At 62.8% G+C, this 57671-nt stretch carries 52 protein-coding genes, 2 tRNA genes and 1 pseudogene (1 of these 55 running past the window's edge); 36 read left to right on the top strand and 19 right to left on the bottom strand.

What is annotated here, in order from left to right; all coding sequences use genetic code 11:
• Window positions 1-299: pseudogene (locus tag ABX74_RS26710) on the top strand (hypothetical protein); the annotation flags it as partial.
• A gap of 5 nt (window positions 300-304) precedes the next feature.
• Window positions 305-1264: a DUF1648 domain-containing protein gene (locus ABX74_RS26715; protein WP_223258022.1), complete on the top strand. Its 960-nt coding sequence runs from the start codon at window positions 305-307 to the stop codon at window positions 1262-1264.
• On the opposite strand, the gene ABX74_RS26720 is transcribed toward ABX74_RS26715, so the two are convergent.
• The gene (locus ABX74_RS26720) at window positions 1233-1928 is read right to left on the bottom strand and encodes a FadR/GntR family transcriptional regulator (protein WP_047890098.1); all 696 of its coding nucleotides are present in this window, start codon (window positions 1926-1928) and stop codon (window positions 1233-1235) included. The genes ABX74_RS26715 and ABX74_RS26720 overlap by 32 nt on opposite strands.
• Before the next feature lie 162 nt (window positions 1929-2090).
• Between ABX74_RS26720 and ABX74_RS26725 the strand changes: the two genes are divergently transcribed.
• Both ABX74_RS26725 and ABX74_RS26730 read left to right on the top strand, forming a co-directional pair.
• Window positions 2091-3260, top strand: a complete 1170-nt coding sequence (locus ABX74_RS26725; protein ID WP_047890099.1) for an MFS transporter — start codon at window positions 2091-2093, stop codon at window positions 3258-3260.
• Window positions 3261-3264: 4 nt separating this feature from the next.
• Window positions 3265-4245: a bile acid:sodium symporter family protein gene (locus tag ABX74_RS26730; protein WP_003942582.1), complete on the top strand. Its 981-nt coding sequence runs from the start codon at window positions 3265-3267 to the stop codon at window positions 4243-4245.
• Here ABX74_RS26730 and ABX74_RS26735 read toward each other — a convergent pair.
• The 3 genes from ABX74_RS26735 to ABX74_RS26745 are packed head-to-tail and all read right to left on the bottom strand — an operon-like array spanning window position 4238 to window position 5866.
• Window positions 4238-4456 (bottom strand): hypothetical protein, encoded by a 219-nt coding sequence (locus tag ABX74_RS26735; RefSeq protein ID WP_019746182.1) that lies wholly within the window; start codon window positions 4454-4456, stop codon window positions 4238-4240. The two genes, ABX74_RS26730 and ABX74_RS26735, sit on opposite strands and share 8 nt — an antisense overlap.
• A 55-nt stretch (window positions 4457-4511) precedes the next feature.
• Window positions 4512-5117 carry a YqgE/AlgH family protein gene (locus tag ABX74_RS26740; RefSeq protein WP_020909845.1) on the bottom strand — a complete coding sequence of 202 codons (606 nt, stop codon included), beginning with the start codon at window positions 5115-5117 and terminating at the stop codon, window positions 4512-4514.
• Window positions 5118-5170: 53 nt separating this feature from the next.
• Window positions 5171-5866: a TetR/AcrR family transcriptional regulator gene (locus ABX74_RS26745; protein ID WP_047890100.1), complete on the bottom strand. Its 696-nt coding sequence runs from the start codon at window positions 5864-5866 to the stop codon at window positions 5171-5173.
• Window positions 5867-6000: 134 nt separating this feature from the next.
• On the opposite strand from ABX74_RS26745, the gene ABX74_RS26750 reads away from it, so the two are divergent.
• The 4 genes from ABX74_RS26750 to ABX74_RS26765 are packed head-to-tail and all read left to right on the top strand — an operon-like array spanning window position 6001 to window position 10572.
• Complete coding sequence (locus ABX74_RS26750) at window positions 6001-6942, top strand: NAD-dependent epimerase/dehydratase family protein (RefSeq protein WP_047890101.1); 942 nt, start codon at window positions 6001-6003, stop codon at window positions 6940-6942.
• Window positions 6943-6996: 54 nt separating this feature from the next.
• Window positions 6997-7620, top strand: a complete 624-nt coding sequence (locus ABX74_RS26755; protein WP_047890102.1) for a TetR/AcrR family transcriptional regulator — start codon at window positions 6997-6999, stop codon at window positions 7618-7620.
• Window positions 7604-9241, top strand: coding sequence for an acyl-CoA dehydrogenase family protein (locus ABX74_RS26760; RefSeq protein ID WP_047890103.1), 1638 nt, complete (start codon window positions 7604-7606; stop codon window positions 9239-9241). Before ABX74_RS26755 ends, ABX74_RS26760 begins: the two co-directional genes overlap by 17 nt.
• Window positions 9242-9264: 23 nt before the next feature.
• On the top strand, window positions 9265-10572 hold the full coding sequence (locus ABX74_RS26765) for an MFS transporter (protein WP_047890104.1): 1308 nt from the start codon (window positions 9265-9267) through the stop codon (window positions 10570-10572).
• Here ABX74_RS26765 and ABX74_RS26770 read toward each other — a convergent pair.
• On the bottom strand, window positions 10556-12007 hold the full coding sequence (locus tag ABX74_RS26770) for a CCA tRNA nucleotidyltransferase (RefSeq protein ID WP_047890105.1): 1452 nt from the start codon (window positions 12005-12007) through the stop codon (window positions 10556-10558). The two genes, ABX74_RS26765 and ABX74_RS26770, sit on opposite strands and share 17 nt — an antisense overlap.
• 111 nt (window positions 12008-12118) lie before the next feature.
• On the opposite strand from ABX74_RS26770, the gene ABX74_RS26775 reads away from it, so the two are divergent.
• From ABX74_RS26775 to ABX74_RS26795, 5 genes are read left to right on the top strand one after another with little or no spacing between them, the layout of a single operon-like run.
• Window positions 12119-12706: an NUDIX hydrolase gene (locus ABX74_RS26775; RefSeq protein ID WP_019746192.1), complete on the top strand. Its 588-nt coding sequence runs from the start codon at window positions 12119-12121 to the stop codon at window positions 12704-12706.
• Window positions 12703-15057 carry a DUF6049 family protein gene (locus tag ABX74_RS26780; RefSeq protein ID WP_047890106.1) on the top strand — a complete coding sequence of 785 codons (2355 nt, stop codon included), beginning with the start codon at window positions 12703-12705 and terminating at the stop codon, window positions 15055-15057. Before ABX74_RS26775 ends, ABX74_RS26780 begins: the two co-directional genes overlap by 4 nt.
• The gene (locus tag ABX74_RS26785) at window positions 15054-19148 is read left to right on the top strand and encodes a murein biosynthesis integral membrane protein MurJ (protein ID WP_047890107.1); all 4095 of its coding nucleotides are present in this window, start codon (window positions 15054-15056) and stop codon (window positions 19146-19148) included. Before ABX74_RS26780 ends, ABX74_RS26785 begins: the two co-directional genes overlap by 4 nt.
• Before the next feature lie 47 nt (window positions 19149-19195).
• Window positions 19196-19822 carry an RNA polymerase sigma factor SigM gene (gene sigM, locus ABX74_RS26790; protein ID WP_080909380.1) on the top strand — a complete coding sequence of 209 codons (627 nt, stop codon included), beginning with the start codon at window positions 19196-19198 and terminating at the stop codon, window positions 19820-19822.
• 53 nt (window positions 19823-19875) lie between these two features.
• Entirely contained in the window at window positions 19876-20592 is a 717-nt protein-coding gene (locus ABX74_RS26795) for a hypothetical protein (RefSeq protein ID WP_047890108.1), read from the top strand.
• A gap of 11 nt (window positions 20593-20603) precedes the next feature.
• On the opposite strand, the gene ABX74_RS26800 is transcribed toward ABX74_RS26795, so the two are convergent.
• Window positions 20604-21170 carry a helix-turn-helix domain-containing protein gene (locus ABX74_RS26800; protein WP_020909857.1) on the bottom strand — a complete coding sequence of 189 codons (567 nt, stop codon included), beginning with the start codon at window positions 21168-21170 and terminating at the stop codon, window positions 20604-20606.
• Between the two features lie 98 nt (window positions 21171-21268).
• Here ABX74_RS26800 and nox point away from each other — a divergent pair, with 98 nt between their 5' ends.
• The 4 genes from nox (at window position 21269) to ABX74_RS26820 (ending at window position 25300) form a co-directional block, all read left to right on the top strand.
• The gene (gene nox / locus ABX74_RS26805; protein WP_047890109.1) at window positions 21269-22480 is read left to right on the top strand and encodes a 4,4'-dithiodibutanoate disulfide reductase; all 1212 of its coding nucleotides are present in this window, start codon (window positions 21269-21271) and stop codon (window positions 22478-22480) included.
• Window positions 22481-22611: 131 nt separating this feature from the next.
• On the top strand, window positions 22612-23619 hold the full coding sequence (trxB, locus tag ABX74_RS26810; RefSeq protein ID WP_020909859.1) for a thioredoxin-disulfide reductase: 1008 nt from the start codon (window positions 22612-22614) through the stop codon (window positions 23617-23619).
• Between the two features lie 38 nt (window positions 23620-23657).
• Window positions 23658-23981: a thioredoxin gene (trxA, locus tag ABX74_RS26815; RefSeq protein ID WP_003942530.1), complete on the top strand. Its 324-nt coding sequence runs from the start codon at window positions 23658-23660 to the stop codon at window positions 23979-23981.
• A 128-nt stretch (window positions 23982-24109) separates the two neighbouring features.
• Entirely contained in the window at window positions 24110-25300 is a 1191-nt protein-coding gene (locus tag ABX74_RS26820) for an N-acetylmuramoyl-L-alanine amidase (RefSeq protein WP_020909860.1), read from the top strand.
• Window positions 25301-25320: 20 nt separating this feature from the next.
• Here ABX74_RS26820 and ABX74_RS26825 read toward each other — a convergent pair whose 3' ends face one another.
• The 4 genes from ABX74_RS26825 to rsmG all read right to left on the bottom strand — a co-directional run bounded on the left by ABX74_RS26825 (window position 25321) and on the right by rsmG (window position 29068).
• Window positions 25321-26004 (bottom strand): hypothetical protein, encoded by a 684-nt coding sequence (locus ABX74_RS26825; protein ID WP_007729135.1) that lies wholly within the window; start codon window positions 26002-26004, stop codon window positions 25321-25323.
• A gap of 255 nt (window positions 26005-26259) precedes the next feature.
• Window positions 26260-27300 (bottom strand): ParB/RepB/Spo0J family partition protein, encoded by a 1041-nt coding sequence (locus ABX74_RS26830; protein ID WP_019746202.1) that lies wholly within the window; start codon window positions 27298-27300, stop codon window positions 26260-26262.
• 1 nt (window position 27301) lies between these two features.
• The gene (locus ABX74_RS26835; RefSeq protein WP_020909862.1) at window positions 27302-28306 is read right to left on the bottom strand and encodes a ParA family protein; all 1005 of its coding nucleotides are present in this window, start codon (window positions 28304-28306) and stop codon (window positions 27302-27304) included.
• Window positions 28307-28387: 81 nt separating this feature from the next.
• Window positions 28388-29068 carry a 16S rRNA (guanine(527)-N(7))-methyltransferase RsmG gene (gene rsmG / locus ABX74_RS26840; RefSeq protein ID WP_019746204.1) on the bottom strand — a complete coding sequence of 227 codons (681 nt, stop codon included), beginning with the start codon at window positions 29066-29068 and terminating at the stop codon, window positions 28388-28390.
• A gap of 497 nt (window positions 29069-29565) precedes the next feature.
• Between rsmG and ABX74_RS29740 the strand changes: the two genes are divergently transcribed.
• Window positions 29566-30375: a MerR family transcriptional regulator gene (locus ABX74_RS29740; protein WP_053062084.1), complete on the top strand. Its 810-nt coding sequence runs from the start codon at window positions 29566-29568 to the stop codon at window positions 30373-30375.
• Between the two features lie 109 nt (window positions 30376-30484).
• On the opposite strand, the gene ABX74_RS26850 is transcribed toward ABX74_RS29740, so the two are convergent.
• The 7 genes from ABX74_RS26850 to rpmH form a co-directional block, all read right to left on the bottom strand.
• The gene (locus ABX74_RS26850) at window positions 30485-30694 is read right to left on the bottom strand and encodes a hypothetical protein (protein ID WP_047890110.1); all 210 of its coding nucleotides are present in this window, start codon (window positions 30692-30694) and stop codon (window positions 30485-30487) included.
• A gap of 3 nt (window positions 30695-30697) precedes the next feature.
• Window positions 30698-31630, bottom strand: coding sequence for an N-acetyltransferase (locus ABX74_RS26855; protein WP_047890111.1), 933 nt, complete (start codon window positions 31628-31630; stop codon window positions 30698-30700).
• Between the two features lie 177 nt (window positions 31631-31807).
• Window positions 31808-32371, bottom strand: coding sequence for a protein jag (locus tag ABX74_RS26860; RefSeq protein ID WP_003942504.1), 564 nt, complete (start codon window positions 32369-32371; stop codon window positions 31808-31810).
• A 20-nt stretch (window positions 32372-32391) separates the two neighbouring features.
• Window positions 32392-33498, bottom strand: coding sequence for a membrane protein insertase YidC (gene yidC / locus ABX74_RS26865; RefSeq protein WP_019746208.1), 1107 nt, complete (start codon window positions 33496-33498; stop codon window positions 32392-32394).
• Between the two features lie 4 nt (window positions 33499-33502).
• Window positions 33503-33883 carry a membrane protein insertion efficiency factor YidD gene (gene yidD, locus ABX74_RS30080; RefSeq protein ID WP_007729147.1) on the bottom strand — a complete coding sequence of 127 codons (381 nt, stop codon included), beginning with the start codon at window positions 33881-33883 and terminating at the stop codon, window positions 33503-33505.
• Entirely contained in the window at window positions 33880-34260 is a 381-nt protein-coding gene (rnpA, locus tag ABX74_RS26870) for a ribonuclease P protein component (protein ID WP_019746209.1), read from the bottom strand. The genes yidD and rnpA overlap by 4 nt, the downstream gene beginning before the upstream one ends.
• 26 nt (window positions 34261-34286) lie before the next feature.
• Window positions 34287-34430: a 50S ribosomal protein L34 gene (gene rpmH, locus ABX74_RS26875; RefSeq protein WP_003942540.1), complete on the bottom strand. Its 144-nt coding sequence runs from the start codon at window positions 34428-34430 to the stop codon at window positions 34287-34289.
• 780 nt (window positions 34431-35210) lie between these two features.
• On the opposite strand from rpmH, the gene dnaA reads away from it, so the two are divergent.
• The 16 genes from dnaA (at window position 35211) to ABX74_RS26955 (ending at window position 55535) form a co-directional block, all read left to right on the top strand.
• The gene (gene dnaA / locus ABX74_RS26880; protein ID WP_003942491.1) at window positions 35211-36773 is read left to right on the top strand and encodes a chromosomal replication initiator protein DnaA; all 1563 of its coding nucleotides are present in this window, start codon (window positions 35211-35213) and stop codon (window positions 36771-36773) included.
• Window positions 36774-37357: 584 nt separating this feature from the next.
• Window positions 37358-38542: a DNA polymerase III subunit beta gene (gene dnaN / locus ABX74_RS26885; RefSeq protein ID WP_007729165.1), complete on the top strand. Its 1185-nt coding sequence runs from the start codon at window positions 37358-37360 to the stop codon at window positions 38540-38542.
• Between the two features lie 44 nt (window positions 38543-38586).
• A complete protein-coding gene (gene gnd / locus ABX74_RS26890; protein ID WP_019746211.1) occupies window positions 38587-39495 on the top strand; it encodes a phosphogluconate dehydrogenase (NAD(+)-dependent, decarboxylating) in 909 nt (302 codons plus the stop codon).
• Window positions 39496-40725 carry a DNA replication/repair protein RecF gene (recF, locus tag ABX74_RS26895; RefSeq protein ID WP_047890112.1) on the top strand — a complete coding sequence of 410 codons (1230 nt, stop codon included), beginning with the start codon at window positions 39496-39498 and terminating at the stop codon, window positions 40723-40725.
• Window positions 40718-41263: a DUF721 family protein gene (locus ABX74_RS26900; protein WP_003942471.1), complete on the top strand. Its 546-nt coding sequence runs from the start codon at window positions 40718-40720 to the stop codon at window positions 41261-41263. The genes recF and ABX74_RS26900 overlap by 8 nt, the downstream gene beginning before the upstream one ends.
• Window positions 41264-41387: 124 nt before the next feature.
• Complete coding sequence (locus ABX74_RS26905) at window positions 41388-42299, top strand: metal-dependent hydrolase (protein WP_007729174.1); 912 nt, start codon at window positions 41388-41390, stop codon at window positions 42297-42299.
• On the top strand, window positions 42299-43420 hold the full coding sequence (locus tag ABX74_RS26910; RefSeq protein ID WP_024487650.1) for a PDR/VanB family oxidoreductase: 1122 nt from the start codon (window positions 42299-42301) through the stop codon (window positions 43418-43420). Before ABX74_RS26905 ends, ABX74_RS26910 begins: the two co-directional genes overlap by 1 nt.
• Before the next feature lie 27 nt (window positions 43421-43447).
• On the top strand, window positions 43448-44371 hold the full coding sequence (locus tag ABX74_RS26915) for an alpha/beta fold hydrolase (protein ID WP_003942581.1): 924 nt from the start codon (window positions 43448-43450) through the stop codon (window positions 44369-44371).
• 197 nt (window positions 44372-44568) lie between these two features.
• Window positions 44569-46605: a DNA topoisomerase (ATP-hydrolyzing) subunit B gene (gene gyrB, locus ABX74_RS26920; RefSeq protein ID WP_003942515.1), complete on the top strand. Its 2037-nt coding sequence runs from the start codon at window positions 44569-44571 to the stop codon at window positions 46603-46605.
• A gap of 86 nt (window positions 46606-46691) precedes the next feature.
• Window positions 46692-49223 (top strand): DNA gyrase subunit A, encoded by a 2532-nt coding sequence (gyrA, locus tag ABX74_RS26925; protein ID WP_019746215.1) that lies wholly within the window; start codon window positions 46692-46694, stop codon window positions 49221-49223.
• Window positions 49223-50623, top strand: a complete 1401-nt coding sequence (locus tag ABX74_RS26930; RefSeq protein ID WP_047890113.1) for a DUF3566 domain-containing protein — start codon at window positions 49223-49225, stop codon at window positions 50621-50623. The genes gyrA and ABX74_RS26930 overlap by 1 nt, the downstream gene beginning before the upstream one ends.
• Before the next feature lie 75 nt (window positions 50624-50698).
• Window positions 50699-50772 (top strand) — tRNA-Ile (locus ABX74_RS26935).
• A 176-nt stretch (window positions 50773-50948) separates the two neighbouring features.
• Window positions 50949-51021, top strand: a tRNA-Ala gene (locus tag ABX74_RS26940).
• A 272-nt stretch (window positions 51022-51293) separates the two neighbouring features.
• On the top strand, window positions 51294-52403 hold the full coding sequence (locus tag ABX74_RS26945; RefSeq protein WP_047890114.1) for a hypothetical protein: 1110 nt from the start codon (window positions 51294-51296) through the stop codon (window positions 52401-52403).
• Between the two features lie 62 nt (window positions 52404-52465).
• Entirely contained in the window at window positions 52466-54130 is a 1665-nt protein-coding gene (locus ABX74_RS26950) for an alpha/beta hydrolase (protein ID WP_047890115.1), read from the top strand.
• 127 nt (window positions 54131-54257) lie between these two features.
• Window positions 54258-55535, top strand: a complete 1278-nt coding sequence (locus tag ABX74_RS26955) for a lipase family protein (protein ID WP_029256819.1) — start codon at window positions 54258-54260, stop codon at window positions 55533-55535.
• Between the two features lie 57 nt (window positions 55536-55592).
• On the opposite strand, the gene ABX74_RS26960 is transcribed toward ABX74_RS26955, so the two are convergent.
• Window positions 55593-56045: a hypothetical protein gene (locus ABX74_RS26960; RefSeq protein WP_019746221.1), complete on the bottom strand. Its 453-nt coding sequence runs from the start codon at window positions 56043-56045 to the stop codon at window positions 55593-55595.
• Between the two features lie 90 nt (window positions 56046-56135).
• On the opposite strand from ABX74_RS26960, the gene ABX74_RS26965 reads away from it, so the two are divergent.
• A complete protein-coding gene (locus tag ABX74_RS26965) occupies window positions 56136-56663 on the top strand; it encodes a peptidylprolyl isomerase (RefSeq protein ID WP_007729190.1) in 528 nt (175 codons plus the stop codon).
• 17 nt (window positions 56664-56680) lie between these two features.
• Window positions 56681-57625 carry a rhomboid family intramembrane serine protease gene (locus tag ABX74_RS26970; RefSeq protein ID WP_031332619.1) on the top strand — a complete coding sequence of 315 codons (945 nt, stop codon included), beginning with the start codon at window positions 56681-56683 and terminating at the stop codon, window positions 57623-57625.
• A gap of 31 nt (window positions 57626-57656) precedes the next feature.
• Here ABX74_RS26970 and ABX74_RS26975 read toward each other — a convergent pair whose 3' ends face one another.
• On the bottom strand, window positions 57657-57671 hold the final stretch of the coding sequence (locus ABX74_RS26975; RefSeq protein ID WP_047890116.1) for a lipoprotein LpqH. The gene runs 513 nt beyond the window's last position; 15 of the gene's 528 nt are visible here — the last part of the coding sequence; its start codon lies beyond the right edge, outside the window — the gene reads right to left on this strand; its stop codon occupies window positions 57657-57659.

Raw genomic sequence — 57671 nt, forward strand, 5'->3', positions numbered from 1 at the left:
TCATCGGCGCAGTCGCAGCACTGACCATCGGCGGAGTCTTCGGCGTCGCGGTCGCGATCATCGCCGTCGTCGTCGCCGTCCTCACTGCCGGTTTCGGTGGAGGCATCGGCACCCGCGCGGCCGCCGCGCTCCCACAGCAGAGCGGATGCGGTAACGACTGCAACTGCGGCGGCCACTCCGAGCCTGCCGCAGACGAGCCGGTGGCGGAGACCCCCGAGGCCAAGGCGAACGCTGCCGCTTGCGGTACCGCTTCCTGCGGTGCCTGCGCGCTCAAGGATGCTTGCCAGCCGGCTCATTGATTCACGTGAAACATCGCGTGGTCGACCCGGCCGGGGTCGTATTCGGACTAGTGGTTCCGCTGTTGTGTGCGGTCTTCGGCTTCGTCCTGACAAAAATGTGGGAGCCTCGCCTCCCGGAACAGATCGCGACTCACTGGACCACCACCTCGCCGGATGGTTTCTCCACCCCGTCTTCCAACGCGTGGACCATTGCACTTTTGACACTGCTCTTCGGTGGCGGTCTCAGCGCGATTGCTGCTCTTGCTCCCGCGATGTTGATGATGCGTCGCTTCATGTTGGTTGTCGGGCTGAGCGTGGTCGGGCTCATCACGACAGTGAACTTCGCTTTGCTCTACACCCAACTCGATGTCACCGATCCGTCCACGACGTCACTCCCGTTGTGGTCTATCGGTGTCGGCTTTGCAGTCGGCGGGGTGCTGGGGTGGATCGGCGCCTCGTTCCTGCGTGACTACCGCGTCCGCACTCTTGCCACGATCGAACCCTCGGCCGGGTTGCCGCGAAGCAGCTGCCCTCTACCTATCTCCGACGACGTCGGATTCAGCACCAAAGGCTCGGTGATCCTCACTGCGATCACTCTGGCGCCCGGAGTCATCATGGCGTTGGCGATGGGGTCACTCTGGCCGCTGTTCATCTTCGGTGCACTCGGACTGCTCGTCGTCAGCCTGGTTCGCTTCCGGGTGATCGTCGACGAACGGGAAATTCGGGTGATCAACATGGGGATGGCTGCGATGACCTACGGCATCGACGAAGTTGTCGGAGCCGACGTCGCGGAGATCAAACCGTTCGCGGACTTCGGCGGCTGGGGACTAAAGACCAAGGGTCGTCGTAACTACGGCGTTGTCACCCGCACCGGGCCAGCGGTGGTCATCACGTTCGCCGGTGGCGACCGACTCACGATCACGACACCGAAGGCCGAAGACATCGCCGGGTCCCTCAACCGATTGGCCGACGCCCGGACTCGGTAACCGCCGAACCTGACCCGATCGCTTCCTGAGTCTTCTCGAGATACCCGCATGCCGCCGCCCTGGCTTTGGTGACATCGCGCTCGGCGATGGCTTCGGCAACTCCCTGATGATGCGAAGACGTCAGCGACGGCGGATGAACGCCTTCGGTCACCTCGTAGGTGGCGCGGACCGTTTCGAGGATTCCGGCAAACAGATCGGTCAGAACCGGATTGTGAGCGGCATCGACGACGGCAATGTGAAACGCAAGATCGACGTCGACGAAGTTCTCGGCCGGCACGTCACGCTTGGCGGCCAGCTCACGAAGTATCCGAACGTCGTCGTCGCTGCGACGCTCACACGCCAACCGGACCGCTTCCATCTCGAGCGCACGACGCACTTCGAAGACGTATTTCATCTCGTCCACGGACACGTGCTTGCCGAGCAGTCCGCCGATGTCGGTCCGTGCCCGAACGAAGGTCCCTGATCCGCGACGGATTTCGAGGACTCCCGTCGACGTCAGTGTCTTGATCGCTTCGCGCACGGTGTTCCGGCCGACACCGAGAACACTCATCAGTTCCGGCTCGGTGGGAACACGGTTCCCGACGGTCCAGGCGCCGTCGGAGATCTGCGCGCGCATCCAATCGAGGGATTGCTCGTACGCGGACTCCTTGCGAACAACGGTCATCTACTCATCCTCACAGCATTCGCGACGATCATTCCACTCACCTACGATACGTAGGACGACCCATGTATTTTCGCACTCTGTCATCAGGAGGGGCTTCCCACGTCCGCCACAGCTGTCGCCACCGAAGAACGCACACGCCGCACCAATCGACACTTCTACGGCGTGGGCTACGTCCTCACCGTGATCCTCTTGGGCGCGAACATGCCCACCTCCGTCTACGGGCTGTACCGGACCGAGTTCGGATTCACGCCAACCATCCAGACGCTCATCTACGGCGTCTACGTCGCCGGCCTCGTTCCGGCGTTGCTGTTCTTCGGACCGCTGTCCGACGCCCTCGGCCGACGCACCGTGCTTCTGACTGCACTCGCGCTGAGCGTCGTCGGCACACTCGTTCTGGCATTCGCCGACGCGACGGTGTGGTTGTTCGTCGGACGCGTTGCTCAGGGAATCGCGGTGGGCGCGGCCAGTGCGGCGGGCAGCGCCGCGTTGGTGGAGCAGGAACCGAATTTCGATCACCGACGGGCAGCGCTCGTATCGACGGTGACGGGCGCGTTGGGTGGTGCACTCGGACCACTCGTGTCCGGTGCGATCGCCCAGTACCTTCCGCAACCGCTGCGGTTGCCGTATCTGATCTTCCTCGTCGCGTTCATCCCGGCACTCATCGTGTTGCTGCTACTGCCGCGGAGCGGGGACATCACACGCCCGAAGCGGTTCTTCCAGATGCCGCATGTTCCCGCCACCATCCGAGAGACGTTCTGGCTCAGCTCGCTCGCCGTCGCGCTGTCGTGGGGCGCAGTCGGACTCTTCCAGTCGGTGGTCCCGTCGTGGATGACCAGCCTGCTGAACATCGACAACCTCCTACTCGGCGGCGGAGCAGCTGCACTGGTCATGATCTGCTCGGTGATCGCGCAGCTCGGCGGGAGTCGTATGGACCCGCGGACGTCCGTCACCGCCGGCCTGGGAATCCTCGCTCTAGGAATGATCGGCCTACTCGTGGTCGACCTCGTCCCCAGCCTTGCGCTGCTGGGCGTCATCACCGTGGTGGTCGGCGCCGGGCACGGTCTGGCGTTTGCCGGCGGCATGAAACGCGTCAACGCCGCCGCCCGAATCCACGCCCGCGAGAGCCACGGCGGAGTCCTGGCGGCATTCTTCACCGTCAGCTACGCGGGACTGGCGATCCCGTCGATCATCGCGGGTATCGCCATCACCATCCAGGGAATGCAGACGGCCATCATCGAACTGTCGATCGTCGGGACGCTGCTGTGCCTGGCCGTGATGGGCTTCAACCTTCGTGGGGCTCGAGAGCCCGTCGACGCACGCCGTTATCCTTAGCCAGGTGAAGTTTCTCAGTAGGTTCTACATCGACGGGTTCATCCTCGGCATCATCATCGCCGGCGTGCTCGGAAGTGTGTTCCCGGTATCGGGTACCGCGGAGAGCATTCTGAACTGGGCCACCAAGATCGCCATCGGCTTCCTGTTCCTGCTCTACGGCGCACGGCTCTCGCCGCAGGAAGCGTGGAAGGGCGTCAAGCACTGGCGACTGCACACTGTCGTCCTTGCCGCGACGTTTGTGCTCTTCCCGCTCATCGGCCTTGCGCTGCGATTCCTGTCGCCGACCCTGATCAGCGACGAGCTCTACACCGGCATCCTCTACATGTGCCTCGTTCCGTCGACGGTTCAGTCGTCGATCGCATTCACTTCGATCGCAAAGGGAAACGTCGCCGGCGCGATTGTCAGTGCGTCGTTCTCCAACCTGATCGGCGTCTTCGTCACCCCGTTGCTGGTGGTTCTGCTGATGAATACAACGGGCCAGGCGACGGTCGACTTCTCGTCGATCCTCGACATCGTCGTGCAGCTGCTGATCCCGTTCATCGTGGGCCAGCTGATCCGCCCGCTGGTGATCGGATGGCTGCAGAAGTATGCCGAGCCCACCAAGTACGTCGATCGCGGATCGATCCTCCTCGTTGTCTTCGCCGCCTTCAGCGAGAGCATGAAAGAGGGGATCTGGAGCACCATCACGATCTGGCAGATCGTGATCCTCACAATCGTGTGCTGCCTGATCCTCGCGCTGGTTCTCGGCGTGACCACTCTCGCGGGGCGCAAGCTCGGGTTCGACCTTCCCGATCAGATCGTCATCATCTTCTGCGGGTCGAAGAAGTCCTTGGCGACAGGCCTACCGATGGCGGCTGTACTGTTCGCCGGCCAGCCCGTCGGCCTGATCGTGTTGCCGCTGATGATCTTCCATCAGATCCAACTGATCGTCTGTGCTGCGATGGCGCAACGCTTCGCGAATCGGGATCCGGTGAGCGTCAGCTAGCGAGCAACTCGCCTCGGGTCGCGTCGACGCAGCCACAACCGCCCTGCAGTTCAGCACAATCGATGGACAACGCATGGCGACTCGATGCCAGGTCGACGCAGTTCACGCCGGTGCATTCGAGTGATCCGTCCGCATGTCGCAGCAAAGAATCGTGGCAGTGATCGACATCCGAAACACAATCCGCGCACTGGATCTGACGCTCAGCGATCATTGCTGCCACCTCTCTCGAAAACGATGACACAGGAATATCATCGACCTCCGACAGATCAGTTTCGTTCCACTTCGATGGGATGGCTGGCCAGCATTGCCACGGGGAGCGGTTGGCGTCGTAGCACCCGTGCCCAGACATCGACTCGGGGCGGCGTCAGCACATCGGACGGCAGTGAGCTGATCACCATCCAGTCTTCACGCTCGAGTTCCGAATCCAGCTGCCCCAGAGTCCAACCCGAGTAACCGGCAAAAATGCGGATCCCTTCGACCAGAGGAGCGATGACCTCCGGGTCCGAGTCCAGATCCACCATGACAACTTTGCCGTCCACCCGCCGCAGGCCGGCGACGCCGTCGATTCGTGCACCGTTGCGAGCGATACCCAGGCAGAGCGCCGAGTCACGCTTGACGGGTCCACCGATGTACAGGGCCGAAGGATGCGCGGTCAGCGGCGACCACTGCGGCAACACGTTCTGCACGGCCGTCTCACTCGGCCGATTGACGATGACGCCCAGGCTCCCGGCGTCGTTGTGCTCGATCATGTAGATGACGGTGCGGCGAAATGCAGGTTCCGTGAGGTCGGTCGACGACACCAACAAACTGCCCGGACGAACCTCCGGTTCTATCCAGGCCATTCGATCCTCGGGTTCTTCTGCGTGCGCCACAAAGACATCATCTCACCGACAACTGCGTGCGGAGGAACGAGACACAGGCGTGTTCAGGTCAGACCCGCCACATCGGCAAGTAGTGCCAGATGCCGCTCGAAAATCTCACTCGCATCGGTGAAGGTATCGCTTCCGTACTGCCCGAACACCTCGAAGTTCACCGAACCGAACAGCGATACCCAGACGAGAGTTGCGCGTACCGCGGCATCCGGCGGCAGGTCGGTACCCAGTTCTTTCCGCACTCCCTCGAGGTCCGTTGCCAGCGTGTCACTCAGGTCCGGGCCCTCTCGCACCGTGAGTGCACCCGCGCGATGGGCGGCGTCGATGATCCCGATCAGCCGGGTCACGACGAGGGTGCCAGGGCCGGTGGTCTGCTCGCCTGGAGCGTCGTAACCGGGGACGGGGCTGCCGAACAGCAGACCGTATCGAGCCGGCTCCCGGATCGCCCAACTCCGGACGGCACGTCCGAGAGCAATGAACTGTCCGCGAAAATCTTCTGCTGCAATGGCATTCACGGCGGAGTCCACTTCCGCGCCCAGTTCCGTGTACCCGTCCACCACCAGCAAGGTCAGCAGTTCGTCGCGACTGGCGACGTAGCGGTACACCGCTGAGGACACGACTCCCAGATCACGCGCGACGGCCCTCAAGGACAACGCGGCGGCGCCGACGGCAGCAAGATGCTCGCGTCCGATCCGGGTGATGTCCTGCAGCGTCTGTTCGCGCGCCCGCTCACGGGGAGTCCCAACCATGAGTCCATCTTGCCCCATGACCGAGAGCAGTATCAACAAAAGAGAGCACTGCTCTTGACAGCGCTGTGGTGCGGGTGCATTCTTGAAAACGAGAGCAGTGCTCTCAGTACACCCGAAACGAGAAGGAGCACACCATGTCGAACCTCGAAATCGTCACCGGAGCAGGACCCGTCGGATCCGCCGTCGCGCTACAGCTCGCCGAGCAGGGAATCAACGTCCGGCTCCTGACCAGGTCCGGCAGCGGGCCCGAGCACCCTCTGATCGACCGCCGACGCGTCGACGTCTCGGATTCCGAGGCCCTGCGCTCGGTCAGCGAGGGCGCCACGGCCATCTACCACTGCATCCACGCCGCCTACAACGCAGCCGATTGGGAGCGGGAACTCCCGGCGGCCGAGAAGGTTGTGCTCGACGCAGCCGCATCCATCGGAGCCGTCGTGGTCTTCCCCGAAAGCCTCTACGCCTACAACTCCGACACCCTGATGACCGAATCCGATCCACGCAACGCCACCGGCGGCAAGCGCGGAGTGCGCACCGCGCTGCTGCGTGCCCGCGAGGCCTCCGCAACACCCACCGTCAGCGTCGTGGCCTCGGACTTCTTCGGCCCCCGCGTCCGCACCGCCCACGCCGGCGAGCGCATGGTTCCGAAGGTCATGGCAGGTAAGAAGATTCGTGTCATCGGTTCCACAGACCAGCCGCACTCCTTCACCTACATCCCCGATCTCGCGGCGGCGATGATCGCAGCAGCACACAACCCCGAACTCTGGAACTCCGTCATCCACGCACCCACCGGCCCCGCGCTCACTCAGCGCAAGATCGCCGAGGCCTTCGCTCGAGCCGCCGGGGCGTCCCCCGCCAAGGTGGGTGTCCTGCCCGCCTGGGTGCTCGACGCCGTCGGCAAGATCAACACCGACAGCCGCGAACTCGCGGAGATGAACTACCAGTTCACCAAGCCGTTTGTCATGGACTCGAGCGCCAGCGAAGTGCTGCTCGGACTCTCGCCGACGCCGCTCGATCAGGCCGCCGAAGAGACCGTCGTGTGGTGGCGCGCGGAACAGGCTCGCACCGCTGCTGCCTGAACCTGCAGGTGGGGGCTCTTGACGCAAGAACGGAACGGGTGTTCACTTCTTCACATGACCTATCGCCGCACTCCGGCAGTACAGGAAAGACTGGACGCCCAACGCGCCCGACTGCTCGACGCGGCCACGACGGCAGTGGCAACCCACGGTTATGCGGGGTGTTCCATCGCCGCGGTGGCCAAGAACGCCGGCGTCGCCACCGGGACGCTGTATCGACATTTCGACGGCAAGGGTGAATTGTTCGCCGAAGTGTTCCAATCTGTCTGCAGCCGTGAGGTATCCGCGGCCCGCGACGCCGGAGACAATGCCCGAAGTCTGGAAGGCAACCACCGCTCCGCGGTATCGGCGTCGGTTCGCACCTTCGCCGAACGTGCCATGCGTGCACCGGTTCTCGCCTATGCACTGCTGGTGGAACCGGTGGATCCACTCGTCGACGAACAGCGACTCATGTTTCGCGAATCGTTCCGCGATTGCCTGGCCACCGCAATTCGCTCGGCAGTCGACACCGGTGAGATACCTTCGCAGGACGCCACTCTGACGGCAGCGTGCATCGTCGGGGCAATCGGCGAGGCCCTGATCCTTCCGCTGCGCGGCGGCACCACGGATCCCGCTGCGATCGATGCCATCCTCGCCTTCACCCTTCGATCGTTAGGGAGTTTCGATGACACCCACGCATGAAGTCACCAATCAGGTACCGCCCCTGATCGATTACGACGCAGCCGAATACGCGCCGATCCTCGAGGCATTACACCGCGAGGGAGCTTCGGACGCAGCCGAAGAGGTTCATCGCGTCGGGGTCCGCGCCGGCAGCGCGCAAGCTCAGGAGTGGGGCGACCTGGCCGAGGAGCACCCACCTGTCCTGAGAACCCACGACCGCTACGGCAACCGCATCGACGAGGTCCGCTACGACCCCGCCTATCACCAACTCATGAGCACCGCAGTGGAATTGGGATTGCACGGCGCTCCTTGGGTTGACCCGAATCCACACGCACACCTCGTCCGCGCCGCGAAGATGGCCGTGTGGGGTCAAACCGACGCCGGCCACGGCTGCCCCATCTCCATGACGTACGCCGTGATCCCAGCGCTGCGGCACAACGCGGACCTGGCGGCGCAGTACGAACCCCTCCTGACCACCCGGCACTACGATTCGGCGCTGAAAGCTCCCCTCACCAAACCCGGATTGATCGCCGGTATGTCGATGACGGAAAAACAGGGCGGTTCGGACGTGCGTGCCGGAACCACAAGGGCAGTGCCACAATCCGACGGCAGCTATCTCCTGACAGGCCACAAGTGGTTCACCTCCGCACCGATGTCGGACGTGTTCCTCGTCCTCGCCCAGGCGCCGGGCGGTCTGTCGTGCTTCTTCCTTCCTCGGGTCCTGCCGGACGGCTCGCTCAACAACATGTACCTGCAGCGCCTGAAGGACAAGTTGGGAAATCATTCCAACGCGAGCAGCGAGGTCGAGTACCGCGACGCTCTCGCGTGGATGGTCGGCGACGAAGGCCGGGGCGTGCGCACCATCATCGAGATGGTCAACATGACCAGGTTGGACTGCACGATCGGCACGGCCACCGGCATGCGCGTCGGCACGCTGCAGGCAGTTCACCATGCGAATCATCGAAGTGCGTTCGGCGCCAACCTGATCGACCAACCTTTGATGCGCAATGTTCTCGCAGATCTGGCGGTGGAATCGGAAGCGTCGACTACCGTCGCGATGTGGCTGGCCGCTCTGACCGACCGCGCAACGTCGGGCGATGCCCACGCGAGCGCCCTACGACGCATTTCATTGGCCGTGAGCAAGTACTTCGTCTGCAAGCGCGGACCGATCCACGCTGCCGAGGCACTCGAGTGTCTGGGCGGAAATGGATATGTGGAGGAATCCCGGATGCCGCGCCTCTATCGCGAGGCTCCGCTGCTCTCGGTGTGGGAAGGGTCGGGCAACGTCGCGGCGCTCGACACACTGCGGGCGATGGCGAAGCAACCCGAAACACTGCAGGTGTTCTTCGACGAACTGAAACAAGCGAGTGGCGTGGACGCCCGCTTCGATCAGACCGTGCGGGATCTCGAGGTGGCATTCGGCGATTTCGACGACATCGAATACCGGGCACGAAAGATCGTCGGTGACATGGCACTCGCACTGCAAGCCTCGCTGCTGCTCCGCTACGGGCACCCCGCGGTGGCCGACGCATTCTGCGCGAGTCGGCTCGGAAATAGCTGGGGGAGCGTGTTCGGAACCCTGCCGAGGGGGATCGACATCGCGCCGATCCTCGAGCGGGCCACCGTCAAGATCGGCGCCTGACCCACCCACTACAGTTTCCGCTTATGAACCGAGCCTCGAACCGCCGCGAGGCCTGGCAGCGCGTACTGCACACCCTGCGTGAATCACCCGGCCTGGGAAGGCTGGCGCTCGTCCGCTTTTCCAGCCAGTTCGGCGACGGAATGTTCCAGGCCGCGCTCGGCGGCGCAATCCTCTTCAACCCGGAACGTGAAACCGATCCGGTGGCGATAGCGGCCGGCTTTGCCGTACTGCTCCTTCCCTATTCGGTGATCGGCCCCTTTGCCGGCGCTCTGCTGGATCGTTGGGACCGCCGCCTGGTGCTCCTGTGGGCGAGCGTGCTCCGCGGGCTCTTCATCCTGACCACCGCGGTGCTGCTGGTCGCCGGCGGCGGTGACACTCTGTTGTTGACGTGTGCGCTTGCTGCGATCGGGGTCAGCCGCTTTGTCGGGGCAGGCGTATCCGCAGCCCTGCCGAAGGTCGTCCGACAATCGTGGCTGGTGGCAACCAATTCCGTTCTCACAACGGCTGGTTCGGTGGTAGCCGCTCTTGGTGCTTCGGCAGCGGTGGCGATCATCGGCGTGATCGGCGTGGGGGATCGAGCGTCAGGCGCCGCCGTGGCCATCGCAGCACTGGGATCGGTGATCGCAGCCCTCGCCGCGGCCAGGTTCACCGCCCGCTCACTTGGTCCAGTGGCCGACGAAGTGATTCGTGCCAGCGCCGTCCGTTCGGTAACGGCCGGACTGCGCACCGGGGCAACCGCTGTCTGGGAGGCGCCTGGCGTCACCACGGCAATGATCGGGATCGGAGCGCACCGCATCTGCTTCGGCATCAACACCCTCATCATGGTGCTGGTCCTACGCGACACCTCGAACGGCTCCCAATTACCTGGAGGGATGGCCGGATTCGGCGTCGCCGTCGGCGCAACGGCCATCGGAATGCTGATCGCGGCACTGATCACACCGTTCCTCATCCCGCGGATCGGTCGCTCACGGACGATCACGTACGCCCTGGTGTGCGCGGTGGCCGTCCAGCTCGTCTTCGTGACCACCCTGACGCAGGGATCGCTGCTGATCGCCGCCTTCCTGCTCGGCATCGCCGGGCAGTCCGTGAAACTCAGCGGCGACGCGGCCATGCAGATCGACATCGACGACGACCGTCGTGGCCAGGTATTCGCCTTGCAGGACACCGTGTTCAACGTCGCGTTCATCGGTGCAATCGCGGCAGCGTCGACGGTGATCGCACCCGACGGCAAGAGCGTCGGCCTGGCCCTTGCCGGCGCGGGTGTCTATGCCGCCGGTTTGTCAGCGGTGCTGCTCAACCGCAAGAAACGAGAAACTAGCCCTGCTGGGTAGCCCACCACTTCAGCAGTTCGGCTTCGGCCTCGTCACGCTCGAGCGGGCCGCGATCCAGACGTAGTTCCTTGAGGAACGTCCATGCCTTGCCCACCTGCGGGCCGGCCGGGATGTCGAGCAGTTCCATGATGGCGTTGCCGTCGAGGTCCGGACGCACGCGAGCGAGGTCTTCCTGCTCCGCGATGCGCGCAATCCGCTCTTCGATGTCGTCGTATGTGGCCTGCAACTGCGCGGCGCGGCGCTTGTTACGCGTGGTGCAGTCGGCCCGGACGAGCTTGTGCAGCCGGGGGAGCAGCTCGCCCGCGTCGGTGACGTACCGCCGCACCGCGGAGTCGGTCCACTGTCCCTTGCCGTAGCCGTGAAAACGCAAGTGCAGGAACACGAGCTGCGAAACGTCGTCGACCATCTGCTTCGAGAACTTCAAGGCACGCATGCGCTTGCGCACCAGCTTGGCGCCAACCACCTCGTGGTGGTGGAAGCTGACGCCGCCGCCCGGTTCGTTGCGCTTGGTGTCCGGCTTGCCGATGTCGTGAAGCAGTGCAGCCCAACGCAATACGAGGTCGGGATCGCCTTCTTCGAGATCGATCGCCTGCTGGAGCACGGTGAGGGAGTGCTGGTAGACGTCCTTGTGTTGGTGATGCTCGTCGATCTCGAGCTTCATCTGCGGAACCTCGGGCAGCACGTATGCAGCCAGTCCGGAGTCGACCATCATGTTGATGCCGTCCACCGGGTACATGCCCAGCATCATTTTGTTCAGCTCCACCTGCACACGCTCGGCGGTGATCCGCTCGATCTGCGACGCCATCTCCTTGATGGCCTCGAAAACGCGATTGTTCAACGTGAAACCAAGCTGCGAGACGAACCTGGCTGCGCGCAGCATCCGCAGCGGATCGTCGTTGAACGAGTTCTCCGGCGCCGACGGCGTATCGAGTTCCCCGGCCAGCAGGGCGTCCATGCCGTTCAGCGGATCGACAAACGTGTAGGAACCGTCCGCGCCGATCTTCATCGCCATCGCGTTGACGGTGAAATCGCGGCGCACCAGGTCGTCGGCCAACGTCGTTCCGTACTCGACTATCGGATTACGTGAGACACGGTCGTAAGCGTCGGCCCGGAAGGTCGTGATCTCGATCTCCTGGCCGTGTTTGATGGCGCTGATGGTCCCGAACTCGATGCCGGTGTCCCACTGCTTGTCCACCCAGCCCTTGAGCAGAGCCTGAACCTTCTCCGGCCTGGCGTCCGTCGTGAAGTCCAGATCGCCACTGAAGCGGCCCAGGATCGCGTCGCGAACACTGCCACCCACCAGGAACAGCTCGTGACCGGCCTCGGCAAAACGCTCACCGAGCGGGTTCAACACGTCGGACAACGTGCCGAGCGTTGCAGTGGCGTCGGCAAGCAGTCGTAGGCGGCGATCAGCGTCGGAGGTAGGGACAGTCACGTGAAAGGAGCTTACTTAAGGTGCGCAAATAGCAGAACGCGCATACGAACGCGATAGACCGCTTTGCGCGGGTTACCGGGCAACGCTGCAAGGCCAACTAGTATCGATGAGGTGTCTGGTGCCGAACGAACAAACAGGAGTCGCCGCAACCCGCGGCGTCGACCTGCCGTCGGCAACCCCGATAAACCTTTGATGCGAACCGTCCGTGAAACTTCTGCGGGCGGCTTGGTCGTCGATGGCTGGGGCGGACCTCCCGAACGCCTCTGCGCTGCACTGATCGGCCGAACCGACCGCCGCGGACGCCTGCTCTGGTCGCTACCCAAGGGCCATATCGAGCAAGGTGAGACGGCCGAACAGACCGCAATGCGTGAGGTCGAAGAAGAAACCGGTATCCAGGGAACCGTCCTGGCACCGCTGGGCAGCATCGACTACTGGTTCGTGACCGAAGGTCGACGCGTCCACAAGACCGTGCACCACTATCTCCTCCGCTTTCTCGGCGGTGAACTCTCCGACGAGGACATCGAGGTCACCGAAGTCGCCTGGGTGCCGCTGACGGAACTGCACAAGCGACTCGCATACGCCGACGAGCGCAAGCTGGCCGAACTTGCATCGCAGATGATCGCTGAAATGCCGCGACCTGAAATGCACCGACCTGAAATCCCGCGAGTACAGCACCCGAAGGAACCGGACGCCGGATGAGAATGGCTCTGCGGCGGGCCGGTGTGGCCGCTTTGGTGATGGCCGCTGTCGGTTTCGGGCCCGCGACGACGGCCGTCTCCTGGGCCGCTCCGTCCAGCCAGCCCAGTGAGCGTGCACCGGCGCGAAACACCAACGATGCCAAATTTCTGCAGCTGACCATCGACTCCACCGCACCGACCACCGTGACGACAACCAGCGACCGCAACGTCGTGGTCAAGGGCACGGTGAAGAACGTCGGTGACCGTCCCGTCGAGGACGTCGGAGTGAGGCTGCAACGCGCTCCCGCGATCGACTCCAGTTCGGACGTGCGCGCAGCACTCGATTTCGACCAGGCTGTTTTCGACACGGTCGGCGAATTCGACACCGTTGCCACCACCCTCGACACCGGCCAGTCCAAGCAGTTCACACTCACCTTGCCGCTCCGGAGCACAAACGGGTTGTCTCTCGACATCACCGAACCGGGCGTCTACCCGATGCTCGTCAACGTGAACGGCACCCCGGAATACGGCGGGGCCGCCCGACTCGACGACGCACGCTTCCTGCTCCCAGTGCTCGGTGTGCCGGCCGCGGCCGAATCGAACGCCACATCCGGAACACCCAGTTCGTCGGCGACGGCCGTCGTTCCCCCCGACACGTCCGCCCCGATCGGCGTCACGCTCATGTGGCCGCTGGCCGACGCGCCACGACTCGTCGGCGGAATCCCGGGCGCGGTCAACGAGCCCGTGCGCCTGATCGACGACGAACTCGCCACCGAACTTTCCGACGGCGGGCGCCTGGACGCGTTGGTCGATGCGGTGGAGAACGCCACCAAGCCCGAGAGCGACACCGATCGCCGCGTCACGGATGCGCTCTGCCTGGCAATCGACCCCGACCTTCTGATCACCGTCGAGAACATGACTCGCGGATACCTCGTGGCCGACAACTCGTCAGATCCCACCGGACCGTCGCACGAAGGCCGTGGCAGCGACGCCGCCAACCAATGGCTCGGCCGGGTGAAGACCCTCGCGTCCTCGATGTGCACTACGGCGGTTCCGTTCGCGCAGGCCGATCTCGCCGCGGTCACCTCGGTGGCCAATCCGGAGTTGACGGCTACCGCGCTCGCACGCCCGGCAGACATCGTCGACAACATCCTCGGCGTGACGTCACTGCGAGATTTCGTCTGGCCGGATTCGGGTGTCCTCGACTCGGCCACCGCAGAGGTGCTGAGCGTGAATCCCACCACAGCGATGGTGGCTGACACCTCCGTCGACTCGGCAGCCCCGCAACTGTCGTCGCGGATAACCGGCTCACTCGACGCGCTTGCGTTCGACACCTCGGCAGCCGCAGCCTTGGCCGCCACCGGCTCGGAGCCGCAGGTCCCGTCGTACATCCCCGACGACACCGCGCCGACCATCGACATCGAATCGCGCAGCGCCCGGCGTCAGGACGCGCTGGGAGCGATGGCCTGGGCCGCGCTGACGCCGACCTCTCTGCCGCGCAATCAGATTTTCGCGCCGCCGCAACTGTGGACCGCGGACAGCAACGACGCCACCGCCGTGCTCTCGATGCTCGCGACCCTCATTCGCTCTGGCCTCGCCTCACCTCAGGCCCTGCCCGCACTACTCGGCAGACAACCGGGGGCCACTGACGCCGCCACGCTCGACTACCCGGACCGAGCCACCCAGGACGGTCCGCAGACGTCCGTCGTCGAGACCGCAACCACCCAACTTCCGCGTATCGACGGGCTCGAAGCATCGCTCGTGGACGATCCGGCGGCTTCGCTCACCCCCCGGGGATTCACGGCACCGCTCCGCGAAGATCTACTTCGCTCGATGACCTTGGCGGATCGCCGCAACGTCGACTCCGCATCGGTCAATCGGGCGGAGCGGGCTGCGACCATCCGCGCCGACAACGTCACCGAAGCCGTCGACGGGATGTACCGGGCCGTCAGTGTGGTGTCGCCGGGCGGCGTCTACACCCTCGCGTCGGGGCAGAGTCCGCTCCTGCTGGTGGCGCGCAACGAGTTGCCCATCGCCATCAACGTCGACCTGCGTGTGGAAGCCCCACCCGAGATGCAGATCAGTGACATCGGTCCCAAACAGCTGCCGCCGCGAGGTAGCCGACAGTTGACTGTGCCCGCGGAAATGAACGATTCTCGCAAGCTGGAAGTCAACTTCTCGCTGACCACGACAGATGGCCGCCAATTGGGTACGCCGACCAGCGTGACCGTACGGTCGAATGCGTACGGTCGTCCCCTGGCCGCCGTGACGGCGACAGCGGGAGGGTTGCTGCTGTTCCTGGCAGGGCGACGGCTGTGGCATCGATTCAAGGGTCAGCCGGACCCAGCAGATGAAGGGTACGAACGCTCATGACCGGGAATCCACCCGAGGAGGGTCGCCGCTCGGCGATCACCCGCAAGAGTGCCACGACCCGTTCGCATCCTCGGATGCCACCGTGGGAGCGCGGCTACCCGATTCAGCCGGTCAACCCGGACGCACGTTTCGACGACGCACCCACCATGACCATCCCGGTGATCCGCGACTATCCCAGATATCGCGAAGCCGAGATGGAATTCGCCGATCGGCAGGCGACAAAGTCGGACGAGTTCGATACCGACGCGCACGCCCTGGTCGGTGATCGTAAGGAGACGAACTCCCGCCTCCTCGCGGCGACGGGTTCCATCGCGATCGCGACGCTGACGAGCCGCATCACGGGGTTCGCCAAGCAGTTGATGATCCTGATGGTCCTCGGCCCGGCCATCGCCAGTTCGTTCACCGTGGCCAGCCAGATCCCGAACATGATCGCGGAGCTCGTCTTGGGCGCCGTTCTGACCGCGATCGTCGTCCCCGTGCTGGTCCGCGCCGAGCGGGAGGACGCCGATCACGGCGAAGCGTTTGTCCGACGCCTCTTCACGGCGTCGCTCGTCCTACTGGGCATGGCCGCGCTGCTCGCGACCCTGGCAGCGCCCGTACTCACCAAATACGTCTTCCTGTCCGAAGACGGCAAGGTCAGCACCGACCTGACCACGGCGCTGTCGTATCTACTTCTGCCGGCGATCCTGTTCTACGGGCTGTCGGCACTGTTCACAGCGTTTCTGAACACCAGGCAGATCTTCAAGCCCGGAGCCTGGGCTCCTGTACTCAACAACGTCGTCGTCCTCGTGGTGCTCGTGGTCTACCGCCTGACTCCGGGCGAGATCTCGCTTGATCCGGTCTCGATGGGCGACGCCAAGCTGCTCACCCTCGGCATCGGCATCACCATCGGCGTCATCGTGCAGGCAGCCAGCCTGATCCCCGCACTTCGCCGCGAGAAGATCTCGCTCAAGCCGCTATGGGGCCTCGACGATCGCCTGCGCCAGTTCGGCGGCATGGCCGTCGCCATCGTCTTGTACGTCCTGATCAGCCAGATGGGCATGATCTTCGCGACCAAGATTTCCTCACATGCCGACGAAGCCGGCCCTGCCATCTACAGCCAGGCCTGGTTGCTCCTGCAACTCCCGTACGGCGTGCTCGGAGTGACGGTTCTGACGGCGATCATGCCGCGCCTGAGCCGCAACGCTGCGGCCGACGACACCCCGGCCGTCGTGGACGATCTGTCGGTCGCGACGCGTCTGACCATGATCACGCTGGTTCCGATCATCATGTTCCTGACCTTCATGGGTCCGCAGGTCGGTGAAGCGCTCTACGGTTACGGCCGCTTCGGACCCGAACAGGCCGAACGACTCGGCACTGCCGTGAGCTGGTCGGCATTCACGTTGATTCCGTACGCGCTGGTCCTGATCCAACTTCGTGTGTTCTACGCCCGCGAACAAGCCTGGACGCCGACGTGGATCGTTCTCGGCATCACTGCAGTGAAGATCGCTTTCTCGGCGCTCGCTCCGGTCTTCGCCTCCAACAGCGATCAGGTCGTGATCCTGCTCGGTGCGGCCAACGGTCTCGGATACATCACCGGCGCCGTCATCGGCGGATACCTCCTGCACCGCAGCCTCGGAAACCTGCAGATGGCCAACGTGGGCAAGACAGTCTGGTCCGTCGTACTCGCCTCGCTGGCCGGTTCGCTGACCATGCTCGCGGTCGACCGCGTCCTCGGATTCGATCAACTCACCGAGCGTTTCGGCGGACCCGGCTCGATGGTTCGCGTCGCCGTCGGCGGCATCCTGATGCTCGCGATCACCTTCACGATTCTCTACTTCAAGAAGGTTCCGGAAGTTCTGTCGGTAACGGTTGCGGTCTCCCGCAAGATTCGTTCACTGACAGGTCGCGCCGAACCGGACACACGTAACAACACCGACGACGACGTCACCGAGCTGATTCCTGCAATCAGAACGGAATCAAACGAGCAAGAACGACCGGGTGCGCTCCCGTACCCTGGTCATGGGCGTACAGGATCGCAACCCGCGCGTATTCGGGGACGGGCTATCGATGGAGAAGGAGCGAGGGTGAGCGACGACAACGTTTCCGGCAACAAGAGTGCCGGGACTTCTGCCGTGAAAGCGTCCGAACAGAAGTCAACGGCATCGTCGGGCACACCTGCATCCACGAGTTCCTCCGCATCTGCCGGCCAGAAGCCACAGCAGGGTCAGAGGCCACAGCAGCCCGCGCAGCGGCCGGTCCAGAAGCCACAGCAGGGTCAGAGGCCACAGCAGCCCGCGCAGCGGCCGGTCCAGAAGCCACAGCAGGGCCAGAAGCCACAGCCGCCGGTGCAGAAGGCCGCACCGCCGGTGCCTCCGGTCAGTGTGTCGAAGACACCTTCGGCTCCCGTGTCGAAGACACCTTCGGCTCCCGTGTCGAAGACACCTTCAGCTCCCGTGTCGAAGACACCCGCGTCGAAGACGCCTGCTTCGGACAAGAAGGCACCCGAACCTCAGAAGACGGCTGCAGCTCAGACACCGCCGCCCACTGCGCCTCGCACACCTGCCGCCGGATCCGCATCACGACCGGCCCAGCGACCGATGCCCCGTGGACCCAAGCTCATCCCGGGCGCCTCTGTTGCCGGCGGACGCTACCGTCTGCTCGCGCCGCACGGCGGAACCCGCGGACTGCAGTTCTGGGAAGCTCTCGACGTCAAGCTCGACCGTGAAGTAGCCCTGACGTTCGTCGACGCCGATCAGCGCGGTGACGACGACAGCCAGTCCGGACCGCAGGCGGTTCTCTCACGCACACTGCGCCTGGGAAGGATCAACTCGCCCGGACTGGCTCGCGTCCTCGACGTCGTCCGCGGAAGTTCGGGTGGCATCGTCGTCGCCGAATGGACTCCCGGTCGCTCGCTGCGTGAGATGGCCGAGACCACGCCGTCACCGATCGGTGCAGCCCGCGCCATCCGTGCCCTGGCGGCCGCTGCCGAAGCTGCTCACCGCACCGGCGGTGCGCTGTCCATCGATCACCCGGACCGCGTTCGCATCAGCATCAACGGTGACGCCGTACTGGCGTTCCCGGCGACGCTTGCCGACGCCGATTCCACCAGCGACGTCCGCGGTCTCGGCGCCATGCTGTACTCGCTCATCACGGCGCGCTGGCCGCTCGCCGAACCGTCCGCCGGTCCCGTCGGTGGTTTGCTTCCCGCCGGCCGCGGCGCCGACGGCAACATCGTCGAACCTCGGGTCGTCCGTCCGGAGGTTCCGTTCGACATCTCGGCCGTGGCAGTTCGAGCGTTGCAGTCGGAGAGTGGAATCCGCACTGCTGCCACCGTGCAGCACATCCTCGATCAGGCGTCCGTCGTCAACGACAAGACGGAAATGATTCCGGCACTTCGTCTCGGCCACCGCGAACAGGGAGCGTCGGGTCACGCACTGAACGACCCCGAAGCCATCGAGGCCGAGAAGAAGAAGTCGACGCGGATGCTCGCGGCACTGACGGCGCTCGGTGTCTTCACCGTGATCGTCCTGATTCTCCTTGTGGTGTGGGTAGCGAGCTTCCTCTCGGGCGGCAGTAACGACACCCCGCTCAGCGAGCAGAGTTTCGGCTTGACCACCGAAGCTACTGCGCCCGAGAACAATTCACCTGCCCCCGCACCGGCGGCCGCAACCGTGCCGGTAGCCGCCTCGGCCGTAACGGTGTTCTCGCCCCAGGGCACGCCGGATCAGCCGGCAACGGCGAAGAACGCCATCGACGGCAATCCGGCCACCGCATGGTCGTCGGACTCGTACTTCCAGCCCTTCCCGTCCCTGAAGAACGGCGTCGGCCTGATGGTGACGCTCGCCGATGCGGCCAACCTGAAAAACATTGCGATCACGTCCGATTCGCCCGGAACCGTCGTTGAAATCCGTTCTGCCCCATCTGCGAATACTTCGCTGGATCAGACCAAGGAAATCGGATCCGGTGTACTGAAGAACGGTGTGACCGACATTCCGCTCTCGTCGGACGGCTCGGGTCAGTATGTCCTGGTTTGGATTACGCAGCTCAGCACCGAATCCGGACAAAACCAGACATCCATCTCGGAGATTGCATTCACTGCTGCAAAGTGATCGCCCTTGGCCCTTCTGAAACCTACCGACTGGGCTAATATCCGCCCGTGCACAGTTATCGGGGGGGCACCGGGGGCGGAGCCGGAAATTTCGAATCCAGAAGTTTCGAGAACAAAAATCTCGAGGCGACGGATTTCGAATTGTTGACCGCTCATGTCGCGGGCGATCGACACGCGTTCCGTGAACTACTGGTCCGGCATCAGGATCATCTGTGGCACGTTGCCCGGCGTACGAGTTACTCGGACGAGGACGCGGCAGACGCACTCCAGGAGGGTCTGCTCTCCGCGCACCGCAAGGCGGCGAAGTTCCGCGGCGATGCGGCGGTGCGTAGTTGGCTCCACACCATCGTGGTCAATGCCTGCCTTGACCGGATCCGACGCAACAAATCGCGGGCCGCGTTCTCTCTGTCTTCCGAGAATGCGGAGGAACCCCGTGATCACCGCGATTACGCGGCGGGAGTGGACATGAGCCTGACCGTCGAACAAGCGCTGGCATCGCTGCCCCCTGAGCAGCGCGCTGCCGTCGTCGCCGTCGATGTCGAGGGGTATCCGGTGGCCGAGGCCGCCGAGAGGTTGGGCGTGCCCGTAGGGACCGTGAAGAGTCGCTGCGCCCGCGCGCGCAAGCGCCTCGCCGCCCAGTTGGAGGACTTTCGCGAAGGCGGGAACCATTCGTGAACCGGCCGCGTCCTATCTTGTAAGCGTCCACACCGACTGCCGAGGGAGGGTTCATGACAGATCCGTCTGTTCGCGTTCCGTCGCCTCCGTTTTCGGAGGACCTCTTGGCGGATCTTCACGCCGGGGTTCTCGATCCCGAAACCAGTGCAGCTCTGTGGCCGCTGGTACATGCAGACGCCGACGCCCATGCATTTGTCACTACTCTCGACAGCGTCACAGCATCACTCGCGACACTGAACTCGCGCGAGGCCTCTCACGAACGAATTCCGAATTCGCTTGCCGAGCGAATCAATTCGGCACTGGATCTACAGTCCGGCCAGGTCGAGCCATCAGCAGAGACAACCGTCGTGCCGTTCCGGCGACGCCCACAAGCGTGGCTGCTCGGTGCCGCAGCAGCCGTGTTGGTGGCCTTCGTGATCGTTGTGATCGGAACCCGAGATTCCGAACCTGCCGAAAGCGTTGTCGCTCAACCAAGCACATCGGTGACATCTGCTGTCGACGATCCGGATTCGGCGTCTCTGCTTTCACTCATCGGAGCCAAAAACCTTGGACCGCTGGATGATCCGTCCAAGCTTGCCGGCTGCCTGAGCGCCAATGGCATCGACGAGGGCAGGCCGGTGCTCGGCTCGGGTGAGGTTCGCATCGACGGTGTACCGGCGATAGTCCTACTCTTCGCGGGATCGCAGCCGCGTCAGATCACTGCACTCACTGTTGGCATCAACTGCAGCGACGGTAATCCGAATACGTTGTCAATCAAGAACATCGGTTGACGTCGACGGTGTCAGCGCGGTGTTGCCGCGGGCAGCAGGAGCTCGAGGATTCTCCCGCGCAATGCATCCGTATCGTCCTCGACCGCTATCAGACTCGAAAACATCGCTGCTCCGGCCGCCAATACCAGCACGGCCTTGGCATCGAGCAGTGCCGATTCGGGATCTTCGGCATTCTGAAGGAACAGTTGCGTGCTCGGCCCACTGAACCCGCGCCACAATTCGTTGCGTAGGTCGTCATGGTCGCGCAGCGCAGCCAGCAGTCCCGGCGACGCAGCACGAACCTCGGGCCGCGAGAAGAGCTGAGCACTTCCCTCCACCACCCAACGGATCCAGCCGTCGCGATCGGTGCCCTCGAACGGTGTCAGGTCAGGTGTCGCACCCAGGATCGACCCGAGAACTAGATGTGCCTTCGACGGCCATCGTCGTGACATCGAGGCTCGGCTGACCCCTGCCCGTGCCGCGATCGCCCGGAGACTGAGTTGCTCCCATCCGACCTCGAGGAGCATCGCTCGGGTGACCTCGAGGACTGTGTCGTCGATGCGTGGGTCTCGTGGGCGACCTGATCCTGTGGCGTTCATCGTGTCGAATTGTCGGACAGATTGGGAGTAGGCGCTATATCGTCGTAGTTACGAGTCCACTGGCATCGTAAAGATCAGGCCGCCGCAGGAAGTTGAAAATGACCACAGCGCCCACACCGTCGATATTCGAACCCTCACGTCTCGGCCCTCTGACCTTGCGCAACCGCATCGTCAAAGCTGCAACGTTCGAGGGCGTCATGCCCCGGGGAGCGGTCTCGGACGATCTGATCAACTTCCACGCCGAAGTCGCCCGGGGCGGGGCCGCAATGACCACCGTCGCCTACTGCGCCGTCTCACCAGGTGGACGAGTCCACCGCGACACCCTTGTCATGGACGAGCGCGCACTGCCGGGACTACGCAGACTGACCGACGCCGTCCACTCAGAAGGCGCGCTTGCCGCGGCGCAGATCGGCCACGCGGGACTGGTTGCCAACACGCTTTCCAACAAGACGAAGACCCTCGCGCCGTCGACCCGGCTGAGTCCGCCCGCAATGGGCCTCGTCAAAGGCGCGACACTCGCCGAACTCGACGGTGTCGTCTCCGACTTCGAACGGGCCGCCCGCGTCGCAGTGGACGCAGGATTCGACGCCATCGAGGTCCATCTCGGTCACAACTATCTACTCAGTTCGTTCATGAGCCCCAATCTGAACAAACGCCACGACCGATACGGTGGCAGCGTCGCCAAGCGCGCCGAGTATCCGCGTCGAGTCATCGAAGCGGTGCGAGTGGCCGCTGGATCCAGCGTGGCGGTCACCGCGAAATTCAACATGTCCGATGGGGTGCCGAAAGGTCTGTGGCTCGACCAGAGCCTGCCGATAGCCCAGATCCTCGAAGCCGACGGCCACCTGGACGCGATGCAATTGACCGGTGGCAGTTCACTTCTCAACGGAATGTACTTCTTCCGCGGCGAGGTCCCACTGGCTGAGTTTGTCGCCTCCCAACCCAAACTCGTCGGGTACGGGCTGAAGTTCTACGGTCCCAAAATCTTTCCGACGTACCCGTTCGAGGAGGGTTTCTTCCTGCCCTTCGCCCGCCAGTTCCGACAGGCGCTGAGGATGCCACTGATCCTGCTCGGCGGCATCAACCGCGTCGACACCATCGAGCACGCACTGGATGAAGGATTCGAGTTCGTCGCCATGGCGCGCGCACTGCTCAGGGACCCACAACTGGTCAACAAATTTCAGGCCGAGAGCGTCGACGAGGGTCTGTGCATCCACTGCAACAAGTGCATGCCCACCATCTACACCGGCACGCGCTGTGTGGTTCGGGACGCGCTGGTGGTTCGGGAGGCACCGCGCCCCGCCCAGTGAGTCCCGCGCTGTGAGCTGCCGGCTGTGAGCCACTTTCCAGCGGAGTGCGGGAACAACACCCCTTATCCTGGTGTTGATCGGTACGGCTCTCCAAGAAGCGGAGGGTCTGCACTCACTATTGGAAGGCTCGCATGACCACCCAGCTGGAAACCACGCCCGCGGTCCATGACGTCATCATTGTCGGTTCCGGACCGGCCGGCTACACCGCTGGTGTCTACACCGCGCGCGCTGAGCTCCAGCCCCTGCTCTTCGAGGGAACCCAGTTCGGTGGCGCCCTCATGACCACCACCGAGGTCGAGAACTTCCCCGGATTCCGCGAAGGAATCATGGGCCCCGATCTGATGGAACAGATGCGCGAGCAGGCACTGCGCTTCGACACCGACATCCGCACCGAGGACGTCGAAGAGATCGACCTCAGCGGCCCGATCAAGACCGTCGTCGCGAACGGCGAAACCTACGCCGCGCACGCGATCATCCTCGCCATGGGCGCAGCAGCCCGCTACCTGGGCATTCCCGGTGAAGAACGCCTCCTCGGCCGCGGCGTCAGCGCCTGCGCCACCTGCGACGGCTTCTTCTTCCGTGACCAGGACATCGTCGTGGTCGGCGGCGGCGATTCCGCGATGGAAGAAGCAACCTTCCTCACCCGCTTCGCTCGCTCGGTCACCCTGGTGCACCGCCGCGAGGAATTCCGCGCCTCACGGATCATGCTCGAGCGCGCCAAGGCCAACGAGAAGATCCGCTTCCTGACCAACGCCGAGCCCGTCGAGGTGCTCGGTGAGAACAGCGTCACCGGCCTCGTCGTGCGCGACACCGTCACCGGCGAGACCTCCACACTCGAGATCACCGGCATGTTCGTCGCCATCGGCCACGACCCGCGCAGTGAACTCGTCAAGGGCCAGGTCGATCTCGACGACGCCGGATACGTGCGGGTCGCTCCCGGTTCTACCGCGACCTCCATCGACGGCGTCTTCGCTGCCGGTGACCTGGTCGATCACACGTACCGTCAGGCGATCACCGCTGCCGGCACCGGATGCTCCGCAGCAATCGACGCCGAACGCTGGCTGGCCGACCGCGGCGACATCACCGCCAACACGCTCGACGCAGCCGGCCACACGGTCGACGTCGTCGGCGCTCCCTGATTCACCAAGCTGTCGTACCCAACCCTCGAGGAGTAACAGTGTCGAATACCGTCACCATCACCGACGATTCCTTCAAGCAGGACGTCCTGGGCAGCGACAAGCCCGTTCTGGTCGATTTCTGGGCAACCTGGTGCGGCCCGTGCAAGATGGTCGCCCCGGTCCTCGAGGAGATCGCCGGCGAGAACAGCGAGAAGCTGACCGTCGCGAAGCTCGACATCGATGCCAACCCCGCGGCCGCGCGCGATTTCCAGGTCATGTCGATCCCGACGATGATCCTGTTCAAGGACGGCAAGCCGATCAAGACGATCGTCGGCGCCAAGGGCAAGGCCGCGCTGCTCAAGGACCTCGCAGACGTTCTCTGACGGCTGGGTGAGCATCGTGGATTCTCGCAATCCACAGAATTTCTGAGATAATCGATCGATGTGCCTGATCGGGTCTACGACCAGGCACATCGATCGAATTCGTTAACCGATCCGAGAGGCTTTCACGCATGCACAGACTCCGACACGGCGATCACGGCCCGGCCGTCGCCGAGATTCGGGGCACATTGACGAAGCTGGGATACCTCCATCACGGAACTTCCGGCATTCGACGTGAAAGCGCCGACGGTGCCCACTGGGTTGCACCCGACGCCATCTTCGATCATCAACTCGACAGCGCCGTTCGTGCCTTCCAGCAGCAGCGTGGGCTTCTTGTCGACGGCATTGTGGGCCCGGCAACCTATCGGTCACTTCGTGAGGCCTCGTACCGCCTGGGTGCCCGTACGTTGATCTACCAGTTGTCTGCGCCGCTGTACGGCGACGACGTCGCAGCGCTGCAGGCAAAACTGCAAGATCTGGGCTTCTACGCCGGGCGGGTCGACGGTTTCTTCGGCCCGCAAACCCACGAATCTCTCTCGTCTTTCCAGCGTGAAATCGGGATCGCTGCCGACGGTATCTGCGGACCGCAGACACTCCGTTCGCTGGAACTTCTGGGAACCCGCGTCACCGGTGGTTCCCCCCATGCGATCAGCGAAGAGGAACTGGTGCGGCGTAAGGGCCCGCAGCTTGGCGGTAAGCGCATCGTCATCGATCCCGGCCTCGGCGGGCCGTCGACGGGCAACATCGTCAACGGCATCTCCGAAGCTGACATCCTCTGGGATCTGGCTATGCGCCTCGAGGGGCGGATGGCTGCAACCGGGATGGAAACTTTCCTCTCCCGCCCGCACAACGCCGATCCCACCGAGGCCGAGCGCGCACTGACATCCAATGCGTTCGACGCGGATCTGATGATCTCCCTGCGTTGCGACAGCAACTCGAGCCCGTCGGCAAACGGCGTCGCGAGCTTCCACTTCGGAAATTCGCACGGTTCGGTCTCGATGATCGGGCAGGTGTTGACCGGTTTCGTTCAGCGCGAGATCGTTGCGCGAACCCCGTTGCGGGACTGCAGAACTCACGGTCGGACGTGGGAGTTGTTGCGCCTCACCAACATGCCGACAGTGCAGATCGATCTCGGCTACCTGTCCAACGCGTCCGACGTTGCGGTACTGACGAATCCGCGGATGCGTGACACCATCGCCGAAGCCATCTTGATCTCGGTCAAACGGCTGTATCTGCTCGGTCAAGACGATCAGCCGACCGGCACCTTCACCTTCGCCGAGCTTCTCGCAGAAGAACTTTCGGTAGCCGACCGCATTTCGTAGGTCCTGCGGTCGGCACCTGCTCACACTCTGGCGAGCTCGCTGATCTCCACCATTTCGAGAGCTGCGGCCTTCAGTAGACGGTCGAGGGCTTCTTCGACGTCGACTTTCCATTCGTGATCTCGATTGAGTTCGAGACGAAGCCGCGGATAGCGATGGTGCGGTGCCACGACCTCGAAACCGTAATCCTCGAGGAACTCGGCACTGATCATGCATTCTGCGGGTGAACATTCCAGAGCGGCCGTTGCGCTGGCCACGTCGGAAGCAGGTCCCAAGTCGTCGCTACGGATACCGAATGCCTCGAGCGCACGAACTCCTCGTCGAACCAGATCTGTCACGACAGCGGCCAGCAGGCTTGGCCCTAGTTCTTCCTCTATGCCCGAGGGCTCGAGGCGAAGGCTTGTCAGAAGCACTGCGTCCGAGCTGACCGGGCTGGTCGGAAACAGTTGCGCGCGCGGGATCATGCGGGGAGGGGCGTACAACGCACTTCCAAGCGGCTTTCCGTCGCGGACGGCGACCTGTCCGCACGAACCCCACTCGAGCATGACCATCGACAGCCAGGCTTCCTTCTCGAATTCCTGATCGCAGAATCCTCGGGCGTCGTGAAGCGCGCCCGGGTCCATCTCCCAGAACACGCATCGACGCGCATGGGCGGAAAGCTGATCGAGGCTGTCGAGCGTGAGAGAGGTGATGACGTGAGTCGACACTGACTAACTCACTCTCCGTAGGTCCCCGAAGCGGTTTTGATGTTCGCCCGCCGCTTTTTTCTTCTCCAGGATAGGCCAGCTGTACCGAGTCGGCAGTGGCGCGAGAGTTGATCGCTCTAATGTATTGCTGTTCAACATCTTTCGTCCCGGTTCAAGATTTCGAGAAGCTCGGACCACCTAAATTCGTCACAGTGACGAAAATAGGTGGTGTGCCCGCTCATCGTCATTACGTCACCAAACGGGCATCCGAGTTCACTACGTCGATTTCTGCGCTTCCATCATTCCGACGATGCGTTGTAGGTCGTCGACCGAGCCGAATTCGACCACAATCTTTCCCTTCCGCTTGCCCAGACTGACAGTCACCCGGGTGTCGAACGAGTCCGACAACCGCTCGGCCACATCCTGCAGACCCGGCATCACGATGGGCTTGCGCTTCTGCGGGGGAGCGATCTCATTGTCCGCCCGGTTGGCAAGAGTGACGGCTTCCTCCGTCGCGCGAACCGACATTCCTTCGGCGACGATGCGTGCCGCCATGACTTCCTGAGCGTCGGCACCCGCCTCGAGGGACAGCAGTGCGCGAGCATGGCCGGCCGAAAGTACTCCAGCCGCAACGCGGCGCTGAACCGCCACCGGCAGCTTCAGCAGACGAATCATGTTGGTCACGACGGGACGCGAACGTCCGATCCGATTGGCCAATTCTTCGTGGGTTACTTCGAACTCCTCGAGCAACTGCTGATACGCCGCTGCCTCCTCGAGGGGGTTCAACTGCACTCGATGGATGTTCTCGAGGAGTGCGTCGCGCAACATCGAGTCGTCATCGGTTTCACGAATGATCGCCGGAATCTTCTCCAGCCCGGCTTCCTGGCTCGCGCGCCAGCGACGCTCACCCATGACAAGTTGGTACTTGTCACCGTGACGACGGACCACGATCGGCTGCATCAAGCCGAATTCGCGGATCGAGTGAACCAACTCCGCGAGCGCTTCCTCGTCGAAAACGCTGCGAGGCTGCTTCGGGTTCGTCTCGATCAGGCTCGGTTCGATCTCGAGATAGACCGCGCCGGTCGGCTCGAGTTCGGTCTCCGGCTCAGCTTCCACCGGAGCCTTCGCAGCCGTCGCCTTGGTGGCTTTCGGCGTTTTCGGAGCTGCCTTCGTCGGTGGGGGAGGGGAGGGGTTGCGCTTGTCGACGCCGATTACGACGTCCGCTGCAGCCGATCCCAAACCCGGTGCCGTGGCCGGCCCAGTGGGGATGAGAGCAGCCAAGCCGCGGCCCAATCCACCTTTGCGTGCTTGACTCATCTCACTGCTCCTGGGTCGTCGTGGTGGCAGAGCGGGCGGCAAGTTCGCGTCCGGCGTCGAGGTAACTCATGGCGCCGCGTGAACCGGGGTCGTAATCGAGAACTGTCATTCCGTATCCGGGAGCCTCGGAAACCTTCACACTGCGGGGAATCACAGCGCGCAGTACGGCCTCGCCGAAGTGCTTGCGTACTTCTTCGGCGACCTGGTCGGCCAGCTTGGTGCGCCCGTCGTACATCGTCAGAAGGACGGTGGAGACATGCAGATCCGGATTCAGATGAGCCTGGACGAGTTCGATGTTGCGGAGCAACTGACCGACCCCCTCGAGGGCGTAGTACTCGCACTGGATCGGGATCAGGACTTCCTTGGCAGCGACCATCGCGTTGACGGTCAGCAGCCCCAGCGAGGGCGGGCAGTCGATGAGGACGAAGTCGACGTCGAGCTCTGCGAGCACCTTGTCGTTGAGCGCGCCTTTGAGTCGATTCTCGCGGGCAACCATGGAGACCAATTCGATCTCGGCGCCCGCCAGATCGATCGTTGCCGGGATGCAGAGAAGGCGCTCACTGTGCGGGCTGGTCTGGATCGCCTCCGGGGCCTTCACTTCGCCTATGAGCAACTCGTAACTGGAGGGGGTGCCCGAGGTATGGACGACGCCCAGAGCCGTGCTGGCGTTGCCCTGAGGGTCCAAATCGACCACGAGGACAGTGAGCCCTTGAAGAGCGAGCGCCGACGCAAGGTTCACCGTGGTCGTTGTCTTACCGACGCCGCCCTTCTGGTTCGCGATGGTGATCACGCGGCGGAACGCCGGCTTCGGCAGCGTCACCGAATGGGGGTGAAGCACCTGGCTCGCTCGATGCGCGGCCGCCCCGATGGGAGTCTCCTCCGAGGAGATCGCCGCGTAGGGGGCGGTGAAATTGTCGTCGTCGTCGTTGACGATCTGATCCGCACCCGCGCCCGTGTGCTGCTTCGGTGTTTCACGTGAAACGGCGGATTCAGATCGACCCGACATTGACTGCTCCTTCGATTGGGAATCGATCACTAGGTGCTCTCATCATCTGTACATTGCTCTCGATTGCATGCGTGTAAATCATCAACGCTGGCGACGCTTCGGGAGACGTTCGGCCTTCACCACCACGGTGGGGGTGCGGAGAATCTTGGCTCCACATTCGAGTATTTCCAACTTACCTGCGCCCAATTTGGTGAGCGCCGTACGGTCCCGCTCGATCTCCTCGGCGGCGCTCGAACCCTTGAGTGCCAACATCCGGCCGTGCTCGTGAATGAGTGGGAGGGACCAACGTGCGAGCTTCTCCAGAGGCGCCACGGCCCGCGAAGTGACCACGTCCGCACCGCCCGCTTCCTTCACAACACCCGATTCCTCGGCTCGCCCTCGGACAACCAATACGTCCAATCCGTTGGACTCGATGAACTCCGCGAGGTACACAGAGCGTCGAAGCAACGGTTCGACGAGAGTCACCTTCAAGTCCGGGCGGGCGATCGCGAGAGGGATTCCGGGTAGGCCGGCACCGCTTCCTACGTCCACAACCGACTCACCTTCGGCGATCAGTTCACCGATCACTGCGCAATTGAGAAGGTGACGCTCCCACAGTCGGGGAACCTCACGGGGACCAATGAGCCCGCGCTCGACACCATCCGTTGCAAGGGATTGGTAGTACCGTTCCGCGATTTCATATCTGTCACCGAACACTGCGCGCGCAGTCTCTTGTTCGTCCCAGTCAACCGACGCCGCACCATTCTGTTCCACGTGAAACATCCTCCCGCGTAAACCGCGAAATCAACAATCAAGACCGAAATCATTATCCGCTCTGGAGCCGACATGTGTTCGCTTCTGCACACCGACTCGCTGTGAGTCTGCCGACTCGTTCATTCTTTGGGAAGTATTCGGCCCAAAATTCAAGTGGGGGAGGGGAGGGATTCACGTTCCACGTGAAACATTGCGCTGTTAAATCTTCCAATTCTGACCCGTTTCACGTGAAACATAGCCCGAAGGTCACATGCAGATAGTAGGTCGGTTTTCAATATCATCACAGTGACGAAACTGCCATGGATAGTTACATGGATGGAATTCATGGCCAAAAAGGGGTAATTGTCGACGAAAAGCGAGTTTCAGAAAAGGGCCGGCTTCGGACAGTTTCGGTGTCTCGCCGCCGATTGCCACGAGCTACCCAACCTTCGACTTGACTCTCCTGTTGCGGGAGACCGGAGACTTGGCACCAGAAACCGAAATCAATCCAAGGAGCTTGGCACCACATGATGCGCATCGGAGAGTTCGCCCTCGCCTCTGGACTCACAGTGAAAGCACTCCACCACTACGACGCCATCGATCTACTCAAACCCGCACGAGTGACCGCGAACGGTTACCGCACCTACTCACCCAGACAACTGCGAGAGGCAGCGACGATCCGGGCACTCCGCAACATCGGCCTCGCGCTCGACACCGTCGCAGAAGCATTGAGCAACCCGCACTACATAAATTCCTTCATCGAACGGCACCGAGCACATGTCGCTGACGAACGCGCACGACAAGATGCTGACGCGGCGCAAGGGTCCGCGTTGATCGACTCACTTGAACTCGACTACACCGTGCGCCGTCGTTCCATGCCGGCTCAACACTGGGTTGGACTGCAACACGAAATCCGTAGCCTCGAACTCGAGCAGGTTGAGTCGCCCCTGGCGACCCTGCGAATGGCCCTGACAGAAGCCGGCCACACGATCTCCGGTCCCTGGTGGACAACACTGCGCCAAACTGCAGAAGCTGAGGTCGTCGAAGTTCTGTTCTGCTGGCCGACTACCCAGATCCCCGCCGAGCCAGTTGGCATCTCCGGAACGATCGTCGAATCTGGCACACTCCCAGCGCGCGACGAACTGTTTGTGATACTCGAAACATCCGACGACGATTCCGATCTCGGCGATCTAGGCGCAGAAGCCGCACAGATCGCGATGATCGAGCAAGCAAACGATGACGGACTGGAGTTAGTTCACGGCAGCATCCGCCAGGTTGGAGTACTCGCTGACGACGGCACACCAGAAGCCATTGAACTCGTGATCGCCATCCAATAGGCGTCCACTACCAATCTGGGATGGAGATCGAGAGCTCGGGGCAACAATCATCGATTCTGTTTCACGTGAAACGAAGGGCTGACTATTCCGGCTGGGGGAGGGGAGGGGCTCACATGTAGTACGCCGTGTTGTCGATCGAATATCCGAACGTGCACAGTGCGCCGCCGACAGCCAATAAGGCAATGATGAAGCTGAGCATGACTGCTCTCCCGGATCCCCATGCCAGTGCAAGTGGAATGAATACGACGGCGACTACTCCCAGCGGCAACAGAAAGGCCCGCGCCGGCGCGATTCGGCGACGAACCTCCGGTTGACGCACGGCTCAGCCCGCCGGGGCCTCGAACACCATCCTCACCTCGGTCACCTGGTAGTTCGCCCGCTTGAACGCGGCGGCCATGGGCGTGTTGGGTACGTCCGTGGTCTCGGTGATGCGATTGGCGCCATCGGCTGCGTGAACGCGGGTGATCTCGCAGAGGATGTCGTCCACGTAGCGGCACCCGCGCAGCTCGGGCACTACTCCGAGGTATCCGACGTTGCGATGGTAGGGCGTCGCGGACGGGATCGCGAAGCCGACCAGCGTCCCGTCCATGGTCTCCGCCAGCCGCCACCACGATCGTTCGCCAGGGCACGACCGGTAGAACTCGAGATCGTCCCGGGCCTGGCTGACAATGTCTGTGGCCGCAATGCCTCGTTGCGTGGCGACGTCCAGGCTACCGACAGCGACCCGCTGGAACACCGCGAGGAACTCATCATCCGAGGCGGGACGGAACATCAGACGCTCGGAGGGGGCGGGCACACCGGCCGCAGGCGTCCACTCGAAACGCAGCCGCTCGATCATCTCGGTCAGTCCGGCCGCCTGGGCCGCCTCGCGACGCCAGGACACGGCGTCTGCGACGGCGGGATCCGCGTCCTGCCCGGCGGTCGGCACGACCAGCACATACTCAGGTTTCGCGTGGAACTCGGTGTGCGCCCGCGACATGAGTTCGGAGGCAAGCGCAGCACGATCCGGCACGTCTGCCAGCACGTGTAGGAGATCAGGGGCGAGCGGACGCTCACTGTCCTCACGCCCCCACCACAGCGCACGCGCGACGATCCTGGAGCCGTCAACGGCGAACCAACTCCATTCCGGACGAAGCCGTCCGGCCGCCACCTCTTCCCGGAGCGAGTCAGCGTCGACGAACCCGACCGGATCGTTCATCGCGAACCCCACGGGCTCTTCCAACTCGGCCCGCGTCGCGGGTCGTATCAGCACCATTGCTTCCCTTCACGACGCTTCATTGACGACAGGTTCCGAAATAGAGATAGGACATGTCGACAACGATAGGCACCTGACCTTCACCGTGCTGCCGGATTCGGTTTCACGTGAAACACCTCTCGGACACAAAAGCGGGCCCCGGAAAATCCGGGGCCCGCATTCGATCAGGGGGGGATGTCAGTCCTTGAGGACAACCACTCGACGAGACGGCTCAGCGCCTTCGCTCTCGCTGGAAACACCGGCGACCTTGGCGACGGCGTCGTGAACGATCTTGCGTTCGAACGGCGTCATCGGAGCAAGCTCTTCGCGTTCGCCGGTCTCGAGAACACGCTGTGCAGCTTCCGCACCGAGAGCACTGAGTGCCTCGCGCCGGCCCGCACGCCAGCCGGCGATGTCGAGCATCAAGCGGCTGCGCTCGCCTGTCGACTGCTGAACTGCCAGACGAGTCAGCTCCTGGAGAGCATCCAGAACCTCACCCTTGCGTCCCACGAGCTTGGTCAGGTCATCGCCGCCGTCGATGCTGACGATCGCCCGATCGCCCTCGACGTCAAGGTCGATGTCTCCGTCGAAATCGAGCACGTCGAGCAACTGCTCGAGGTAGTCGCCGGCGATCTCGCCCTCTTCGATCAAATCGTCATCGGAATCGTCGATGTCTACATCCACATCGGTAACCGGCGCAGTGGTCTCGGTGCTCACGTCTGCGTTCTCTCCATCCACAACGATGTCAGCTTCACTGGACATTGGTCGTTCTCTTTCCTGGATCAGCGCCGTTTATTGCGCTTGGGGGAGTTGCCGCGGTTGCTCTGTGGCCGGTTCTGTTTCGGTTTCGACGTAGAACCACCACTGGAGCCCGAGGGCTTCGGCTGAGGCTTCTTGAGCGAAACTTCCGGGGCGTCACCGTCGTCGTCGGCTGAATCCGCGGTCTTCAGCGCAGCCGGAGATCCCTTCTTCTTACCGGGATCGGGACGGGCACCGGGCTTGGGCGCATTGTCGTTGCGGCGAGTGATCGCTTCCTGCTTCTTCGCTTCTTCTTCGGCATCGATCTTGCGGAAGACGAGGTGCTGCTGACCGTAGGTCCAGATGTTGTTCGACACCCAGTACAGGAGGATCGCGATCGGAAGGAACGGTCCACCGACCAGAACGCCGAGCGGGAAGACGTACAGCGCGAGCTTGTTCATGATCGCGGACTGCGGGTTCGCGGCAGCTGCTTCGCTCTGACGGGCAACCGAAGCGCGTGAGTTGAAGTGGGTCGCGATGCTGGCAATGATCATCAACGGAGCGGCCACGAGAATGATGTTCAGGCGTGACGGAAGCTCGGGAACGTTCTCGGTGACATAAGCCTGAAGCTGCGCAACCGGCGTCGTGATCGCGGCCGAGATGGGCGCGCCGAACAGACGAGCATCCAGGAACGACTGGACGTCAGTGGCCGAGAAGACGTAGTTCGGGGTGTTGAGGTTGTCCTCGGCGCTCATGCCCAGCTGGCCCATGCCGGTACCGGTGCGGTTGAACGAGCGCAGGACGTGGAACAGACCGATGAACACCGGAGCCTGAGCCAAGACCGGGAGACAGCCCATGATCGGGTTGAATCCGTGCTCCTTCTGGAGCTTCTGCATCTCGACGGCCTGGCGCTGACGGTCGCCCGAATACTTCTTCTGCAATGCCTTGATCTGCGGCTGCAGTTCCTGCATCTGGCGGGTCGTGCGGACCTGCTTCACGAACGGCTTGTACAGAACCGCACGCAAGGTGAACACCAGGAACACCACGGAGAGCGCCCAGGCTATTCCGTTGTCCGGGCCGAGAATGAACCCGAAGACCTTGTGCCAGACCCACAGAATCGCGGATACCGGATAGTAAATGAAATTGAGCACGGCTCTAAGTACTCCTCTGTTCGTCCGTCGGACTGTGACACGCTGCGCGTGCTTCCGGACAGCTATGGCGGCTACCCGCATCACGGTCACGACGGGCAGGGACAGGGTCCCACCCTCCAGAATGCCAGGGGGCACACTTCGCCAACCGCACCACAGTCAAGAAAAGGCCTTTGATCGCCCCGTGAGTGCGCAGCGCTTCGACCGCGTATTCACTGCAGGTAGGGGTGAACCGGCAGGTCGGCATCCTCAAGGGCGACACATACGTCCGGTACAACTCGATACAGAAGATGAGAACAGTGGCGGGAGCGCGACGCACAGCCTTCAACACCGTGATGACACGGGAGGCTCTGGGAGTCTCGATCTGCTCAGAGAGCGGAGTACTCATGGCTCTTCACTTACCGACACCAATAGGTTCATTTTGGTCAGGCCCCCACGCAACTGCTTGGCCAGTTCGGCTGAACTGGCGGTAGCTGCGCCCGGAAGTGCGCGGATAACCACGTCCGTCTCCGGCGAAACCTGCCCGACGAAATCTGCACAGATATGACGAAGCCGGCGTGCGACTCGATGTCGAATCACCGCCGGCCCGACAGCCTTGCTCACGATCAGCCCGAAACGGGGACCGTGATTTGTTACTACCAGCGCCTCTACTTGCTCGCGATCGAACGCGTGCACGACAAGGTCGCGTCTTCCCATACGACGCCCGCGTCGCACCGCCACGGAGAAATCCGCGTGGCGACGCAACCGAGACGGCTCAGGCAACACCCCGAGCTCCTGAACTCGAAATCAGATCAGGCGGTGAGGGAATCGCGGCCCTTACGGCGACGCGCCGAAACGATTGCACGACCCGCACGGGTACGCATACGAAGACGGAAGCCGTGAACACGCGCGCGGCGGCGATTATTCGGCTGGAACGTCCGCTTGCCCTTGGCCACGGTCAACACTCCTCGAAGTTCATTGACGCCTCCCGGCGTCATTCAGTGATCGACGCCTTACGGCGCCTTTGGATCCAACAGGTACAGAACAATCAACTTCACTCGTTGTGGCTTGGAAGACCGATCCGACCTGACATATGTAGCCAGCACGAAGCGATCACCACCAGCGGGTGACCGTTCGAGGTTACTTACCACCGTTGCCAAGGTCAAACCAGCCCGATTCGGAGCCCTCCCGCGGCAACCACGGCGACACGCCGATACTTACACAATTCCGCAGATTCCATTCGCGGTGTGCATACGGCCGTGACCTCGAGCGAGGCGGCAAGTGTGACCTTGGCAACAGTTCCGCTACGGACTGCAGGTGACCCGAAGGCAACCCGGACAGTTCCACCGGCGCATGCTCTCGACAAGGCCTCATCAGCACATACGGGCACGAGCGCCGGACGCGACCCCGAATCCCGAGTTTCCACATTCATCCACAGGGCTGTGAGTGTTGACGCATCCCCGACACCAAGTGGCGAACGCCTCGAGTTCCGACAAAGTTGCAGGTAGATCAATTTCTCGATCACTTTGACGAATTTGGTTGACGAAAAAACCGACTCAGTGCAGGTTTGTCCACATCTGTGGATAATTGTGTGGAAACACAGCCCAGGTGGCATATTCGTAGCCTGTTACGGGGTTCTCACCCCGGGTGGTAATCCACCGAATCATTCGACGCCGCAGCCATACGCTCGGCAGCTGCAGCACACCCACTGTCGGCGAAACACGGGAAGGAACCACGTGAACGACGATCCCAACGCGCTCGCACGGGTCTGGGTCGACGTGGTTGCAGAACTCACGAGTGATGACCCCGGAAGTAATCTTCCGGCTTTGAGCAGCAAGCAGAAGGCATTTGTCCGTCTGGTGAGGCCTCTCACACTTGCTCAGGGTTTTGCACTCCTCTCGGTTCCATCGCCATTTGCTCAAGAGACGATAGAGCGCGATCTACGCGAGCCGATCCTGCAGGCACTCGGACGCCACCTCGGCGGCCAGGTCGAGGGACTCGGTGTCCGCATCGCACTCGAAGACGATGCCGACGCACCCGCCGAACCGGTCGAGGAGCGCACGGGCAGCCGTCAGTTCGAGTCGGTCAACTCATCGGGCGCATACCGTCGGCGCAGATTCACCGAAGGCGACGGAGAACCTTCGGACTCCGAGACTGCCGAGACCGAAGAAGTCGACGACGACCGCGAAGCACTCGCGAGCGTTCACGAATCGTGGCCGTCGTACTTCACGAAGCCGCCCGCTACTCCTTCTGCTTCTGGGTCCGGCGCGAACAGTCTCAACGCGAAGTACACCTTCGACACTTTTGTGATCGGATCGTCCAACCGATTCGCTCATGCCGCTGCCGTCGCGATCGCGGAGGCGCCGGCGCGTGCGTACAACCCCTTGTTCATCTGGGGAGCTTCGGGCCTGGGCAAGACGCACCTTCTTCACGCCGCCGGCCACTACGCACAGCGACTGTTCCCCGGCATGCGGGTCAAGTACGTCTCGACCGAAGAATTCACCAACGACTTCATCAACAGTCTTCGTGACGACCGCAAGGTCGCGTTCAAACGTCGATACCGGGAAACGGACGTCCTGCTGGTCGACGACATCCAGTTCATCGAAGGCAAGGAAGGTATCCAGGAGGAGTTCTTCCATACCTTCAACACCTTGCACAACGCGAACAAGCAGATCGTCGTCTCCTCGGACCGTCCGCCCAAGCAGTTGGCAACCCTCGAGGAGCGTCTGCGGACGCGCTTCGAATGGGGCCTGATCACCGACGTTCAGCCGCCTGAGCTCGAGACGCGTATCGCGATTCTGAGCAAGAAGGCGAGGATGGATCGCCTCGAGGTCCCGCACGACGTCCTCGAGCTGATCGCCAGCCGTATCGAGCGCAACATTCGTGAACTCGAGGGCGCGTTGATCCGCGTCACCGCTTTTGCCTCGCTCAACCGCCAGCCGTTGGATCTGACGTTGGCCGAGGTGGTCCTGCGCGATCTGATGCCCGATTCGTCGAGCCTCGAGATCAACGCGGCGACGATCATGGCGGTGACGGCCGAATACTTCAACATGTCGATCGACGACCTGTGTGGGCCGGGTAAGGCCCGGCCGCTCGCTCAGGCCCGCCAGATCTCGATGTATTTGTGCCGTGAGCTCACTGATTTGTCATTGCCGAAGATCGGTCAGACGTTCGGCCGTGACCACACGACGGTCATGTACGCCGACAAGAAGATCCGTAAGGAAATGACGGAACGCCGCAAGGTGTACGACCAGGTTCAGGAGTTGACCGCAAGGATCAAGCAGCGCTCCAAGCGCTGACCTGCACTTATTTCGATCGATGCCGCTCGAGGCAGAGGTTCCCTCGAGCGGCATCGGTGTATTCGAAGGGTTCCACGTGCGGTCCCCTCGAGGGCGGTTGTCCACCTCGAGGGACGACACGCCGGAGTCGGACACGCCGATGAGAACAAACTCTTCGTTTCTTGTGAAAAGTATTCACATCTGTGGATAACTGTGTTGATAACTCCGAAAGTCTGTGGAGTTCTCGAGGAGGAATCCGAAAACTTTCAGAGAGTGCACAGAGGGGGTCGATTGGTCCTCGAGTCTGTCCTCGAGAAGTGCACAGGCCCTCGAGGGGACCTACCAGCGTCGACAACCGTTGCTCCACAGATTGCACAGGACTTATTACTACTACTGAGAATTTCCTAGGAAAAGCTCTTTGAAAATAGTTCTGGGGACAACTCCTGTTGAGAACCTCGCCTCAGGCTGCGCTCGTCCCGGCTTCGGCTTTCCACTTGCGCCCTCGAGGGCATACGGTGGGCATCGCTTGGTCTGTGTCAGACTTCAAGTGAGCTGATGCAGATCCGCAGCAGACGAACATGCCTACCGAGAGGAATAACCCGGCGATGGAGCTTGGAAGCCTGAAGTTTCGCGTTTCCCGGGAAGAGTTCGCTGATTCAGTAGCGTGGGTTGCTCGTAGCCTGCCCTCGAGGCCGCCTGTGCCGGTTCTCGGCGGAGTTCTTCTCGACGCAACCGAAGCCGGCCTCACCGTTTCCGGGTTCGACTACGAGGTATCTGCGCAGGTCCGCGTCTCGGCAGATGTCACCACTGCAGGTCAGGCACTCGTCTCCGGACGCCTCCTTGCCGATATCACCAAATCGCTTCCCAACAAGCCGGTCGATGTGACCCTCGAGGGCACGCGCGTGCTCATCTCGTGCGGAAGCGCCAAGTTCTCCCTGCCCACGATGCCGGTCGAGGACTACCCCCAGCTTCCGACGCTTCCGCAGCAGTCCGGGTCCATTCCCGTCGACCTGTTCTCCGAAGCCATCAGCCAGGTAGCCGTTGCAGCGGGCAAGGACGACACCCTTCCGATGCTCACGGGTATCCGTGTCGAGATCGAACAGAATTCGATCGTCCTCGCCGCTACCGACCGCTTCCGTCTCGCCGTTCGTGAACTCGAGTGGACTCCGGCAAACCCTGACGTCCAGGCTGCTGTTCTCATCCCTGCGAAGACTCTGTCCGAGTCCGCGAAAACGCTTGCCGGCAATGCAAATTCGCCGGTCGAGTTGGCTCTCGGTTCTGGTACGACCATCGGAAACGACGGACTCCTCGGCATCGTCAACGACGGACGCCGCACCACGACGCGCCTCCTCGACGCCGAGTTCCCGAAGTTCCGTCAGTTGCTGCCTGCTCAGCACACCGCGATGGCAACGGTCGAGGTCACGCCTCTCATCGAGGCCATCAAGCGTGTAGCACTCGTCGCCGAGCGCGGCGCACAGGTTCGCATGCAGTTCTCCGCTGACGGTCTGCTCCTCTCTGCGGGTGGCGACGACGCCGGCCGCGCAGAAGAGACACTCAACGCGTCGTTCCAGGGCGAAGCACTCACCATTGCGTTCAACCCCGGTTACCTGATCGACGGGTTGAACTCGCTTCACAGCGAAAACGTTCTGTTCGGCTTCACCACTCCCAGCCGTCCGGCTGTTCTTCGCCCCGCGGCCGAGGAAGAGCCCACGGCAGACGAGTCCGGTAACTTCGCTGCGCCCTCGAGCGAGTACACGTACCTGCTGATGCCGGTTCGCCTCCCGGGCTGAGTGGTACCCCGCACTTCAGTTCGCGCCTGACCAGGGAGAACAGTATGAAGATCGGACTCGTAGGTCTCGGCAAGATGGGTTTCAACATGCGTGAGCGCTTGCGCGCGCATGGCCTCGAGGTGATCGGATACGACCCTCGACCGGAAGTCACCGATGTCGGGTCACTTGCCGAACTCGCTGCTTCCCTCGAGGGACCTCGAGTCGTCTGGGTGATGGTTCCGGCCGGTGAAATCACCCAGAGCACCATTGCCGAGCTGGCTGATGCCCTCGAGGGTGGCGATCTGGTCATCGACGGTGGGAACTCGCGTTACACCGACGATGCTGTCCATGCCGAGCTTCTGGGCGCCCGTGGGATCGGTTTCCTCGACTGCGGTGTCTCCGGTGGCATCTGGGGCCGTGAGAACGGCTACGGCCTGATGGTTGGCGGATCCGAGCCCGACGTGGCGAAGGCAATGCCGATCTTCGACGCCCTTCGCCCCGACGGCGACGCTGCAGACGGCTTTGTCCACGCCGGCCCCGTCGGTGCTGGTCATTACGCGAAGATGGTGCACAACGGCATCGAATACGGCCTGATGCAGGCGTATGCCGAGGGGTACGAGCTCCTCGAGGCGGAAAGCCTGATCGCGGACGTTCCGGGCGTGCTCCGAGCTTGGTCGAAGGGAACCGTCGTACGTTCGTGGTTGCTCGATCTGCTTGTCGACGCCCTCGAGGAGGATCCGGAGCTTGCGCAGATCACGGGCTATACCGAGGATTCCGGTGAGGGCCGCTGGACGGTAGAGGAAGCTATCAAGCACGCTGTCCCCGCTCCCGTCATCTCCGCTGCTCTGTTCGCGAGATTTGCTTCACGACAGGATGATTCACCGGCCATGAAGGCGGTGTCGGCCTTGCGTAATCAGTTCGGTGGTCACGCGGTCAAGAGCGCTTCGCCCAAGAATTCGGCTTCTGGAAGCTAAGTGTTCGTTCGTAGATTTTCGCTGCGGGACTTCCGATCCTGGGATTCGCTGACGCTGGACCTTACGCCGGGAACAACTGTCTTCCTCGGTTCGAACGGGCACGGTAAAACCAACGTCCTCGAGTCACTGGGGTATCTGTCCACGCTGTCCTCTCATCGAGTGTCCACGGATGCACCGATGATCCGCAGCGGTTCCGCCAGTGCTTTTGCGGGTGCAACTGTGGTCAACAATGGGCGCGAACTGACCATCGACGTCGAACTGATCGAGGGAAAGTCCAACCGCGCCAGGATAAATCAGTCGCCGACGCGTCGTCCGCGGGAAGTACTGGGAATTCTGCAGTCGGTGATGTTCGCGCCGGAAGACCTGTCGTTGGTTCGCGGAGATCCTGGCGATCGTCGACGCTATCTCGACGAGTTGTTGACGTCGCGGATACCCCGAATGGCTGCTGTCCGTGCGGATTACGAAAAAGTGCTGCGTCAGCGCTCAGCCCTACTCAAAACTGCTGGTGCGGCTTTGCGTCGCGGTTCTCGTGGTGGCGAGTCCGACAACGTCCTCTCAACCCTCGAGGTGTGGGACGGGCATCTGGCCGCTCACGGCGCACAATTGTTGGCCGGGCGCCTCGAGTTGGTCCATGATCTGGCGCCCCACCTGGCGGAGTCGTATCGTTCCATCGCACCCGAATCCCGGCCGGCGTCGATTCGATACAAGAGCAGCCTGGGTTCGTCGTTGGATCCCGAATTCACCGATCCTGCAAGGATTTCCGGAATCGACGACGTTGCATACCTCGAGGAGAGATTCCATCTCGAGTTGGCACAGATGAGGTCGAAGGAAATCGATCGCGGAGTGTGTCTGGTCGGTCCGCATCGGGACGACCTGGAGCTGGTTCTCGGCGACAGTCCGGCGAAAGGCTTTGCCAGTCATGGTGAATCGTGGTCGTTCGCGCTTTCGCTGAGACTGGCAGGTTTTGCCCTGTTGCGCGCGGACGGCAGCGACCCGGTCCTGATGCTCGACGACGTATTCGCGGAATTGGACCGTCGTCGGCGTCGTGCGCTCGCCACCGTTGCGGCAACCGCAGAACAGGTGCTGATCACGGCCGCCGTTCCCGAGGATGTACCGGACGAACTCGAGGCGGCCAAGTTCGGCGTCGAAGCCTCCGATACCGGAGACGGTCGGATATCCCGGATAGTGCCCGTAGGCTCGACGGATCAGGAGGTCGAGTTCGATGACTGAAGACAGCAGCGCGGCCCCGGAGCCCGAGCTCAAGGGGATCGATCTGGCGCGCCGTGCCCTCGAGGAGGCACGCGCGACAGCCAAAGCCAACGGCAAGGCCGTCGGGCAGGGGCGCTCGTCGCCCAAATACGGAAGTGGCCGCCCGCGTCGACGCAGCGGTTGGTCCGGCCCCGGCCCGGATGCGCGGGACCCTCAGCCGTTCGGTGCTCTCACCAGCGCTATCTCCAAGTCGCGTGGGTGGTCCCCCAAGGTGTCCGAGGGCACGGTTCTCGGTCGGTGGCCGCAGGTCGTCGGAGAAGACATCTCCGCGCACGCCGAGCCGATCTCTCTGAAAGAAGGTGTTCTCAGCATCTCCGCCGAGTCGACGGCTTGGGCTACCCAGTTGCGCATGATGCAGTCCCAGATTCTGGCCAAGATCGCTGCTGCCGTCGGTGACGGCGTCGTGAAGACACTGCGCATCACCGGTCCGAGTGCGCCTAGCTGGCGCAAGGGTGAAAGGCATGTGAAAGGCCGCGGACCTCGCGATACGTACGGCTGAGGAAAACTCAACCAGGACCTGGTTCTACCTATTACTTCGTGTTACAGTTAAAACTCGCTAGTGAGTGAACTGTGTCACAAGGCTGTCGTTCCCTACCGATCGGCAGGCATGAAGGAGTAGCTAGATGTCGCAGAAGATATCGACACCCGCTTCGTCGTTCGCCGAGCCGGATCACATCCTGTTGCAGGCTCGCAATGTCGAGTTCGACTGGTCCGATCTGCCCATGCACTGGATTCCGGGCGATCCGTTCAGCACACACGTTCTCAACGTGCTTCACCTTCTCCTCCCCGCCGGTGAGGAGTGGTTTGTCGAGACTTTCAAAGAAGCTCTTCCTCTGATCGAGGACGAGAAACTCCGTGAAGACGTCGTCGGATTCATCGGCCAAGAGGCGATGCACTCCAACGCGCACTCGGGTGTCCTCGTCCATCTGAAGGAAAACGGCCTGGATCCGACGCCGTACACCCAGCAGATGGAGTGGGCATTCTCGAAACTGCTCGGACCGCGCCCGATGACTGGTCTGCGCGCCGAGAATCACCTGGTGGAGCGCTTGGCGATCATCGCGGCCATCGAGCACATCACTGCTTTCCTCGGCGACTGGGTGCTCAACGCCAAGGGGCTCGACAAAGCCGGCATGCACCCGACCATGCTTGATCTTCTTCGCTGGCACGGCGCCGAAGAAGTCGAACACCGCGCCGTCGCGTACGACGTGATGCGCTACTTCGACAAGCGTGAGACCCGCCGGATCCGTACCCAGATCCTCGTCACGCCCGCAATCGTGTGGCTGTGGATTCGCGGTACCCGGTTCTTGATGCGCAACGATCCCGAGCTTGCCGCTCAGGCTCCCAGCCGTCGACGACCCCACCTGTCCGATTTCATCGCGGCCGGAAAGCGTGGCACAGTTCCCACGTCGTTCGAGCTGGTCAAGCGGATGTCGACGTACTTCAGCAAGTCCTATCACCCCAGTAACGAGGGCTCGACCGCCCAGGCGGTGCAGTACCTGGCGTCGTCACCCGCAGCTCAGGCGGCTGCACGGTGATTTCACTCTCGAGGGTCAAGGACGTCATCTCCGGGCACGACGGGTTGCCGCGTTTTCCGGCGCCTCCCGATTTGTCCGGAAAGAACCGTCCCGACCGTGCCATGCGCATCACGGAGTTGTTGGCGGACAAGTACCTTCGGGTGTTGACGGCCTACGACTACAACCCCGAGATCGCGGGCCACAACCCCGACACGGCCATGAACATGGTGGTCAGTACGCGTGAGGTGGTGGCGACCGACGAGAACGTCGTTCGCCTGCGCTTCGAATCCGCCGACGGTTCACCGATTCCGCCGTGGCACCCGGGTTCGCACCTGGACTTCCATCTACCTTCGGGTCTGCGGCGTCAGTATTCGCTGTGCGGCGACCCTGCCGATCGCACGGGATACAGCGTCGCAGTTCGTCGGATCCCCGACGGCGGTGGCGGTTCCATCGAGATGCACGCTCTCCAGCCGGGTGAGCACGTCACGGTACGCGGCCCTCGCAACGGATTTCCCTTTGTGGGTGAAGGCAGTGCGTTGTTTGTTGCCGGCGGCATCGGTATCACGCCGATCATCGCAATGGTCCGTGCGGCAAGAGAATTGGGGATGGACTGGTACTTCGTGTACTCGGGCCGCTCTCGTGAATCCATGCCGTTCCTCGACGAGATCGCGAGCTGGGAACCTGAGCGAGTCTTCGTGCGCCCGGACGACGAGTTCGGATTACCCACCACCGCAGACCTTCTCGGGCGAGCACCAGTCGGCGGCGCCGTGTACTGCTGCGGCCCGACGCCGATGCTCGACGCCGTTCGCCGCGGATTCCGCGATACACCCTCCACCGCTTTGCATTTCGAGCGGTTCGGGGCTCCGCCGGTGATCGACGGCAAGGAATTCGAAGTGCAGCTGGTCAATTCGGGACAGGTGCTCACCGTGCCCGCCGACGAGTCCGCGCTCGACGTCATCAAGAAGACATTGCCCGGTGTCGGGTACTCGTGTCAGCAGGGTTTCTGCGGAACCTGTCGCGTGAAGGTACTCGCGGGCAAGCCCGATCACCGCGAAAGGCGTCTGACCGACACCGAACAGGAAACGGAGATGCTCATCTGCGTATCCCGTTCCGACGGTGGACGTCTCGTTCTCGATCTCTAGATATTCCCGACTCCGAAGGGTTCGACAATGTCGAAGCACTCTCCTGTCCATGCCGTTACCGCGCGTCGCGTGACCAACGGTTCCGTCAGCCTGGCAGTGTTCGAGCAGGGCAAGGCAGACGGCGAGACCATCGTCCTGGTGCATGGTTGGCCCGACACCCATGAATTGTGGAACCGCATCGTGCCTTTGCTGGCAGACGACTTCCGCGTCGTCAGCTACGACAGCCGCGGGGCCGGTGAGAGCACGATCCCCTCGAGGGTGCAGGACTACCAACTGAGCGCACTGGCCGGCGATCTTTTTGCCGTCATCGACGCGGTCAGCCCGGGCAAGCCGGTGCACGTCCTGGCACATGACTGGGGATCCGTGGAAACGTGGGAAGCGGTCTGCGAGCCGGGTGCCGAAGAGAAGATCGCGTCGTTCTCGTCCATCTCGGGCCCCAATCTCGATCATCTCGGCAAGTGGATCCGGGCGAGCGTGTCCAAGCGTCGTTTCCTCGGCCCAGCGGCGCAGGGAATTGCGTCGGCCTACACCGTTCTGTTCCAGATTCCCGGGCTGTGCACCCTCCCGTTGCGTCTGTGGTTCTCCAAGCACTGGCCGGCATTTCTGGGCTTCTTCGACGGTCTGGACCCCCGTGTGGTCAACACCGCGCCCACCATCGCCGACGACATGGTGAACGGACTCAAGCTTTATCGCGCGAACATCCGGCCGTCTCTCGGCAAGCCGCGGGATCGGTACACGGACGTGCCTGTTCAGCTCATTCTGAACAAGTACGACAAAGCCGTTCGCCCGGTGGGATACGAAGACACCGAAAAATGGGTCTCCGACCTGCAGCGACGTGAAATTGCCGCGGGACACTGGTCGCCGTTTTCACATCCGGGCGAGGTTGCCGAACATGCGCGGGCATTTATCGCGAGCCTGAGAGAGCGTCGCTCGGAGAAGCAAAGTTCCTAGCGTTTCACCTTCAGGGGATCGTAAAAATTCGTCTGCGGCGCAGCCAGGGGTGTCATTGGCCGCTTCTAGTCGGTGCTTACCAGTAAGATGGTCAACGGTAACTAGCGGCAACATTCTCGAACCCGCTCCGACGACACCCGCAAGGGCTTGCTGACGGCTGCGCTCGAGTATTGACGGAGAAGGAGAGCTACCCACCCGTGGCTGCCCAGAAGTCAGATACAAGCACTTCCAGCAAGGACTACAACGCGTCGTCCATCACCGTCCTCGAAGGACTCGAGGCGGTACGTAAGCGTCCAGGCATGTACATCGGTTCCACCGGTGAACGCGGCCTGCACCACCTCATTTGGGAGGTCGTCGACAACTCGGTCGACGAGGCGATGGCCGGACACGCCACCAAGGTCGAGGTCACCCTCCTCGAAGACGGCGGAATCCGCGTCATCGACGACGGCCGTGGCATCCCGGTCGGCATGCACGCCTCCGGAGTACCCACCGTCGAGGTCGTGCTGACCCAGCTGCACGCCGGCGGCAAGTTCGACTCCGACTCCTACGCCGTCTCAGGTGGTCTGCACGGCGTCGGTATCTCGGTGGTCAACGCGCTCTCCACCCGGCTCGACGTCGACATCAAGGTCGACGGCTACCGGTGGCAGCAGACGTACACCGATTCCAAGCCGGGAGAGCTCGTACAGGGCGACCCGACGAAGGAGACCGGCACCACCGTCAGTTTCTGGGCTGATCCCGAGATCTTCGAGACCACCCGCTACAACTTCGAGACCGTTGCGCGTCGTCTGCAGGAAATGGCCTTCCTCAACAAGGGCCTGACCATCACGCTGACCGACGAGCGCGCCGAGGTCATCGACGACGAAGCTGCCGAGGTAGCCGAGGCTCCCAAGTCTGCTGCCGAAGAAGCCGAAGAAGCTGCTCAGGCAGCGCCGCGTAAGTCCAAGACCCGTATCTACCACTACCCCGGTGGACTCGAGGACTACGTTCGGCACATCAACAAGAGCAAGACCCCGATCCACAACTCGGTCGTGGGATTCACCGCCAAGGGCACCGGCCACGAGCTCGAGGTCGCAATGCAGTGGAACTCCGGCTACTCGGAGTCCGTGCACACCTTCGCCAACACGATCAACACCCACGAGGGTGGTACCCACGAAGAGGGCTTCCGCGCCGCACTGACCGCAACGGTCAACAAGTACGCGCTCGAAAAGAAGCTGCTCAAGGACAAGGATCCCAAGCTCACCGGTGACGACATCCGTGAAGGACTCGCGGCCATCATCTCGGTGAAGGTCGGTGAACCCCAGTTCGAGGGTCAGACCAAGACCAAGCTCGGCAACACCGAGGTCAAGTCCTTCGTGCAGAAGGCGTGCAACGAGCACCTCGCGCACTGGTTCGAGGCGAACCCCGCCGACGCGAAAACCATTGTGAACAAGGCTGTTTCGTCGGCGCAGGCCCGCGTCGCCGCGCGTAAGGCGCGTGAGCTGGTCCGTCGTAAGAGTGCGACCGACCTCGGTGGCCTGCCAGGCAAGCTCGCCGATTGCCGCTCCAACGATCCGGAGAAGTCCGAGATCTACATCGTGGAGGGCGACTCCGCAGGCGGCTCGGCCAAGTCCGGCCGAGACTCGATGTACCAGGCGATCCTCCCGCTTCGCGGAAAGATCATCAACGTCGAGAAGGCGCGTATCGATCGCGTCCTCAAGAACACCGAAGTCCAGTCGATCATCACCGCGTTCGGCACGGGCATCCACGACGAGTTCGACATCGCCAAGCTGCGCTATCACAAGATCGTGCTCATGGCCGACGCCGACGTCGACGGTCAGCACATCGCAACGCTGCTGCTCACGCTGCTGTTCCGCTTCATGCGGCCGCTCGTCGAGCACGGCAAGGTCTACCTCGCGCAGCCGCCGCTGTACAAGCTCAAGTGGCAGAAGGGTGCGCAACCGGAGTTCGCGTACTCCGACCGCGAGCGCGACGCGATGGTCAAGGCAGGCCTCGAGTCCGGCAAGAAGATCAACAAGGACGACGGCATCCAGCGCTACAAAGGCCTCGGCGAGATGAACGCCAAGGAGCTGTGGGAAACCACGATGGACCCGACGGTGCGCGTTCTGCGTCTCGTCACGCTCGACGATGCGGCTGCTGCCGACGAGCTGTTCAGCGTGCTGATGGGCGAAGACGTCGAAGCACGACGCAGCTTCATCACCCGCAATGCCCGGGACGTTCGTTTCCTCGACGTGTAGGCCTGCGGCCCTGTGAGCGGTTGCGGAGTCCCCGGACTCCTTTTCCGCGCACAGGGGCTTGCCCCCTCTTTTAAGAAAGTGAGCTCATGACCGACACCACGTTGCCACCGGACGGTCCGCAACACGACCGGATCGAACCGGTCGACATCCAGCAGGAAATGCAGAACAGCTACATCGACTACGCCATGAGCGTCATCGTCGGTCGCGCTCTGCCGGATGTCCGCGACGGACTCAAGCCGGTGCACCGCCGCGTGCTCTACGCGATGTACGACAACGGATATCGCCCAGACCGCGGATACGTGAAGTCTGCCCGACCGGTCGCCGAGACCATGGGTAACTACCACCCCCACGGCGACTCCTCGATCTACGACACGTTGGTCCGTATGGCCCAGCCGTGGTCGCTCCGTTACCCGCTCGTCGACGGTCAGGGAAACTTCGGATCCCGCGGCAACGACGGCGCAGCCGCCATGCGTTACACCGAGTGCAGGCTCACGCCGCTCGCGATGGAAATGCTGCGCGAAATCGACCACGAGACAGTCGATTTCACCCCGAACTACGACGGCAAGACGCAGGAACCGACGGTTCTGCCCAGCCGTATCCCGAACCTTCTGATCAACGGTTCCAACGGCATCGCCGTCGGTATGGCCACCAACATTCCGCCGCACAACCTGCGTGAAGTTGCCGAGGCCATCTACTGGGCGCTCGAGAACTTCGAGGCGGACGAGGAAGCCACCCTCGCGGCCGTCATGGAGCGCATCAAGGGACCCGACTTCCCGACGCACGGGCTCATCGTCGGTGGACAGGGCATCCAGGATGCCTACACCACCGGCCGTGGCTCCGTCCGTATGCGCGGCGTCGTCGAGATCGAAGAAGATGCCAAGGGCCGCACCACGATCGTCATCACCGAGCTGCCCTACCAGGTCAACCCGGACAACCTGATCACCTCCATCGCGGAGCAGGTTCGTGACGCGAAGATCGGTGGCATCTCCGACATCCACGACGAGTCCTCGGACCGCGTCGGCATGCGCATCGTCGTCACCGTCAAGCGTGACGCCGTTGCCAAGGTCGTGCTGAACAACCTTTACAAGCACACCCAGCTGCAGACCAGCTTCGGCTGCAACATGCTCTCCATCGTCGACGGAGTGCCGCGCACGCTGCGCCTCGACCAGATGATCCGTCTGTACACGACGCATCAGCTCGAGGTCATCGTTCGTCGTACCAGGTACCTGCTTCGCAAGGCACAAGAGCGCGCCCACATCCTGCGCGGTCTGGTCAAGGCCCTCGACGCTCTGGACGAGGTCATCGCCTTGATTCGTGCGTCGCAGACCGTCGACATCGCTCGCGCCGGATTGATGGAACTCCTCGACGTCGACGAGATCCAGGCCGACGCCATCCTCGGCATGCAGCTGCGTCGTCTGGCCGCCCTCGAGCGTCAGAAGATCGTCGACGAGTTGGCCGAGATCGAACTCGAAATCGCGGACCTCGAAGACATTCTGGCTCGCCCGGAGCGTCAGCGCGCGATCGTTCGTGACGAGCTCAAGGAAATCGTCGACAAGTACGGCGACGACCGTCGTACCCGCATCATCGCCGCCGACGGAGACGTCAACGACGAGGATCTGATCGCCCGCGAAGACGTCGTCGTCACGATCACCGAGACCGGTTACGCCAAGCGCACCAAGACTGATCTCTACCGATCGCAGAAGCGCGGCGGCAAGGGTGTTCAGGGTGCCGGCCTCAAGCAGGACGACATCGTCTCGCACTTCTTCGTCACCTCGACGCACGACTGGCTGCTGTTCTTCACCACGAAGGGCCGCGTCTACCGCGCGAAGGCTTACGAGCTGCCCGAGGCGAGCCGTACCGCTCGCGGTCAGCACGTTGCCAACCTCCTGGCCTTCCAGCCGGACGAGCGCATCCAGTCCGTCATCCAGATCAAGACGTACGAAGACGCGCCATACCTGGTGCTCGCCACACGCAACGGTCTGGTCAAGAAGTCCAAGCTCACCGACTTCGACTCCAACCGCAGTGGTGGCATCGTCGCCATCAACCTGCGCGGTGAAGACGAACTGGTCGGCGCTGTTCTCTGCTCCGCCGACGACGACCTGCTCCTGGTCTCGGCACAGGGCCAGTCGATCCGCTTCTCGGCCACCGACGAGGCACTGCGTCCGATGGGCCGCGCCACGTCCGGTGTCCAGGGCATGCGTTTCAACGGTGACGACGAGCTGCTCTCGCTCAACGTCGTTCGTGAAGGAACGTTCCTCCTGGTCGCCACGTCGGGCGGTTACTCCAAGCGAACCGGCATGGAGGATTACCCGGTGCAGGGTCGCGGCGGCAAGGGCGTGCTCACGATTCAGTACGACAAGAAACGTGGCACTCTGGTCGGTGCGCTCATCGTCGACGACGACGACGAGCTGTACGCGATCACCTCGGGCGGCGGTGTCATCAGGACGGCTGCCAAGCAGGTTCGTAAGGCGGGACGCCAGACCAAGGGCGTGCGTCTGATGAACCTCGGCGAAGGCGACACACTGCTCGCGATTGCGCGCAACGCCGACGAGCCCGAAGAGCTCGCTGCAGAGACCACCGACAACGCAGACAATGCCGATGGAGCTAAGGAGTCCTAGTGAGCACTCCCAACCAGCCGGGCAGTGACCAGAAGAGTGAAAGCACTTCAGGTTCGACGCCACCGAAGCCGGAGCAGGCAACTGCTCCGGCGGGGCCGCAGACCTCGAAACCTGCAGCTCCAGCGGACGGCGGACCCAAAGCTTCCGAGGCAGCTCCGGCGCCCAAGGCACCGGAGCCGTCTCGCGGCCCGTCGGATTCGGCCCAGAAACCGGCGGCTGCGGCTCCCGACGCCGCGGGTGCGGCCAAGGGTCAGGCTCCTTCCGCTCCTTCTGTGGCTCCGGCTGCGCCGGTAACCCCGGCGAAGGGTGATGGTCAGGCTCCGCCGCAACCGGTCGCCAATCAGGCTCGTGGCAGCCAGGCACCGCCGTGGCAACGGGGACCCCAGCCGTCAGGCCAGCCTCAGGGGCAGCCAGCTCAGAACCCCGCTGCTCAGAATCCGGCGTCCAAGGCCCCGGCGGGCAAGGCTCCGGCACCGCAGAATCAGGTTCCGCAAAGTCAGCCGCAGACCAACATCACGCGCCCGGCCGGCGCTGGTGCTCCTGCGGGTCGACCGGCAGCTCCTGCTGGGGGTAAGCCGCCTGCGGGTCCGCAGCGTCCTGCAGCGGCAGGCCCGGCACAGGGTGGTCCGGTACAGGGTGGTCCGGCCAAAACCCCCGCACAGGGTGGTGCGCCGAAGGGACAGCCGCAGGCGGGTCGCCCTGCTGCGGGTGCACAGACAGGTCGTCCTGCCGGCAACCCGTCGGCGCGTCCTGTCGTGACAGGAACGGCAGCTGCCGCAGCTACCGGTGGCGTCGCCGGCGCAGCGGCAGCCAAGGCTGTTGCACCCTCGGGCGCAAATCCCAAGGCTGCAAATGCCACGGTCGCCAATCCCACCGTCGCTAATCCGAAAGCAAAAGCCGCCGCGATCGACGGGCCGACTCGGCACATCGATCGCAAGGATCTGCCGAAGGACATGCCTGACCTCTCCGAGGCCAAGCATCCGTTGCCTGCTGCGGTGAAGGGTGAGAAAACTCACGCCGTATCGGCTTCGGTCGTGGACGGTGCGCCACTGCGCGCAACGGTCCAGATCCGTCGTATCGACCCGTGGTCCACGCTCAAGATCACGTCCGTGATCTCGGTATCGCTGTTCTTCGTATGGATGGTGGCCGTCGGACTGCTCTACGTCGTTCTCGACGGCATGGGCGTCTGGGATCGCCTGAACAACGCGTTCACCGACATCGTTGCCGACGGCGGCTCCGACGGTCTGGTGACGGCCGGCCAGGTGTTCGGCTACGCCGCGCTGATCGGTATCGCGAACATGGTGCTTTTCACGGCACTCGTCACGATCGGATCGTTCATCTATAACCTCTGCAGCGACCTGGTTGGCGGCGTCGAGGTAACTCTCGCCGACCGCGACTGACCTGCGAAAACATTGCTCCGCCGGGCCCGTTTTGGTGTCAGCGGCCCGGTGGGGTAATCTTTGGAATCGGTTCAGGGGCCTATAGCTCAGGTGGTTAGAGCGCTTTACTGATAATGAAGAGGTCGGAGGTTCAAGTCCTCCTAGGCCCACTCCCATGTGCCGAAGAAGGGTTGCTGGAATGAAGGTTTTCCTGCTTGTCGGGGCCGGAATTCTGGTAGCTCTCGGGGTCACCAAGCTGATCAAAAGTCAGCGCGGAGACAAGGTTTGGCACGATTTGGAAACAGGATAGAACCTAGGTACTCTGACTCCGGTCAGAAAACCGAACGGGGCCTTAGCTCAGTTGGTAGAGCGCTGCCTTTGCAAGGCAGATGTCAGGAGTTCGAATCTCCTAGGCTCCACAGTAAGAAGACACCCTCCCGGGATCCGGGAGGGTGTTTTTTGTATGCCGATGTGCCGATGTCCGGCCAGCCGGTGTCCGACTCGTGGCCCTCTCCCTTTTGAGCGAACGGCACTTTCGGCGCACTGAAGGCGATGAACATGCCGTTCGCTCGGAGTGGGGTGGCCAGAACAGCGCCCACTATGGACCGTTCGTCCCGAATTCTCCGGAAAGTCTAGTGGTCATAACCAGCCGGGCGTAGCGTGAGGAGAACCCAATTTCAGGAGGTTCGTAGTGCTTCACAACGACATTCCCAGCCACGGTGAAATTGCCGCACTCGCGGAGGTGGAAGGGCCCACCTGCATCACCATCGTGACTCCGACTGAAGATGCGCCGCAGGATCATGACAAAGCGCGCATCGCCTTCAAGGACCAGGTCCGCTCGACGCTCGCATCGGTGGAGGATCCGGCCGAGCGCAAGCTGTTCGAGGCCGAATACGCAGAGCTCGACGACGACGACGATTTCTGGCGCTTCCAGTCGCGCTCATTGGTCACGTACGCGACGCCGGAGCGTCTGGTGACCTTCCGCCTCCCCAACCGTCTGCAGGCGCTCGAAACGGTCAGCGATCGGTTTCATCTCAAGCCACTGCTCCGTTCGGTGACCTTCCCCCAGACGGCGTTTGTTCTCGCTCTCGCCGAAGGTTCGGTGCGATTGATCGAGATCGCCGCCGATCAGCCGGCCGACGAGGTTCGTGTTCAGGGAATGCCGAAGAACGCTGCGGATCACGCTGGCAAGTCGTCGATCAACAGTCGCACCGAGGCGGGTCGGCTCTCGGGTTCGGACAGCCGAAAGCTGCGCGTCAATCAGTACGCTCGCGCAGTCGATCACGAGGTCCGTGGTGTCCTCGCCGGCCGCGACGTCCCCTTGATCCTGGCCGCTGCGGAACCCATCGCATCGGTGTATCGCTCCGTGAATTCGTACCGCCACCTGGTCGACAAAACCGTCGAGGGAAACCCGGAAGCCTTGTCGACGCAGGAGGTGGCGGACGGTTCGCGTCCGGCGCTCGACGATTTCCACGCCGAGCAGTTGGCGGCGGTGCGGGACACCTTCAATGTGCGCACGGAACAAGGTCGCACTCAAACCGACGTCGCCGACGTGGCAACGGCCGCGACGTACGGACAGGTCGACACCGTTTTCATCGACATCGATTCCGTTGTACCCGGAAGTCTCGATCCCCAGACGGGCGCTCTCACGACCGGTGAGTCGACCAACGGAAGTACATACGGGGTCGTCGACGAGATCGCTCGTCGTGCGCTCCTGACGGGTGCTCGGGTCCTCGCTGTTCGCGCCGAGGACATTCCGGGCGGCGGCGCAGTTGCCGCGATTTTGCGCTTCGCCCCGTAAACAGACTGGACGCGTGTGCGCTTCGTGACCTGATTCGGGCACGGGGCGCATACGATTCCGGCATGAAACGTGTGTGGGAACGGCTGCGCCTCTACTGCAAGACGCTGCACCCGGTCGGGCTTGCCTTTGCTCTGGTCTTCTTCACCTGGTCGATGAGTCCTTCCCTGTTGCCGCGCGCGTGGTACTTGCAGGGCGTTGCGACGGGCATCTCGCTCGCGATGGGATACGGCGTCGGCGTGACGGTTGCCTGGATGATCCGCAAGTGCGGCGTCGAACCGCAGTGGTCGGATCGCACCAAGAAGATCGGCTGGCGAGTCTTGTTGGCCGCGGCCGTCATTCTGGTTCCGACGTTCTTGGTCCTCGGTTCGTGGTGGCAGCAGATCGTTCGCGATCTTGTCGAAGCTCCTCGCACCAATCAGGCGAATTACCTTCTGGTGCTGCTGATTTCGCTCGGAATCTGGTTCATCCTGCTCGAGGCAGGCCGTGGTCTTCGTTTCACCACCAACAAGCTCACCGCCGTCGCACTTCGGTTCGTTCCCCTCGAAGCGGCGAAGGTCGGCAGCTTGATCGTCATCTTCGCCATCGGCATCTTCATCGTGAACGGTGCGCTGTACAACGGGTTGATTGCCTTCGCGAACTGGAGTTTCTCCGGTGCGGATCATGAAACACCGGACGGCATCGAACAACCCTTGATCGCTGAGCGCAGTGGTTCACCGATGTCCGCCGAAGCCTGGGATTCGCTCGGCCAGGAGGGGCGCACCTTCATGGGCAGCGGTCCCACCGCGGCCGAGATCACCGCGTTGACCGGACGTGAAGCGAAGCAACCGATCCGGGTGTACGCCGGACGCGAATCCTCGGACTCGATCAACGGTGTCGCACAGCGGGTCGTCGACGAGTTGGAGCGCACCGGCGGATTCGACCGCGGAACCCTCGCAGTTGTCACGACCACCGGCCGCGGTTGGGTGAACGAGGACGTCGCGTCGGCGTTCGAGTACGTCGAGGGCGGGGACACGGCGATCGCGTCGATGCAGTACTCGTTCCTTCCGAGTCCGTTGGCCTTCATCGCCGACCGTGAGACGCCGATGATTGCCGGTCGCGCACTCTTCAACGCGGTGTACGCCAAGTGGATCGACCTGCCCGTGGAGACGCGGCCCGAGCTGGTTGTCTTCGGTGAGAGCCTCGGCTCCTACGGTGGCCAGGCCGCATTTGCCGGCGCTCAGGACATGATGACGCGCGTCGACGGCGCACTGTGGGTCGGAACCCCCAACTTCACTGCTCAGTGGCAGGAAATCACGGACAGCCGCGACTCGGGCTCACCGGAGATCCTGCCGGTGATCGACGGTGGCCAGGCAATTCGGTTTGCCGGTGATCCGGAAGATCTGGAGCTGAAGTCCGACTGGGACGACGATCGCATCGTGTACTGGCAGCACGCCAGCGACCCGATCACATGGTGGTCCTTCGACCTGCTGCTCAACAAGCCGGATTGGCTCAAGGAACCGCTGGGTCGCGACGTGGATCCGGGAATGACGTGGGTACCTCTCGTGACCTTCTGGCAGGTAACCCTCGACATGGTCTTCTCGGCTGACGTCCCGTCCGGGCACGGTCACAATTACGGCGAGGATGCAGCGGACATGTGGGCCAAGATCCTGCACCCCGAGGCCTGGACCTCGGCTGATACCGACAAGCTTCGTTCGCTGCTGACCTCCAATCTGGAGCCCACGAAGTAGTCGTAAACGGTTGTAAGTCAGCCTGTTAAGGCGAAAACCTCACGAAAAAGTGTTACGTGAGGTATGTGTTACTCTGCGTTCGCTGTGTGCCAAGCCACAGCGCAGGCGAGCGTGGGGAGATCGAAACGTGAAGAGCAGAGCATGGTGGGCGGCCGGGGTTTCCGTCGCGGCACTGGTCATGGGTGCTGTGACGGCCCCTGCCGCAATGGCGGACCCGGCGGATTTCTACACGCCGCCGTCGGAGCTTCCGGCAGGTGCCAACGGAGATCTCATCAAGAGTGAGCCGTCACCACTGCTGCTGAGCGTGCCCGGATCGAACGGTGCGTGGCCGGCAACCGCCACCAAGATCATGTACCGAAGCGAGGACGCCAAGGGTGCTCCCGTTGCCGTGACGGGGACCTACCTCGAACCGTCGAACCCGTGGACCGGGCAGGGGGCGCGTCCACTGGTTGCCGCAGCGGTAGGAACGCATGGGCAGGGCGATCAATGCGCTCCGTCCAAACTGTTCAACACCGGTATCGAGTACCAGTTCCCGACGGACGTCATGGTCGGCTACGAGTCCATCTGGGTGAACACGTTGCTGCTCAACGGCATTGCCGTCGTAGTCACCGATTACGAGGGCCTCGGAACTCCTGGCGATCACACCTACGTCAACCGCGAAGCCGAAGCGCACGCGGTTCTGGACTCGGTGCGTGCCGCTCAGCAGCTCCCGAACACGGGCATTCCCGCCGACGGCCCCGTCGGACTGTGGGGTTACTCGCAAGGTGGTGGAGCTGCCGCTGCCGCAACGGAATTGAAGCCGTCGTATGCTCCCGAGCTTGACCTCAAGGGCACGTACGCAGGTGCACCGCCCGCCGATCTGGCGGCGACGCTGCAGCAGGTCGACGGCACGTTCCTCACCGGAGTGATCGGCTACGCGCTCAACGGGATCCTTGCGCAGTACCCCGAGGTTCAGCCGCTGCTCGACGCCGAGATCAACGATCGCGGCCGACAGATGTTGGCCGCCACCAAGAACCAGTGCGTCGCCGAAAGTGGATTGCAGTTCGGCTTCCAGCAGTCGTCGAGCTTCACCAATTCCGGTGAATCACTCTCCGCAGTTCTGGCGCGTCTACCCATGGCGCAGGCGATCCTCGACGAGCAGAAGATCGGCAAGCTGACGCCGGAGTCGCCCGTGCTCATTCAGCATGGCCGCTCCGATGACATCGTTCCGTTCGGTCAGGGACAGCAACTGGCGCGAGACTGGTGCGGCAAGGGCGCGGCGGTGCAGTTCTCCGTCAACGAACTGCCCCCGATCATTCCGGGCATGGCAATCAATCATGCGACGCCGTACCTGGTGGGTACACCCGAATCCGTCGGGTACATGATCGATCGCTTCAACAACGTCCCGGCACCGTCCAACTGCTGAACGTGAACATCGAAAAGCCCCGGAACACAATCTGTTCCGGGGCTTTTCGTGTGTCGACTAAGCGGTCTTCTCGGCCGAGTTCTCTTCGAGCCGAGGGGGTGCGGAAGCGACCGGCGGATGCTCGCGTCGGCGGCTCTTGAAGAACACCGCGCCACCGATCACCGCAACACCGGCGATGACGAACACGGCGACGCGCTTGCGGCCGCGAGGCTTCTCGGTGCGTTCCGCGGACTTCGTGGGGATAGCCTTTGCGCGCTCGACGCCCTTCTTGGCGAGGACTTTGCCCTGACGACCCAGGAACAACCCGACCTGCCCGGCGCCGCGAGCGACCGATGTGGCGACCACCGCGGCGATACGGCGAGCGTTGTCGGCTGCCTCGGACTCCTTGATACGAGCCGCTGTCTCTTCGAGGTAGGCGGCAGTCTCGTCGAAGGTGTCCTCGACGCGGGCGCGCGCGTGATCGAAGGTGTCGGGCAACTGCGTGCTGAGGGACTCGGTCACTCGTGTCATGACTTCACTGTGCCATAACAGTGAGGCGGGGACAGGGAGAGTTTTGCGGGGCGACATCCGCGAGAACGCCGGCAATGGCACGATGGTGGTGTGACTTCAACTCATCAGACCGCAACCGCAACGCTGCACACGAACCGCGGCGACATCAAGATCGCTCTGTTCGGCAACCATGCGCCGAAGACCGTCGAGAACTTCGTCGGCCTCGCCGACGGCTCGAAGGAGTACACCACCGCAAACGCCGCCGGCACCAAGACCGGCCCGTTCTACGACGGTGCCATCTTCCACCGCGTCATCGACGGCTTCATGATCCAGGGTGGCGACCCCACCGGAACCGGCACCGGCGGCCCGGGCTACAAGTTCGGTGACGAGTTCCACCCGGAACTGCAGTTCGACCGCTCCTACCTGCTGGCCATGGCCAACGCAGGCCCGGGAACCAACGGCTCGCAGTTCTTCATCACCACCGGCCCGACGCCGCACCTGAACCGTCGCCACACCATCTTCGGTGAGGTTCTCGACGACGATTCCAAGAAGGTTGTCGACGCTATCTCCTCCACCGCCGTCGATCGTGGCGATCGTCCGGTCGAGCCCGTCGTGATCAACAGCATCACCATCTCCTGAACAGGTAAAACAAGCAGATGACGAACCCCGGTTGGGGCGGCGGTGCGAGTGAGGGCATCCCGCCCCAACCGCGGTGCGTCCGCCATCCAGATCGACCCACCGCACTTTCCTGCAATCGTTGTGGACGTCCGGCGTGCCCGGACTGCCTCCGCGAGGCGGCGGTGGGATACCAATGTGTTGACTGTGTAGCTGCCGGCCAACGCGATGTCCGCCCCGTTCGGGGCGTCGCCGGAAACACCGTGAGCCCCGCCCGCGCGGTCCCGATCGTGACGTACACCTTGATGGGGCTCAACGTCCTGGCGTTCCTCGCCACCTTCGCGCAGTCGCGAAGCATCATGAACAATCAGGTCGGCTCGTCGATCTTCGCGAACTGGGCACTCAATCCGGGTCTGGTCGCCAGCGGTGACTGGTTCCGGCTCATCGGCTCCGGGTTCTTGCACTTCGGCATCTTGCACCTCGCGGTCAACATGTACGCCCTCTACATCCTGGGGCGCGACACCGAAATCGTGATGGGCCGCTCCCGGTACATCGGCATCTACCTGGTTTCGCTCCTCGGCGGTTCCGCCTCGGTGATGGCGTTCCAGCCGGTGTTCTCCTCGCTCACGGCCCTGTCCTGGACCGCTGGAGCGTCGGGTGCAATCTTCGGCATCATGGGCGCACAGGCCGTCCTTCTACTGCGTTTGCGTCGAAGCCCGGTCCCGATCATCTCGGTGATCGCGATCAATGTGATCATCAGCATTTCGCTGCCCGGGATCTCGTTCTGGGGTCACGCGGGAGGTCTGGTGGCAGGTGCTGCAACGGCCGCTGCATTCCTGTACGCCCCACAGTGGTTGGGCGCCGGTGAGAACCGCGTGAAAGCAGTGCGGATCGGCTGGATCGCTTTTGGTGCCGTCACTGTGGTGACGTTGGGAGTCATCGTGCTCCGCGTCGTCCAACTGCGCGAACAGCTGGGAATCAGTTAGCAAGAATCCTAGGACCCAGCCGTTCTATGGATCAGCCGCCGATGAT

This window comes from Rhodococcus sp. ARP2 (assembly GCF_001029585.1).
Taxonomy (GTDB): Bacteria; Actinomycetota; Actinomycetes; order Mycobacteriales; family Mycobacteriaceae; genus Rhodococcus_F; species Rhodococcus_F erythropolis.

Excerpts from the sequence above, each read along its gene's own strand:
- ABX74_RS26750 (WP_047890101.1), top strand. The coding sequence starts at position 6,001 with ATGTCGAACCTCGAAATCGTCACCGGAGCAGGACCCGTCGGATCCGCC.
- ABX74_RS26915 (WP_003942581.1), top strand. The coding sequence starts at position 43,448 with ATGTCGAAGCACTCTCCTGTCCATGCCGTTACCGCGCGTCGCGTGACC.
- nox (WP_047890109.1), top strand. The coding sequence starts at position 21,269 with ATGACCACAGCGCCCACACCGTCGATATTCGAACCCTCACGTCTCGGC.
- ABX74_RS26785 (WP_047890107.1), top strand. The coding sequence starts at position 15,054 with ATGACCGGGAATCCACCCGAGGAGGGTCGCCGCTCGGCGATCACCCGC.
- ABX74_RS26760 (WP_047890103.1), top strand. The coding sequence starts at position 7,604 with ATGACACCCACGCATGAAGTCACCAATCAGGTACCGCCCCTGATCGAT.
- ABX74_RS26835 (WP_020909862.1), bottom strand. The coding sequence starts at position 28,306 with ATGTCGGGTCGATCTGAATCCGCCGTTTCACGTGAAACACCGAAGCAG.
- ABX74_RS26970 (WP_031332619.1), top strand. The coding sequence starts at position 56,681 with ATGACGAACCCCGGTTGGGGCGGCGGTGCGAGTGAGGGCATCCCGCCC.
- ABX74_RS26960 (WP_019746221.1), bottom strand. The coding sequence starts at position 56,045 with ATGACACGAGTGACCGAGTCCCTCAGCACGCAGTTGCCCGACACCTTC.
- yidD (WP_007729147.1), bottom strand. The coding sequence starts at position 33,883 with ATGAGTACTCCGCTCTCTGAGCAGATCGAGACTCCCAGAGCCTCCCGT.
- ABX74_RS26720 (WP_047890098.1), bottom strand. The coding sequence starts at position 1,928 with ATGACCGTTGTTCGCAAGGAGTCCGCGTACGAGCAATCCCTCGATTGG.
- rsmG (WP_019746204.1), bottom strand. The coding sequence starts at position 29,068 with ATGTTTCACGTGGAACAGAATGGTGCGGCGTCGGTTGACTGGGACGAA.
- ABX74_RS26745 (WP_047890100.1), bottom strand. The coding sequence starts at position 5,866 with ATGGTTGGGACTCCCCGTGAGCGGGCGCGCGAACAGACGCTGCAGGAC.
- ABX74_RS26765 (WP_047890104.1), top strand. The coding sequence starts at position 9,265 with ATGAACCGAGCCTCGAACCGCCGCGAGGCCTGGCAGCGCGTACTGCAC.
- ABX74_RS26900 (WP_003942471.1), top strand. The coding sequence starts at position 40,718 with ATGACTGAAGACAGCAGCGCGGCCCCGGAGCCCGAGCTCAAGGGGATC.
- ABX74_RS26735 (WP_019746182.1), bottom strand. The coding sequence starts at position 4,456 with ATGATCGCTGAGCGTCAGATCCAGTGCGCGGATTGTGTTTCGGATGTC.
- ABX74_RS26800 (WP_020909857.1), bottom strand. The coding sequence starts at position 21,170 with ATGAACGCCACAGGATCAGGTCGCCCACGAGACCCACGCATCGACGAC.
- ABX74_RS26855 (WP_047890111.1), bottom strand. The coding sequence starts at position 31,630 with ATGGTGCTGATACGACCCGCGACGCGGGCCGAGTTGGAAGAGCCCGTG.
- ABX74_RS26830 (WP_019746202.1), bottom strand. The coding sequence starts at position 27,300 with ATGAGTCAAGCACGCAAAGGTGGATTGGGCCGCGGCTTGGCTGCTCTC.
- trxB (WP_020909859.1), top strand. The coding sequence starts at position 22,612 with ATGACCACCCAGCTGGAAACCACGCCCGCGGTCCATGACGTCATCATT.
- ABX74_RS26950 (WP_047890115.1), top strand. The coding sequence starts at position 52,466 with ATGAAACGTGTGTGGGAACGGCTGCGCCTCTACTGCAAGACGCTGCAC.
- ABX74_RS26860 (WP_003942504.1), bottom strand. The coding sequence starts at position 32,371 with ATGTCCAGTGAAGCTGACATCGTTGTGGATGGAGAGAACGCAGACGTG.
- gnd (WP_019746211.1), top strand. The coding sequence starts at position 38,587 with ATGAAGATCGGACTCGTAGGTCTCGGCAAGATGGGTTTCAACATGCGT.
- ABX74_RS26780 (WP_047890106.1), top strand. The coding sequence starts at position 12,703 with ATGAGAATGGCTCTGCGGCGGGCCGGTGTGGCCGCTTTGGTGATGGCC.
- ABX74_RS26755 (WP_047890102.1), top strand. The coding sequence starts at position 6,997 with ATGACCTATCGCCGCACTCCGGCAGTACAGGAAAGACTGGACGCCCAA.
- ABX74_RS26905 (WP_007729174.1), top strand. The coding sequence starts at position 41,388 with ATGTCGCAGAAGATATCGACACCCGCTTCGTCGTTCGCCGAGCCGGAT.
- ABX74_RS26820 (WP_020909860.1), top strand. The coding sequence starts at position 24,110 with ATGCACAGACTCCGACACGGCGATCACGGCCCGGCCGTCGCCGAGATT.
- ABX74_RS26795 (WP_047890108.1), top strand. The coding sequence starts at position 19,876 with ATGACAGATCCGTCTGTTCGCGTTCCGTCGCCTCCGTTTTCGGAGGAC.
- ABX74_RS29740 (WP_053062084.1), top strand. The coding sequence starts at position 29,566 with ATGATGCGCATCGGAGAGTTCGCCCTCGCCTCTGGACTCACAGTGAAA.
- gyrA (WP_019746215.1), top strand. The coding sequence starts at position 46,692 with ATGACCGACACCACGTTGCCACCGGACGGTCCGCAACACGACCGGATC.
- dnaN (WP_007729165.1), top strand. The coding sequence starts at position 37,358 with ATGGAGCTTGGAAGCCTGAAGTTTCGCGTTTCCCGGGAAGAGTTCGCT.